This is a genomic window from Phenylobacterium sp., from assembly GCF_036501465.1.
Taxonomy (GTDB): domain Bacteria; phylum Pseudomonadota; class Alphaproteobacteria; order Caulobacterales; family Caulobacteraceae; genus Phenylobacterium.
Genome location: NZ_DASYAF010000165.1, coordinates 1 through 51,379 on the forward strand (window position 1 = coordinate 1; position 51,379 = coordinate 51,379).

Annotated in this window: 43 protein-coding genes; 26 read left to right on the top strand and 17 right to left on the bottom strand. The window is 70.6% G+C overall.

Annotated features, from left to right (window positions below):
• Nucleotides 1-387: 387 nt before the first annotated feature.
• From VGL85_RS19485 to cpaB, 6 genes are read right to left on the bottom strand one after another with little or no spacing between them, the layout of a single operon-like run.
• Nucleotides 388-1,338, bottom strand: a complete 951-nt coding sequence (locus VGL85_RS19485) for a type II secretion system F family protein (protein WP_331590676.1) — start codon at nucleotides 1,336-1,338, stop codon at nucleotides 388-390.
• A 13-nt stretch (nucleotides 1,339-1,351) separates the two neighbouring features.
• Complete coding sequence (locus VGL85_RS19490) at nucleotides 1,352-2,311, bottom strand: type II secretion system F family protein (protein WP_331590677.1); 960 nt, start codon at nucleotides 2,309-2,311, stop codon at nucleotides 1,352-1,354.
• Nucleotides 2,308-3,810: a CpaF family protein gene (locus tag VGL85_RS19495; RefSeq protein WP_331590678.1), complete on the bottom strand. Its 1,503-nt coding sequence runs from the start codon at nucleotides 3,808-3,810 to the stop codon at nucleotides 2,308-2,310. The genes VGL85_RS19490 and VGL85_RS19495 overlap by 4 nt, the downstream gene beginning before the upstream one ends.
• A complete protein-coding gene (locus tag VGL85_RS19500) occupies nucleotides 3,810-4,988 on the bottom strand; it encodes a hypothetical protein (protein ID WP_331590679.1) in 1,179 nt (392 codons plus the stop codon). The genes VGL85_RS19495 and VGL85_RS19500 overlap by 1 nt, the downstream gene beginning before the upstream one ends.
• 9 nt (nucleotides 4,989-4,997) lie before the next feature.
• Nucleotides 4,998-6,719, bottom strand: a complete 1,722-nt coding sequence (locus VGL85_RS19505; protein ID WP_331590680.1) for a type II and III secretion system protein family protein — start codon at nucleotides 6,717-6,719, stop codon at nucleotides 4,998-5,000.
• A 17-nt stretch (nucleotides 6,720-6,736) separates the two neighbouring features.
• On the bottom strand, nucleotides 6,737-7,711 hold the full coding sequence (gene cpaB / locus VGL85_RS19510; RefSeq protein ID WP_331590681.1) for a Flp pilus assembly protein CpaB: 975 nt from the start codon (nucleotides 7,709-7,711) through the stop codon (nucleotides 6,737-6,739).
• Nucleotides 7,712-7,971: 260 nt separating this feature from the next.
• Between cpaB and VGL85_RS19515 the strand changes: the two genes are divergently transcribed.
• The 4 genes from VGL85_RS19515 to VGL85_RS19530 are packed head-to-tail and all read left to right on the top strand — an operon-like array spanning nucleotide 7,972 to nucleotide 12,490.
• Nucleotides 7,972-8,901 carry an aldo/keto reductase gene (locus tag VGL85_RS19515; RefSeq protein ID WP_331590682.1) on the top strand — a complete coding sequence of 310 codons (930 nt, stop codon included), beginning with the start codon at nucleotides 7,972-7,974 and terminating at the stop codon, nucleotides 8,899-8,901.
• Between the two features lie 2 nt (nucleotides 8,902-8,903).
• A complete protein-coding gene (locus VGL85_RS19520; RefSeq protein WP_331590683.1) occupies nucleotides 8,904-10,154 on the top strand; it encodes a CoA transferase in 1,251 nt (416 codons plus the stop codon).
• Complete coding sequence (locus tag VGL85_RS19525) at nucleotides 10,151-11,128, top strand: hypothetical protein (protein ID WP_331590684.1); 978 nt, start codon at nucleotides 10,151-10,153, stop codon at nucleotides 11,126-11,128. The genes VGL85_RS19520 and VGL85_RS19525 overlap by 4 nt, the downstream gene beginning before the upstream one ends.
• Nucleotides 11,129-11,161: 33 nt before the next feature.
• Entirely contained in the window at nucleotides 11,162-12,490 is a 1,329-nt protein-coding gene (locus tag VGL85_RS19530; RefSeq protein ID WP_331590685.1) for an acetyl-CoA C-acyltransferase, read from the top strand.
• Between the two features lie 34 nt (nucleotides 12,491-12,524).
• Here VGL85_RS19530 and VGL85_RS19535 read toward each other — a convergent pair whose 3' ends face one another.
• Nucleotides 12,525-13,430 (bottom strand): alpha/beta fold hydrolase, encoded by a 906-nt coding sequence (locus VGL85_RS19535; protein ID WP_331590686.1) that lies wholly within the window; start codon nucleotides 13,428-13,430, stop codon nucleotides 12,525-12,527.
• A 123-nt stretch (nucleotides 13,431-13,553) separates the two neighbouring features.
• Between VGL85_RS19535 and VGL85_RS19540 the strand changes: the two genes are divergently transcribed.
• A complete protein-coding gene (locus tag VGL85_RS19540) occupies nucleotides 13,554-14,357 on the top strand; it encodes a helix-turn-helix domain-containing protein (RefSeq protein WP_331590687.1) in 804 nt (267 codons plus the stop codon).
• Here the strand turns inward: VGL85_RS19540 and VGL85_RS19545 are convergent.
• The 4 genes from VGL85_RS19545 to VGL85_RS19560 all read right to left on the bottom strand — a co-directional run bounded on the left by VGL85_RS19545 (nucleotide 14,354) and on the right by VGL85_RS19560 (nucleotide 20,768).
• The gene (locus VGL85_RS19545; protein ID WP_331590688.1) at nucleotides 14,354-16,234 is read right to left on the bottom strand and encodes an acetyl/propionyl/methylcrotonyl-CoA carboxylase subunit alpha; all 1,881 of its coding nucleotides are present in this window, start codon (nucleotides 16,232-16,234) and stop codon (nucleotides 14,354-14,356) included. The two genes, VGL85_RS19540 and VGL85_RS19545, sit on opposite strands and share 4 nt — an antisense overlap.
• A gap of 13 nt (nucleotides 16,235-16,247) precedes the next feature.
• Nucleotides 16,248-17,315, bottom strand: a complete 1,068-nt coding sequence (locus tag VGL85_RS19550; protein ID WP_331590689.1) for a DUF3667 domain-containing protein — start codon at nucleotides 17,313-17,315, stop codon at nucleotides 16,248-16,250.
• A gap of 2 nt (nucleotides 17,316-17,317) precedes the next feature.
• Complete coding sequence (locus VGL85_RS19555) at nucleotides 17,318-18,910, bottom strand: carboxyl transferase domain-containing protein (RefSeq protein WP_331590690.1); 1,593 nt, start codon at nucleotides 18,908-18,910, stop codon at nucleotides 17,318-17,320.
• A gap of 169 nt (nucleotides 18,911-19,079) precedes the next feature.
• Nucleotides 19,080-20,768, bottom strand: coding sequence for an AMP-binding protein (locus VGL85_RS19560; protein ID WP_331590691.1), 1,689 nt, complete (start codon nucleotides 20,766-20,768; stop codon nucleotides 19,080-19,082).
• Between the two features lie 189 nt (nucleotides 20,769-20,957).
• Between VGL85_RS19560 and VGL85_RS19565 the strand changes: the two genes are divergently transcribed.
• The 6 genes from VGL85_RS19565 to glcF all read left to right on the top strand — a co-directional run bounded on the left by VGL85_RS19565 (nucleotide 20,958) and on the right by glcF (nucleotide 28,305).
• Nucleotides 20,958-22,109: an acyl-CoA dehydrogenase family protein gene (locus VGL85_RS19565; protein WP_331590692.1), complete on the top strand. Its 1,152-nt coding sequence runs from the start codon at nucleotides 20,958-20,960 to the stop codon at nucleotides 22,107-22,109.
• Complete coding sequence (locus tag VGL85_RS19570; protein WP_331590693.1) at nucleotides 22,109-22,888, top strand: enoyl-CoA hydratase/isomerase family protein; 780 nt, start codon at nucleotides 22,109-22,111, stop codon at nucleotides 22,886-22,888. Before VGL85_RS19565 ends, VGL85_RS19570 begins: the two co-directional genes overlap by 1 nt.
• A 107-nt stretch (nucleotides 22,889-22,995) precedes the next feature.
• A complete protein-coding gene (locus VGL85_RS19575) occupies nucleotides 22,996-24,264 on the top strand; it encodes a hypothetical protein (RefSeq protein ID WP_331590694.1) in 1,269 nt (422 codons plus the stop codon).
• 59 nt (nucleotides 24,265-24,323) lie between these two features.
• Nucleotides 24,324-25,811 (top strand): FAD-linked oxidase C-terminal domain-containing protein, encoded by a 1,488-nt coding sequence (locus VGL85_RS19580; RefSeq protein ID WP_331590696.1) that lies wholly within the window; start codon nucleotides 24,324-24,326, stop codon nucleotides 25,809-25,811.
• Nucleotides 25,811-26,989, top strand: coding sequence for a glycolate oxidase subunit GlcE (glcE, locus tag VGL85_RS19585; protein ID WP_331590697.1), 1,179 nt, complete (start codon nucleotides 25,811-25,813; stop codon nucleotides 26,987-26,989). The genes VGL85_RS19580 and glcE overlap by 1 nt, the downstream gene beginning before the upstream one ends.
• A complete protein-coding gene (glcF, locus tag VGL85_RS19590; protein ID WP_331590698.1) occupies nucleotides 26,986-28,305 on the top strand; it encodes a glycolate oxidase subunit GlcF in 1,320 nt (439 codons plus the stop codon). Before glcE ends, glcF begins: the two co-directional genes overlap by 4 nt.
• Here the strand turns inward: glcF and VGL85_RS19595 are convergent.
• Nucleotides 28,290-28,517: a hypothetical protein gene (locus VGL85_RS19595; protein WP_331590699.1), complete on the bottom strand. Its 228-nt coding sequence runs from the start codon at nucleotides 28,515-28,517 to the stop codon at nucleotides 28,290-28,292. The two genes, glcF and VGL85_RS19595, sit on opposite strands and share 16 nt — an antisense overlap.
• 129 nt (nucleotides 28,518-28,646) lie before the next feature.
• Between VGL85_RS19595 and VGL85_RS19600 the strand changes: the two genes are divergently transcribed.
• On the top strand, nucleotides 28,647-29,264 hold the full coding sequence (locus VGL85_RS19600) for a glutathione S-transferase (RefSeq protein WP_331590700.1): 618 nt from the start codon (nucleotides 28,647-28,649) through the stop codon (nucleotides 29,262-29,264).
• A 40-nt stretch (nucleotides 29,265-29,304) separates the two neighbouring features.
• Nucleotides 29,305-30,777, top strand: coding sequence for an MFS transporter (locus tag VGL85_RS19605; RefSeq protein WP_331590701.1), 1,473 nt, complete (start codon nucleotides 29,305-29,307; stop codon nucleotides 30,775-30,777).
• Here the strand turns inward: VGL85_RS19605 and VGL85_RS19610 are convergent.
• Genes VGL85_RS19610 through VGL85_RS19620 form a run of 3 tightly spaced genes read right to left on the bottom strand, consistent with a single transcriptional unit; the run spans nucleotide 30,774 to nucleotide 33,978 of the window.
• A complete protein-coding gene (locus VGL85_RS19610; RefSeq protein ID WP_331590702.1) occupies nucleotides 30,774-32,351 on the bottom strand; it encodes a long-chain-fatty-acid--CoA ligase in 1,578 nt (525 codons plus the stop codon). The genes VGL85_RS19605 and VGL85_RS19610 overlap by 4 nt on opposite strands.
• 44 nt (nucleotides 32,352-32,395) lie before the next feature.
• Nucleotides 32,396-33,676: a hypothetical protein gene (locus tag VGL85_RS19615; protein ID WP_331590703.1), complete on the bottom strand. Its 1,281-nt coding sequence runs from the start codon at nucleotides 33,674-33,676 to the stop codon at nucleotides 32,396-32,398.
• A gap of 26 nt (nucleotides 33,677-33,702) precedes the next feature.
• A complete protein-coding gene (locus VGL85_RS19620) occupies nucleotides 33,703-33,978 on the bottom strand; it encodes a metal-sensitive transcriptional regulator (RefSeq protein WP_331590704.1) in 276 nt (91 codons plus the stop codon).
• Nucleotides 33,979-34,284: 306 nt separating this feature from the next.
• Here VGL85_RS19620 and VGL85_RS19625 point away from each other — a divergent pair, with 306 nt between their 5' ends.
• The 3 genes from VGL85_RS19625 (at nucleotide 34,285) to VGL85_RS19635 (ending at nucleotide 39,349) form a co-directional block, all read left to right on the top strand.
• A complete protein-coding gene (locus VGL85_RS19625) occupies nucleotides 34,285-35,037 on the top strand; it encodes a response regulator (protein WP_331590705.1) in 753 nt (250 codons plus the stop codon).
• An 88-nt stretch (nucleotides 35,038-35,125) separates the two neighbouring features.
• A complete protein-coding gene (locus VGL85_RS19630; RefSeq protein ID WP_331590706.1) occupies nucleotides 35,126-37,513 on the top strand; it encodes an MHYT domain-containing protein in 2,388 nt (795 codons plus the stop codon).
• A 177-nt stretch (nucleotides 37,514-37,690) separates the two neighbouring features.
• On the top strand, nucleotides 37,691-39,349 hold the full coding sequence (locus tag VGL85_RS19635) for a S10 family peptidase (protein ID WP_331590707.1): 1,659 nt from the start codon (nucleotides 37,691-37,693) through the stop codon (nucleotides 39,347-39,349).
• 35 nt (nucleotides 39,350-39,384) lie between these two features.
• Here the strand turns inward: VGL85_RS19635 and VGL85_RS19640 are convergent, their stop codons facing one another.
• Entirely contained in the window at nucleotides 39,385-41,589 is a 2,205-nt protein-coding gene (locus VGL85_RS19640) for a beta-glucosidase (RefSeq protein WP_331590708.1), read from the bottom strand.
• A 159-nt stretch (nucleotides 41,590-41,748) separates the two neighbouring features.
• On the opposite strand from VGL85_RS19640, the gene VGL85_RS19645 reads away from it, so the two are divergent.
• The 7 genes from VGL85_RS19645 to VGL85_RS19675 all read left to right on the top strand — a co-directional run bounded on the left by VGL85_RS19645 (nucleotide 41,749) and on the right by VGL85_RS19675 (nucleotide 48,457).
• Nucleotides 41,749-42,213 carry a hypothetical protein gene (locus VGL85_RS19645; protein ID WP_331590709.1) on the top strand — a complete coding sequence of 155 codons (465 nt, stop codon included), beginning with the start codon at nucleotides 41,749-41,751 and terminating at the stop codon, nucleotides 42,211-42,213.
• Between the two features lie 158 nt (nucleotides 42,214-42,371).
• On the top strand, nucleotides 42,372-42,992 hold the full coding sequence (locus tag VGL85_RS19650; protein ID WP_331590710.1) for a hypothetical protein: 621 nt from the start codon (nucleotides 42,372-42,374) through the stop codon (nucleotides 42,990-42,992).
• Nucleotides 42,989-44,239, top strand: coding sequence for a hypothetical protein (locus VGL85_RS19655; RefSeq protein ID WP_331590711.1), 1,251 nt, complete (start codon nucleotides 42,989-42,991; stop codon nucleotides 44,237-44,239). The genes VGL85_RS19650 and VGL85_RS19655 overlap by 4 nt, the downstream gene beginning before the upstream one ends.
• On the top strand, nucleotides 44,226-45,182 hold the full coding sequence (locus VGL85_RS19660; protein WP_331590712.1) for a MoxR family ATPase: 957 nt from the start codon (nucleotides 44,226-44,228) through the stop codon (nucleotides 45,180-45,182). The genes VGL85_RS19655 and VGL85_RS19660 overlap by 14 nt, the downstream gene beginning before the upstream one ends.
• A gap of 10 nt (nucleotides 45,183-45,192) precedes the next feature.
• Entirely contained in the window at nucleotides 45,193-46,518 is a 1,326-nt protein-coding gene (locus VGL85_RS19665) for a DUF58 domain-containing protein (protein ID WP_331590713.1), read from the top strand.
• Nucleotides 46,518-47,516 carry a stage II sporulation protein M gene (locus VGL85_RS19670; protein ID WP_331590714.1) on the top strand — a complete coding sequence of 333 codons (999 nt, stop codon included), beginning with the start codon at nucleotides 46,518-46,520 and terminating at the stop codon, nucleotides 47,514-47,516. Before VGL85_RS19665 ends, VGL85_RS19670 begins: the two co-directional genes overlap by 1 nt.
• Complete coding sequence (locus VGL85_RS19675) at nucleotides 47,513-48,457, top strand: RDD family protein (protein ID WP_331590715.1); 945 nt, start codon at nucleotides 47,513-47,515, stop codon at nucleotides 48,455-48,457. Before VGL85_RS19670 ends, VGL85_RS19675 begins: the two co-directional genes overlap by 4 nt.
• Here the strand turns inward: VGL85_RS19675 and VGL85_RS19680 are convergent.
• Nucleotides 48,454-49,230 carry a hypothetical protein gene (locus tag VGL85_RS19680; protein ID WP_331590716.1) on the bottom strand — a complete coding sequence of 259 codons (777 nt, stop codon included), beginning with the start codon at nucleotides 49,228-49,230 and terminating at the stop codon, nucleotides 48,454-48,456. The genes VGL85_RS19675 and VGL85_RS19680 overlap by 4 nt on opposite strands.
• Before the next feature lie 131 nt (nucleotides 49,231-49,361).
• Here VGL85_RS19680 and rutA point away from each other — a divergent pair, with 131 nt between their 5' ends.
• The 3 genes from rutA to VGL85_RS19695 all read left to right on the top strand — a co-directional run.
• Nucleotides 49,362-50,438 carry a pyrimidine utilization protein A gene (gene rutA / locus VGL85_RS19685; RefSeq protein WP_331590717.1) on the top strand — a complete coding sequence of 359 codons (1,077 nt, stop codon included), beginning with the start codon at nucleotides 49,362-49,364 and terminating at the stop codon, nucleotides 50,436-50,438.
• A complete protein-coding gene (rutB, locus tag VGL85_RS19690) occupies nucleotides 50,422-51,165 on the top strand; it encodes a pyrimidine utilization protein B (protein ID WP_331590718.1) in 744 nt (247 codons plus the stop codon). Before rutA ends, rutB begins: the two co-directional genes overlap by 17 nt.
• A 35-nt stretch (nucleotides 51,166-51,200) precedes the next feature.
• On the top strand, nucleotides 51,201-51,379 hold a 179-nt coding region (locus VGL85_RS19695; RefSeq protein WP_331590719.1), incomplete at its 3' end, for a RidA family protein.

Genomic DNA, 51,379 nt, shown 5'->3' on the forward strand with positions numbered 1-51,379 from the left:
GACGCGCGCCTCTACGAAGCCTGCGACGCCCCAGGCTTCGCCGAGATGCCCATCGCGGTCCTGGCCGAGACGCTCGCCCGCGACATGCGCCTTACCGGTGAGCTGGTCATCACCACCGCCGAACGGTTTGCGCCGGCCAACACCAGCGCCCAGCCCCCACTCGCCGACACCGGCTGATCCAAATATCCGCTCATCCCGGCGAAAGCCGGGACCCAAGCTGAATTGATGCGCTCGTGCGGACGGCGCCCAGGCCCCGTGCGCCCTATGGGTCCCGGCTTTCGCCGGGATGAGTGGAAATCAAAGCCACGAACCCACGCGGAAGGCGGCCGGAGGAATCCGTCCGTGTGGTCCCTGTGTTCCGGGGTTCCTGACTTCCCTTCGCGGCGCCTAGTGGTGCCCGAACACCTTCATCAGGCGCGCCGCGGCGGGCAGCATCAGCGAGCCCAGCAGGCAGGGGAAGATGAAGATGATCAGCGGCACGGTCAGCTTGGCCGACAGCGCCAGCGCCTTCTCCTCGGCGCGCAGCATGCGTTTCGAGCGCATGTCCTGCGAGAACACGGTGAGCGTCTCGCCAAGGCTGGTGCCCATTTCCTCCGCCTGGCGCAGCATGGTGGCGAGCTGGCGCGCGTCGTCGATGCCCAGGCGGTCGGCGAAGGCGCTCCAGGCGTCCTTGCGCGACTTGCCGGCGCGCAGCTCCAGCACCAGGAAGCGCAGGTGAACCGTCAGGTTGGGATAGCGCCGCGCCAGCTCCTCGGTCACCCGGGTGACGGCGGCGTCCAGCGACAGGCCGGCCTCCACCGAGGCCACCAGCAGGTCCAGGAGATCGGGGAAGCCCTCGGAATACTCCCGCTCGCGCGTCGACTTGCGCATGGAGAGCACGCGGTCGGGGCCGATGATCGCCGCGCCCGACAGCACCGAGGCCACCAGCACGCCCATCATGCCGGCCTTGCCGCCGACGATCAGCGGCAGGATCGCGATCACGCCCAGGGTGGCGGCGGCCAGGGACGCGGCGCGGACCCCCAGGTAGATCACCGGCGCCTCGCGGTTGTAGAAGCCGGCCTGCATCAGGCGCGAGCGCAGCACCGACAGCTTCGCCGGGTCCTTGACCGCGCTCTGCTGGCCGAGCCTGCGGATCTGGCCCAGCATCTGGCCGCCGATGCCGCCGCCGGAATCGCGCCCGCGGCGGTTGGCGGTGGCCATCAGGCCCCCGGCGGTGGCCAGGCGGCCGCGGCGGATGGCGCGCAGGCGCAGCTCGCCGGCGGCCAGCCAGGCGACGCCGCCCACGCTGGCCAGGACGAACACCGCGCCGATGATGGTGATCAGGGTCTGGATCGGCATCGCGCGTCGTCCCCTAGAGCCGCATGTCGATCATGCGCCGCATGACCATGTTGCCGAGGAACATCCAGATCCCCAGGCCCACCAGGCCCCACTTCACCAGGGGCTCGTGGATCACGTCGCCGTAGAAGTGCGGCGAGGAGATCACGATGAAGCCCATGGCGATGAACGGCGCCGCCGTCAGGATCAGGGCCGAGGCGCGGCCCTCCGAGGAGGCGGCCTGGATCTTCAGGCGCATCTTGTGGCGCTCGCGCACCGTGCCGGCGTTCAGTTTCAACAGGCCGGTCAGGTTGCCGCCGGTCCGCTCCTGCAGGCGCACGGTGGCGGCGAACAGGTCGACGTCGGGATGCTGGCAACGCTCGGCCATGCGCGCGATCGCCTGCTCCATGGTGGCGCCAAAGGCGATCTCGTCGGCGGCCATGCCGAACTCCGAGCCGATCGGGTCGACCATTTCGCGGCCCACCAGGTTGATGGCGGTCGGCACCGGGTGGCCCGCCTCGAGGGAGCGCACGATGATCTCCAGCGCCTGCGGCAGCTGGAAGCCCAGCGCCCTGGCCCGCTTGCCGACCATGTACTTCAGGTAGGCGATGGGGCCGCCGACGCCGACCACCACCGCGACGATGGGGAACAGCAGCATGTTCTTGGTGACCACCGCGACGGCCATGCCGCAGACCATGCCGGCCATCGCCGCATAGGCGATCCACTTCTTCGGATTGTAGGGCACGCCGGAGGCGACGATCAGGTTCGACAGCCACTGCAGGCCCTTGCCCTTCTCGCCGTCGGCGGAAAGGCCGCGCTGCTTGCGCAGCTCCATGACCAGGGCCGAAACGCCGTCGACCTTGTCGGCGACCTTCAGGCGCTTGTTGACCTTCCGCTTCTGGGTGGCGACCGAGACCATGCCGATCACCGCCTGGCCGGCGGTGAACACGGCGGCGAACACCAGGATCAGGAAGACGAGGTTCGCGTCGAACTTCATGACACCAACAGGGCGCGGGAGGGATCGAAATTCGCGACGTCGTAGGCGATGCCGCGGCGGGTCATTTCATCCAGGATGCGCGGGCGCAGGCCCGTGGCGCGGAACTCGCCGTGCACCGTGCCGTCCGGATCGGTGCCGGTGCGGTTGAAGGTGAAGATGTCCTGCATCTGCACCACCTGGCCTTCCATGCCGGTGATCTCGGTGACGTGGGTCACCTTCCGCTTGCCGTCCGACAGGCGCATCACCTGGACGATCAGGCCGATGGCCGAGGCGATCTGCTGGCGCATGGCGTCGGGGCTGAGCGACAGGCCGCCCATGGCGATCATCTGCTCAAGGCGGCCGATCGCCTCGCGCGGGTTGTTGGCGTGGATGGTGGCCATGGAGCCTTCGTGGCCGGTGTTCATGGCCTGCAGCATGTCGAAGGCTTCTTCCGAACGGACTTCGCCCAGGATCACCCGGTCGGGACGCATCCGCAGCGCGTTCTTCACCAGCTCCCGCTGGCGGATCTCGCCCTTGCCCTCGATGTTCGGCGGCCGGGTTTCCAGGCGCACCACGTGCGGCTGCTGCAGCTGCAGCTCGGCGGCGTCCTCGATGGTGATGGTCCGCTCGCCGTCGCTGATCGCCGCCGACAGCGCGTTGAGCAGGGTCGTCTTGCCCGAGCCGGTGCCGCCGGAGATCACCGTCGAGACGCGGCTGCGGACCGCGCCGTACATGAAGTCGGCGACGCACTTGGGCATCGCGCCCACCTCGACCAGGCGCTCCAGCGTCAGCGGCTTCTTGGAGAACTTCCGGATCGAGACCGAGGCGCCGTCGATGGCGATCGGGGCGATGGCGGCGTTGACGCGGCTGCCGTCGGCCAGGCGGGCGTCCACCATCGGCTGGCTCTCGTCGATCCGGCGGCCCACGGCGGCCACGATGCGGTTGACGATGCGCAGCAGGTGGTCGTTGTCGCGGAACCGGATCGGCGTCAGCTCCAGCTCGCCGCGCCGCTCCACATAGACCTGGAACGGCCCGTTGATCAGGATGTCGTTGATGCTGTCGTCCTTGAGCAGGGGCTCCAGCGGCCCCAGGCCCACCATCTCGTCGAAGATCGAGGCGCCCAGCTCCTGCAGGTCGGCGTTGTTCAGCGCCATCCGCTCCGAGCGGGCGAACTCCGCGGTCAGGCTCATGACCTCGCGGCGCATGTCGCGCTCGTCGAGCTTGTCGAGCTTGGCGAGGTCCAGCTCCTCGATCAGCCGCGCGTGCAGGCGCAGGCGGGTGTCGAGGTGCGAGGGCGGAGCGCCCTTGGCCGCGGGCGGGGCGACGCCGCCGCGCGGCGGCGCGGAAGCCTGCGGCGCCGCTGGTGCGGGCGCTGGCGCTGGGGTCGGCGCGGGCGCAGCCGCGGCGGCGGGCGCAGCGGACATGGGCGCAGCCGCCATGGGCGCCGGCGCCGGCGCGGCGGCCGGGCTGGCGGCGGGCTCGGCCTCGGGCCGGGCGCTGGAGAGTCCGAAACGACCCATCAGGCGGCCTTCGTGGCTTGCGCCTGGGCCGCCAGGCGCTCGACCAGCGCCTGGATGTCCTTGACGATCTTCGACTTGGGCCGGTGGGTGGAAATCGGCCCGCCCAGGTTCACCGAGGCGGCGGCGGCCTCCCAGTCGGAACTGATGCCGGCTTCGGCCTTGCGCTGCAGGGCGCGCTCGGCCTCGGCGGTGGACGGCGCGGGGCCGAACATGCGGCTGGCGACCCGGTTCAGCAGGATCCGCGGCTTGTTGCCGTTGCCCAGGTCGCGCTCGATCTCGTCGCTCAGCGACCGCGCGGCCAGCAGCGCCGGCACCGTCAGCTCGGAGACCACCAGCACCTCGTCGCAGCCGCCGAGCGCTTCCAGCGTCCAGGGCCGGCGATGGCGCGGCAGGTCGAGGACCACCCAATCGTAGCTGTCGCAGGCGCATTCCAGCAGGCGCAGGATCGTCTCACGGCCGACCAGCTCGAACGCGCCCGGGTCGCGCGGCGCGGCCAGCAGGTCGAGCTGCTTGGTCACCGGGGTGACGAAGGCCTGCAGCATGGCCGGGTCCAGCTTGTCGGCGGCGGCGGCCAGGTCGCCCAGCCGCAGGCTCGGCGTCGCGCCGAGGTAGGCCGGCGCGGAGCCGTCGGCCAGGTTCAGGTCGATCAGGCAGACGCTCTTCTCCTTGGCCTGGCGGCCGCAGAGCTGGGTGGCGATCTCGACGGCGATGGTCGAGGCGCCCGATCCGCCCACCGCGCCGATCACCGCCCAGCAGCGGGCCACGTCATGGGCCTGCGGCACGGTCGGCGCGGCCGGTTCCGGCTGGGTGAGCAGGCCGGCGACGGCCGCCGTCAGCGCTTCCGGCGCGAACGGCGCGTCCAGGATGTCGGAGCGGTCCAGGCGCAGCAGGTCGCGCGCCACGGCCGCGGGCAGGTGGGCGCCGGCCACCAGCACCGGCGGCGGCGCGGCGGCGAGCGCCAGGGCCTGCACGCCGGCGGCCAGCGCGGGCGGCGCGAAGGCGTCGGCGTCGATCAGGATCAGATCGGCGTCGCCGCGCCCGATGCCGATCAGCCGCTCCAGCCCGGCCTGCTCCAGCACGGCGCCGGCGAGCGGGCCCTGCGCGAGGGCGGCGAACGCCGGCCCCACGACAAGGACCCGGCGGCCGGTCAGGAGAGAGGTGCTGGACTGGGGACTCATGGAGGACGCTTACTTTCCGGGCGCGGGGACTTCGGTCTGGGTCTGGATCGGGCTGTCGGCCGCGGCCGGCGCGGTTGCGACTTCGGTCGCCGCCTCGCCCGTGGCCTTGGCCGGTTCCGGCGCAGCCTGGGCCGGTTCCGGGGCCGCCTGGGCGGCCTGGACGGGAGCCTGGACGGGGGCCAGGGCCTGGGTCACGACCGGAGCCGGGGCCGGAACTGGAGCCGAAACCGCAACCGCAGCCGGAGCGGCGGCGGCCTGGATCGGCGGCGGCGGGATTTCGCCGCGCAGCGCCAGGGTGGCGGGCTTGGCGATCGGCGCAGCGGCCACGGCGGCCGGGGCGGCGGCACGGCCCCGCGAGGGATCGTCCACCGGGCCCTTCAGGTCGCGCGCCAGCGGCTTGTCCAGCGCGTTGCCGTTCAGCAGGAAGCCCGCCATGCCGGGCTCGACGCCGGCGATGGTGCGGTCCTTCGCCGAGTCGATGTCGCCCTGGGTCACCAGCTTGGGCGTGACGATGATCAGCAGCTCCGTCTCGTTGCGCTGGTAGCGCGTGGAGCGGAACAGGGCCGACAGGATCGGGATATTGCCCAGGCCCGGGATCTGGCTGATATCCGTCTGGGCGGTGTGCTGGAACATGCCGCCGATCGCCAGGGACTCGCCGTCCCGCAGTTCGACGGTGGTGTTGGCGCGGCGCACGGTCAGGGCCGGAACGGTCACGTTGTCGATGCGCACCGTATTGGTGGGATCGAGCGCGCTGACCTCCGGCGCCACCAGCAGCTTGATCTTGCCGTCGTCCTCGACCGTGGGCGTGAAGTCCAGCTTCACCCCGTACTGACGGAACTCGATGGAGATCTGGCCAAGGCCGCTCGGGATCGGGAAGGGGAACTCGCCGCCGGCCAGGAAGCTGGCCTTCTCGCCCGACATGGCCACCAGGTTGGGGCGCGCCAGGGTGCGGATCATGCCCTTGGTCTCAAGCGCCGCCAGCTGGGCGTCGATGGCGGTGTGGCCGATGGCGCCCACGATGTTGACCGCGCCAATCGGCGGGGTAGTGCCCAGCAGGCCCACCAGCGGGAACTGGCCGCCCGGAGGGATGATCGGGTGGCCGACGACGTTGGCGCCCTGTTGGCCCACGAAGGACTGGTTGCCGAACTCCAGGCCGACGCCCAGGTCCTGGGCGGTCGCGCGGGTGGCCTCGAGGACGCGAACCTCCAGCACCACCTGCGAGCCGGCCACGTCCAGCATGCTCACCACCTGGTCGGGCGCGGCCTTCTCGGCGATCGCCTTGGCGCGCAGGGCGACCCCGGCGTTCGAGACCTTGCCGGTGAGCAGCACGCCGTCACCGATGGTGCGGACCTGGATGCGCTCGTTCGGCAGGGCCTGGGCGATGTCGGCCTGCAGCAACTGGGCGTCGACGCCGACGCGCACGTCGATCACCTGCATCAGGCGTCCGCCGGGCCCGTAGACCAGCAGGTTGGTCGCGCCCACATCCAGGCCGCGGACATAGAAGCTGCGGTCGGTGGTGGCGACCACCTCGGCGATGTCGGGCTGGGCCACGACGATCTTGGTGGCCGGCTCGTCCAGGCGGAAGGACAGGGACTTGTCCTTCGGCACGCTGATCGTGCGGCTCGGCGCAGCTTCGCTGGCGAACTGGTCGGCCCTTACGGGCTGGGCGACGACCGCGGCGGTGGCCGCAGTCAGGGCGGCCAAGAGCGCGGCCAGATGGCGCTGGGTCATCATAAACTCCCGGATACTCAGGACGCGTGGCTGGGTTGGGCCGCGGCGCTCAGCGAGGCCGCGGCGCCGGAGTCGGCCTTGGGCAGGGCCTGGATGCTGTCGGCCAGCTTCGGGGCCGGCGCCGCCTTGGGCGCCCGCGCCGCGAAGCCGTCCTTATGGGTGCTGACCGCGACGACGGTGATCATCGGCGCGGGGGCCGGCGGCAGGTAGGCCCGGGCCATGACCATGCGGCGCACGTGCGTCGCCGGCCGGGCGTCGCCGCCCACGATGTTGGCCGTGTGCATCACTGACGTCTTGGAGATTTCCGCCGAGCCGGTCCTGCGCAGCGCCAGCGACAGCTTGCCCAGGTCGCCGGCCACCGCCAGCTTCTGGGCGTCGGCGACCGAGACCTCGAGGGTCGCGGTGTTCGGCGTCGCGGGCTTGTTGGAGCTCAGGTCGGCGTTCAGGTCGACGCCCAGGACGCGCACGTCCTGGATCACCACCTGGGAAACGTAGTTGTGGCGCTGGCCGTCGTTGGACAGGTCGCGCATCAGCATCACGTCCACCCGGTCGCCCGGCAGGGCGTGGCCGCCCACGCCGGTCACGTCGGTGACCTTGATGGTGTAGGCGCGCAGGCCGTCGCCGATCTCGGCGGCGACGCTGGGCCGCGCGCCCGGCCCGGACAGCTTGGCCGGCAACAGGGGCTCGCGCGCCGCGATCGGCGTCAGCACCACCGGCGGGCCGCCGCTGTCCTGGGCGAGCACCGCCGCGGTGGTCCTGAACGACCCGTCGGGGACCGCATTGGACGGCAGGTTGAGGATCTGGAGCTTCGAGGCGTCCAGCTTCTCGCCGAACTTCAACGGCGCCTTGGCGACCACGACGGGCACGCCGGCGACTGGCGCCGTGGCGACCTTGGCCGAGGCCTGGGCGGGCATCATGGTCTTGGCGACCACGAGGGCCCCGAGGCCGAACAGGGCGCAGGCCCCGAGACTGACGATGGTGACGACGCGCATGGGATAAACCGCTCACCAAAAAACCTTTTGGGAACGTGACCTTAGGAGTCCGACACTTGCGATATCCCCAACAAACCTAGTGAATTCCGCGTCAAGCTTTCTGAACGGTGAAGAGGCGCAGAGGGCACGGCCCGCCGGCCGGGCGCGGTTTCGCCCCCTTTCGTCGAGGCGCCGCTTGCGGCTAGGGTCGCGCCTGCGCCTTGAGCGGGAGGCCGTCGGGCTGGCGCGCAGGACAACCGCCGCCGTTGGGAGACACGAAAATGAAGACGCGCCGTCTGGGAACCTCGGGCCTGAAGGTCAGCGAGGTGGGGCTGGGCTGCAACAACTTCGGCATGCGCATCGACGAGAAGGCCACCGACGCGGTGGTCGGCGCGGCCATCGACGCCGGCGTCACCCTGTTCGACACCGCCGACATCTACGGCGGGACCAAGTCCGAGGAGTTCCTGGGCAAGGCGCTGGGCAAGCGCCGCGGCGAGATCGTGCTGGCCACCAAGTTCGGCATGGCCATCGGCGGCGACGAGCGCAAGAAGGGCGGCTCGCGCCGCTGGATCATGACCGCGGTGGAGGACAGCCTGCGCCGGCTGAAGACCGACTGGATCGACCTCTACCAGTTCCACCAGCCCGACCCCGACACGCCGATCGACGAGACGCTGCGCGCCCTCGACGACCTCGTGAGCCAGGGCAAGGTCCGCTACATCGGCAACTCCAACTTCAGCGGTTGGCAGATTGCAGACGCTGATTGGACAGCCGCCGGCGCCACGCGCTTCGTCTCGGCCCAGAACCAGTTCTCACTGCTGGAGCGGAAGGTGGCGTTCGACGTGCTGCCCGCGTGCGAGCACTTCGGTCTGGGCTTCCTGCCGTTCTTCCCGCTGGGTTCGGGCCTGCTCAGCGGCAAGTACAAGCGCGGCGAAAAGCCGGCCGAGGGCACGCGGCTCGCCGCCTGGGGCGCGCGTGGCGCCGCCGCGCTCAGCGACAAGAACTTCGACAAGGTCGAGGCGCTGGAGGCTTGGGCCGACGCGCGGGGCCACACCATCCTGGAGCTGGCCTTCGCCTGGCTGCTCGGCCACGAGGTGGTCTCCTCGGTGATCGCCGGCGCCACCAGCCCCGAGCAGATCAGGACCAACGCCGCCACCGCCGGTTGGGAGCTGACCCCTGAGGAGGTGAAGGAAGTCGGCGAGCTGGTGAAGTAACGGTGTACGACTTGTTGAAAGGGCTGCGCGTGGTGGAGGGCTCGGCTTTCGTGGCCGGGCCGACCTGCGGGCTCTACCTGGCGCAGATGGGCGCCGAGGTGATCCGCTTCGACCAGATCGGCGGCGGTCCGGACTTTCGCCGCTGGCCGCTCACCCCAAGGACCGAAGAGGGGGGTGGCGACAGCCTCTATTGGGAGGGGCTGAACAAGGGCAAAAAGTCGATCGCCCTCGACCTTTCCCGCCCAGAGGGCCGCGAACTGGCCCAGCGGCTGGCGGCCGCGCCCGGCGGGGCCGGCGGCGCGGATGGCGCGATGTTCGTGACCAATTTTCCGGTGGAGGGGTTCCTTTCCTATGCGACGCTCGCCGCGCTCAACCGCGACCTGATCTGCGTGCGGGTGATGGGCTGGGCCGACGGATCGCAGGGGATGGACTACACGATCAACGCCGCACTTGGCCTGCCGTTGATGACCGGGCCCACGGACGATGCGCGGCCGGTGAACCACGTGCTGGCCGCCTGGGACCTGCTGACCGGGGCCTATAGCGCCTTCGCCCTGATGGCGGCGCTGGTCGCGCGGCTGCGCGGCGAGGGCGGGCGCGAGATCCGCGTGCCGCTCTCCGACGTCGGCGCGGCCACCATGGCCAACCTGGGCTTCGCCGCCGAGACCCTGACGACCGGCGCGCCGCGCCCGCGCATGGGCAACGACCTCTACGGCGCCTTCGGGCGCGACTTCACCACCCGCGACGGCCAGCGGCTGATGCTGCTGTGCGTGACGCCGCGCCAGTGGGCCAAGGCGCTTGAGGCGCTGGGCCTCACCGCGGCGGTGGCGGACCTGGAGGCTGGGCTCGGCGTCTCCTTCGCCGCCGACGAGGGCCTTCGCTTCACCCATCGTGCGCGGCTCTATCCGCTGTTCGAGCGCGCCTTCGCGGCCAAGGACGCCGCGGCGCTGACCGCCGCGCTCGACGCCGGCGGCGTCACCTGGGGCGCCTATCAGACCATGGTCGAAGCCCTGGAGGATCGGCGTCTCTATAAAGACAATCCGCTTTTCGAGGTCGTGCGTCATCCGAGCGGCCTGAGCTATCCGACGCCCGGGGCCATGGGCGCCGTGCTGCCCGACGCCCGCCAGGCCGTGCGGCCCGCGCCGAGGCTGGGCCAGCATACGGACGAGGTCCTGGCGCAGGTGCTGGGTCTCACCTCCGGCGAGATCGGCCGCCTGCACGACGCAAGGCTGGTGGCGGGAGCTGACGGGCGATGACACCCCGGGCGCTGATCTTCGCCGTCGCAGTGTTGCTTGGCGGGACGGCCGCGGCGGCCGACTACCATGCGCCGAAGAACGCCTTCGGCCAGCCGGACCTCCAAGGCGTCTGGAACACCCACTTCGTGCTGCCGATGGAGGCCCGGCCCGATACGCCGAGCCTGACGCTCCCGAAGGCCGAGGCGCAGGCGTACGCGCGCAAGCTGAACACCGAGGCCGGCGGGCTGGCGATCTTCGCCCAGGACCCGGAGGTGGCCGAAATCCGCGCCGACCCCAAACGGTCGAGCCCGGCCCTCGTCCAGGGCCAGTGGCGCACCCGCCAGGTGGTGCAGCCCGCCGACGGCATGCTGCCCCTGACGCGGGCCATGCGCGGCCAGCTGCGGTTCATCGAACAGGCCCTGCGGACCCAGACCGAGCCGCCCTTCCCCACCGACGGCCCGGAGGTGCGGCCGAACTGGGAACGCTGCGTCGTGGGCTGGGGCCAGCCGCCGATCGCCAGCACCGGCGACATCAACCCGCGGCAGTTCGTCCAGACCCGCGACGCGGTGGTGATCCTGACCGAATACGGCCCGGACCTGCGGATCATCCCGTTCACCGACAAGCATGGCCCGCTTCTGCAGGCCGGCCTGCTCGGCGACTCCATCGCCCATTGGGAAGGCGAGACCCTGGTGATCGAGACCATCGGCCTTCCGGCCAAGGACACGATCCGGCCGTTCCCGACGTTCTTCGTGTCCGACAAGGCCAAGGTGATCGAGCGCTATACGCGGGTGTCGAAGACCGAGCTGCTCTACCAGTACACGGTGGTCGATCCAGGGGTCTACACGGCCCCCTGGCTGGCGGAATATTCGCTCTATCGCAGTGACAAGCCGATCTACGAGTTCGCCTGCCACGAGGGGAACTACGCGCTGCCCGACATCCTGGCCGGCGCGCGGGCCAGGGAGAAGGCCGCGGCGGCTTCCAAAGCGAAGCCCTGAGGCTCATCTGTAGGGCGGATCAGGAGACCCGCCATGGCCACCGTCCCCAGGACCCGCGCCGCCGCCAAACCCCGGACCGTCGCCAGCCGCCCAAGGAACGAGTTCGGCGTCTGGTTCGTCGCAGGCTTGCGCACGCCCTTCGCCAAGGCCGGCGGGGCGCTGGCCCGGATGGACGCACTGGACCTTTCCGTGCCGGTCATGAAGGCGATGCTGGCGAAGGGCGGGCGGCCGGACCTGGTGAACTGGGGCGCGGTGATCCCCAACCTCACCGTCTCCAATCTCGCGCGCGAGGCCGTGGTGGCGGCGGGCGGCGATGCGACCATTCCGGCCTCGTCGACGATCATGGCCTGCTCCACCAGCATGATGGGCGCCTTCCAGGCGGCGGGCATGCTGGACGACAAGGGGCGCAGCCTGGCCCTGGTGGGCGGGGCGGAGGCCATGAGCCGCATCCAGATCGGCCTGTCGCAGGGGCTTTCCGACGACCTGCGCAAGTTCATGGACGCCCGGACCGGCGGTCAACGCTGGGCAGCGGTGACCGGGACCCGGCTCAGCGACGTGCGGCTGTTCATCCCGCAGATCAAGAACCGCGCCACCGGCAAGTCCATGGGCGAGCACACCGAGGACATGGCCAGGGGCTGGCAGATCAGCCGCGAGGAACAGGACGAGCTGGCGCTGGCCAGCCACCAGAAGGCGGCCGCCGGCTGGCAGGCCGGCTTCTTCGACGACCTGGTCCTGCGGATGGACGAGCTCGGCCGCGACGGCATCATCCGCCCGGACACCTCGATGGCGGCGCTGGGCCGCCTGAAGCCGGCCTTCGACCGCACCAGCGGGGCCGGCACGCTCACCGCCGGCAACTCCAGCCCGCTCACCGACGGGGCGGCGGCCATGTGGGTGGCGACCGATCAGGGGCTGAAGCGCCTGCCCGCCGACGTCCCGCGCGCGCGTCTGGTGGACTATGAGGTCAACGCCATCGACCTGTTCAACGAGTACCTCTTGATGTCGCCGGCCTATGCGATCCCGCGGCTCCTGGCCCGCAACGGCCTGACCTATGGCGACATCGCGCTCTGGGAGCTGCACGAGGCCTTCACCGCCCAGGTCGCCAGCCACATCAAGGCGATCCAGGATCCCGAATTCCTGAAGACCAAGGCCAAGGTCACGGCCAAGCTCGGCAAGTTCCCCATGGAGCGGCTGAACCCGCACGGCGGCTCGATCGCCATCGGCCATCCCTTCGGCGCCACCGGCGCGCGTATCCTGAGCCAGGCCATCAAGGAGCTCTGGGCCATGCCCAAGGGCGCCCACGCCATCGTCTCAATCTGCGCGGACGGCGGGCAAGGCACGGTGACCCTGCTCCGCCGCGACTGACGCCCAAGCCTGGGGGATCAGGCCGGAACGCCCGTCAGGACCTGGCGAAGTCGATGATCGCCCGGTTCACCGCCTCGGCGTGGGTGAGGAACAGCCCATGCGGCGCGCCCTTCAGCACCAGGAGTTGCGCGCCCGCGATCATCTCCGCCGTGCGCTGGCCGGTGAACGGTAGGGGCGCCGAAGCGTCGGCGTCGCCTTGCACCACGAGGGTGGGAAGCTTGACCGCCTTCACGTCGGGCCGGAAGTCCACTTCGAAATAGGCCCGGTTGGTGGCCATGGCGACGCTCAGCGGCGTCGCCAGCAGCATGTCCACGCACCAGCGCATGGTCGCGGGATGGGTGTCCGGGGTGAAGAAGGGCCCTACGTTGTCGGCGATCGCGCCGGCGAAGTCCCGCGTCATGGCCGCGCGCGTGCGGGCCAGGGCCTCGGGATCGACGCCGCCCTGCGGATGGTCGGCGGTCTTCATCAGATAGGGCGTGGTCGGCGCCAGCAGGGCGATCCTGGCGACCCGGGCCGCGCCACGGCGCGAGAGGTAGCGGACGATCTCGCCGGCGGCCATCGAGTGGCCCACCAGCATCGCGCCCTTGAGGTCGAGCTGGTCCATGACGCAGGCGAGGTCGTCGGCCAGGGTGTCCATGTCATAGCCCTGGCCGTTGCCGTCGGAACGGCCGTGGCCGCGGCGGTCATAGGCCACCACCCGAAAGCCCGCCTGGGTCAGGGCGGGGATCTGCTGGCGCCACATGGCCTTCTGCAGGGCCCAGCTGTGGACCAGCACGACCGGTGGCCCCGATCCCCAGTCCTCGTAGGCCAGCGCCAGGCCGTCGTTGGTCCGGATGGTCGCCGGCCGAGCGCGCCTGGGGGCAGCCTCGGCGGTGGCGGCCAGGGTCGCGGCGGCGCCGGCGGTCAGCATGGCGGCTTCGATCAGGTTGCGGCGGTTCATCGGGGGCTCCTTTGCGGTTGGCCTTGAGCCCATCACCCGCCGGTCATGCCGTCGATTACGCGTCAGGTAATGGCCTTGGCGCGGCGGGGCGGCTTAGATCGGCCGTCCGATGGGAGCGTCGATATGCGTGAAGCCGCCGTGCGAACCTCGAAGCCGACTGGCCCGGCCGTCGGCCCAATGCTGCGCGAATGGCGCGCGCGGCGGCGTCTCAGCCAGATGGACCTCGCCCTCGACGCCGGGGTCTCGACCCGTCACCTGAGCTTCGTGGAGACCGGCCGCGCCCAACCCAGCCGCGAGATGGTGCTGACGCTCGCCGAACAGCTCGAGGTCCCCTTGCGCGCCCGCAATGTGCTGCTGCTCTCGGCCGGCTACGCGCCGGCCTTCCCCGAGCGGTCGCTGGACGATCCGGCGCTGGCCGGCGCGCGGCGCGCCATCGACCTGGTGCTGGCCGGCCACGAGCCCTGGCCCGCCCTGGTGTTCGACCGCCACTGGAACGTGATCGCCGCCAACGCCGCGGTCGCCCCGATGCTGGCCGGCGTCGCCCCGGAACTGGCGGCCGGGCCGGTCAACACCCTGCGCCTGGCCCTGCACCCCAAGGGGCTGGCGCCGCGCATCGCCAACCTGGCCCAATGGCGCGGCCACCTGCTGCACAACCTGCGCGCCCAGATCGAGGCCACCGCCGACCCGGTGCTGGCGGCGCTGGAGGACGAGGTCTCGGCCTATCCGGTGGACGATCCGGGCGAGGCCTACGCAGACGACCTGGGCGGCGTGGCCGTGCCGCTGCGCCTGCGGACCAGCGGCGGCCTGCTGAGCTTCATCTCCACCACCACCGTGTTCGGCACGCCGCGCGACGTGACCCTGGCCGAGCTCGCCCTGGAGACCTTCCTGCCGGCCGACGCGGCGACCGCCGCGGCCTTCGCCCGCTAGGCGGGGCTGAGCGTCATCAGCACCGCGCCCTCGCTGACCTGGGCGCCCAGGGCGACGGCCACCTCGTCCACCGTCCCATCGAAGGGCGCGGTGAGCGCGTGCTCCATCTTCATGGCCTCGAGGGTCAGCAGGCCCTGGCCCTTGGTCACTTTGTCGCCGGCCTTGACCGACAGGCCGGTGACCTTGCCCGGCATGGGCGAGCGGATCTGGCCGTCGGAGCCGCCGCCGGCCTCGCCGCCGGCCGGCGGATGGCCGAGGAAGCCGAAGGCCGCGCCCGCCTCGAAGACTACGATCTCGTCCTCGTCGGTGATCAGCACCGAACGCTCGGCCACCTCCGGATCGAACCGCGCCACCACCGGCTTGCCGAGCCGGAACAGCCGCACGCTGTCGGCGGGCGGCGCGTTCAGGCGGAAGCCGGCCAGGTCGCGCCAGGGCGAGGGCGTGGGGTCCGCCGCCTCGTCCACCGCCATGGCCGCGTCGGCCGCCGCCGACAGGGCCGCGGGCGACGGTTCGGGTGGCGCGGTCAGCTCGGTGAGGTTCCGCTCGATGAAGCCGGTGTCGACGTCGCCGGCGATGAAGTCCGGCGCCTCCAGGCAGCGGGCCAGGAAGCCGGCGTTGGTCTTCACCGGCCAGACCTCGACCGCGTCGCAGGCGTCGGCCAGCTCGGCCAGCGCCGCTTCGCGGGTCGGCGCATGGGCGATCAGCTTGGCGATCATCGGATCGTAAAACGGCGTGACTTCGCCGCCCTCGACCACGCCGGCGTCGGCCCGGACCGTCGGCGGCAGGACGAAGTGCTCCAGGGTTCCGGTCGAGGGCAGGAAGCCGGTCGCGGGGCTCTCGGCATAGAGCCGGGCCTCCACCGCATGGCCGGTGAGCCCGATGGCCGCCTGGTTCGCCGGCAGGGCCTCGCCCGCCGCGACGCGGAACTGCCATTCCACCAGGTCGAGGCCGGTCACCATCTCGGTCACCGGATGCTCCACCTGCAGACGGGTGTTCATCTCCATGAACCAGATGCGGTCGGGTTTCAGGCCGGCGCTGGCGTCGGCGATGAATTCCACGGTTCCCGCGCCGACGTAGTTCACCGCCTGGGCCGCCTTGACCGCGGCGCTGGTCACCGCCTCGCGCGTGGCGGCGTCCATGCCGGGCGCGGGCGCTTCCTCGATCACCTTCTGGTGGCGGCGCTGCAGGGAGCAGTCGCGCTCATAGAGGTGGACCACATGGCCGTGGCTGTCGCCGAACACCTGCACCTCGATGTGGCGCGGGCGGGTGACATAGGTCTCCAAGAGCACCCGGTCGTCGCCGAAGCTGGCCTTGGCCTCGCGCCGCGCCGCGCCCAGGGCGGCCTCGAAGTCCGCGGCATTGTCGACGCGGCGCATGCCCTTGCCGCCGCCGCCGGCCACCGCCTTGATCAGCACCGGGAAGCCGATGCGGGCGGCCTCGCTGGCCAGCGTCGCGTCGGCCTGGTCCTCGCCGAGGTAGCCTGGCGTCACCGGCACGCCGGCCTTCTGCATCAGGGCCTTGGCGGCGTCCTTCAGCCCCATGGCGCGGATGGCGGCGGGCGGCGGGCCGATCCAGACCAGGCCGGCCTTGGCCACCGCCTCGGCGAAGTCGGCGTTCTCCGACAGGAAGCCGTAGCCGGGATGGATCGCCTCGGCGCCCGTGGCCTTGGCCGCGGCGATGATCTTCTCCGGGACCAGATAGCTCTCGCGCGCCGCGGCCGGGCCGATCAGCGCGGCGCGGTCGGCGTCGGCCACGTGGGCCGCGCCGGCGTCGGCCTCGGAATAGACCGCGACGGTGGCGATCCCCATCCGCCGGGCGGTGGCGAAGACGCGCCGGGCGATCTCGCCGCGGTTGGCGACCAGGACGGAACTGAACATCAGGGCGCCATTCTCATTGGACCGTAGCGATGCCGATCATCACCAGCGCCCCGATCATCAGGCCGAAGACGACGGAAGAGGCGATGAAGAGGGCGAACATCCGCAGAAGCGTGCCGTACCAACTGACCCGGTAGGCGCCGCGCATATGGAAGAAGAGATGCACCGGCGACAGCCAGAGCAGGTTCCAGGCCGGGTCCCAGTAGATCGCCCCCAGGAAGACCGCCGAGAGCAGCAGGCCCTGGAACGAGAGCGAATGCATCGAGAAGATCAGGTGGTCGAAGACGTAGGTGTTCCTCTTGAAGACGAACAGCGCTGACAACATCAGGGCCGCGATCGGCAGCATGATGACCGCCAGCCGGTTCGCCCACTCCGCGGCGGCGGCGAAGAAGGCGTCCGGATTGGCCAGCGCCTTCTTCACCTGCGTGGTCCAGAAGGAGCTGGATTTCGCCGATCCGGTGTTGATGTTGATGGTGTCGTTCGGCCCGATCTTGATGCCCTGGGTCGCTGTCGCGGGCGCCGCATTCGGCGGGCTGAGGTTGAAGTTCAGGGCGTCGTTCGACGAGGGCTTCGCGTCCTGCCCGGCCTTAAAGGCGCCGAGCTTGGCCATCGCCTGCGCGTAGTCGGCCTTGTCCTTGTCCGACATGTTCGCCGTGATCTTGGGATCGTTCGGCAGACCCAGCTGGAAGTGCTGCTTGTTGCGGGCGAAGTTCTGACCGCCGGCGAAGAACACGACCAGCAGGACGATCAGGAAGATGCGGAACGGCGGCACCTGGGCGGCGCGATGGCCGTCGAGGTATTCGCGGGTGAGCTTGCCAGGCCGGAAGATCAGCCGCGGGAAGGTCTTCCAGATCCGCCCGTCCAGGTCGACGAGCCCTTCGAACATCTCGCCGAACAGCCGCCAGATCGAGCGGTCGTACTTTTCGGCCCGCTGGCCGCAGGCGTAGCACCAGGGCCCGGCGATCGCCGTGCGGCAGTTCGGGCAGGGCGCGCCGATCGGCAGGCTGTGCTTCGAGGCCCGCGCCGCCTCGTGGGCGATGGTGTCCGCCGTCACGGCTTCGAGGAGGTTGTCACCGCTGGCCATGGCTACATCCGGAACACGCCGAAGCGCGTTGGCGGGATCGGCGCGTTCAGCGAGGCCGAGATGGAAAGGCCCAGCACGTCGCGGGTCTGGGCCGGGTCGATGATGCCGTCGTCCCACAGCCGGGCGGTGGCGAAGTAGGGGTTGCCCTCGTCCTCGTAGCGCTGGCGAACCGGCGCCTTGAAGGCCTCTTCCTCGGCCTTGGTCCACTTGTCGGCGTCGCGATGCACGGTGGCGAGCACGCTGGCCGCCTGCTCGCCGCCCATCACCGAGATGCGGCTGTTGGGCCAGGTCCACAGGAAGCGGGGCGAATAGGCGCGGCCGCACATGCCGTAGTTGCCCGCGCCGAACGAGCCGCCGATCAGCACGGTGAACTTCGGGACTTCCGCGCTGGCCACGGCGGTCACCAGCTTGGCGCCATCCTTGGCGATGCCGCCGGCCTCGTATTTGCCGCCGACCATGAAGCCCGAGATGTTCTGCAGGAAGACCAGCGGGATCTTACGCTGGCAGGCCAGCTCGATGAAGTGCGCCCCTTTGAGCGCGCTTTCCGAGAACAGCACCCCGTTGTTGGCCAGGATCGCCACCGGATAGCCCCAGATGCGCGCGAAGCCGGTGACCAGGGTCGTCCCATAGAGCGGCTTGAACTCGTCGAACTCCGAGCCGTCGACGATGCGCGCGATCACCTCGCGCACGTCATAGGGCGCGCGCACGTCGGTGGGCACGATGCCGTACAGCTCCTCCGGGTCGTAGGCGGGCTCGCGCGCGTCGCCCATCACCGGCGGATCGGGCTTGGCGGTGTTCAGGTTGGCGACGATGATCCGTACACGGGCGAGCGCCTCCTCGTCGTCGGCGGCCACGTAGTCGACCACGCCCGAGCGGCGGCCGTGGGTGTCGGCGCCGCCCAGCTCCTCGGCGGTGATCACCTCGCCGGTGGCGGCCTTCACCAGCGGGGGTCCCCCTAAGAAGATGGTGCCCTGGCCGCGGACGATCACCGTCTCGTCGCTCATCGCCGGGACGTAGGCGCCGCCGGCGGTGCAGGAGCCCATGACGCAGGCGATCTGGGCGATGCCGTCGGCGCTCATCCGCGCCTGGTTGAAGAAGATGCGCCCGAAGTGCTCGCGGTCTGGGAACACCTCGGCCTGGTGCGGCAGGTTCGCCCCGCCGCTATCCACCAGGTAGACGCAGGGCAGGCGGTTCTGGATGGCGATCTCCTGGGCGCGGAGATGCTTCTTCACCGTCATCGGATAGTAGGCGCCGCCCTTCACCGTGGCGTCGTTGGCGACGATCATGCACTCGCGGCCGGAAACGCGGCCGACGCCGACGATGATGCCGGAGCCCGGCGCCTCGTCGTTGTAGAGACCGTTCGCCGCCAGCTGGCCCACCTCCAGGAACGGCGAGCCGGCGTCCAGCAGGCGCATCACCCGCTCGCGCGGCAAAAGCTTGCCACGGCCGACGTGGCGCTTGCGGCTGTCCTCCGATCCGCCCAGGGCGGCGGCGGCCGCGCGCTCGCGCAGCTCGGCCGCCAGCTTGCGGTTGACCTTGGCGTTGGCGGCGAAGGCCTGGGAGCCGGGGTCGATATTGGAGACGATTTTCCTCATCCTTCTCCCCCTGCGGGAGAAAGTGGCCTGCGGAGCAGGTCGGATGAGGGGGCGATGGTCATCTCCAAATCCAACCTCTTGGTTTCCTTGTTCGCACCGCGAGACCCCTCATCCGTCTGCCTCCGGCCGACACCTTCTCCCGCAAGGGGAGAAGGGCAAAGCCAAGCCATCATGCGGTCTTTTCCAGCACGAGGCCGAGTTCCGCAATCATCGCCTCGCGCATGGCGAATTTCTGCACCTTGCCGGTGACGGTGGTGGGGAAACCTTCCACGAACCGGATGTGCCGTGGAATCTTGTAGTGGGCGATCTGACCCTTGCAGAAGCCCTGGATGTCTTCGGCCGTGGCCGCCGCGCCGGGCTTCAGCACCACCCAGGCGCACAGCTCCTCGCCGTATCTGGCGTCGGGCACGCCGATCACCTGCACGTCCTGCACCGCCGGGTGGCGGTAGAGGAACTCCTCGATCTCGCGCGGATAGACGTTCTCGCCGCCGCGGATGACCATGTCCTTGATGCGGCCGACGATGTTGCCGTAGCCCTCGGCGTCGAGGGTGGCGAGGTCGCCGGTGTGCATCCAGCCGGCGGCGTCGATAGCCTCGGCGGTCCGGGCTTCGTCGTCCCAGTAGCCCAGCATCACCGAATAGCCGCGCGTGCAGAGCTCGCCGGTCTCGCCGCGCGGGACGATGCGGTTCTCGGCGTCGACGACCTTCACCTCCAGGTGCGGCTGGATGCGCCCGACGGTGGCGACGCGGCGCTCGACGCTGTCGTCCACGCTGGACTGGAAGCTCACCGGCGAGGTCTCGGTCATGCCGTAGGCGATGGTCACCTCAGCCATCCCCATCTTGTCGATCACCTGCTTCATCACCTCGATGGGGCAGGGCGAGCCGGCCATGATGCCGGTGCGCAGGGCCGGGAAATGGAAGCGGGCGAACGCCTCATGGCCCAGCATGGCGATGAACATGGTGGGCACGCCGTAGAGGCCGACGCAGGTCTCGTCCTGCACCGCCTCAAGCGTCGCCAGCGGATCGAACCCCTCGGCCGGATAGACCATGGTCGCGCCGTGGGTGATGCAGCCCAGGTTGCCCATCACCATGCCGAAGCAGTGATAGAGCGGCACCGGGATGCACAGCCGGTCGCCGGGCGTCAGCTTGATCGCCTCGGCGACGAAGTGGCCGTTGTTCAGGATGTTGTGGTGGGAAAGCGTCGCGCCCTTCGGGAAGCCGGTGGTGCCGCTGGTGAACTGGATATTGATGGCGTCGTCGAACTGCAGCTTCGCGGCGATCTCCTCCAGCCGGGCCGCATCGGCCGGCGTGCCCGCGTCACAAGCCTGGTGGAAGGCGAGGCACCCGGCGTGCTCCTGTTCGCCGAGCGTGATCACCCAGCGCAGGTGCGGCAGCCTTCCCGCCTGTAGCGCGCCGGGGCGGCAGGACGACAGCTCCGGCGCCAGCTCGCGGATCATGTGCAGGTATTCGCTGGTCCGGTGCGCGATGGCGGTGACCAGCGCTTTGCAGCCGACCTTGTTCAGCGCGTACTCGGCCTCGCTCAGCCGATAGGCCGGGTTGATGTTGACCAGGATCAGGCCGGCCTTGGCGGTGGCGAACTGGGTCAGCGCCCACTCCGCGCAATTGGGCGCCCAGATGCCGATCCGGTCGCCCGGCTCCAGCCCCAGCGCCAGCAGGCCGGCCGCCAGGGCGTCGACGCGGGCTTTCATCTCGGCGTAGGTCCAGCGGATCTTCTGATGCCGCGAGATCAGCGCCATCTGCCCAGGGTGCGCCTCGACCGTCGCGTCGAACGCCGCCCCGATGGTCATCCCCAACAAAGGCCGCGTATCGGCCCCATGGACGTAGCTGAGATCGGTCACGGTTTCCTCCACGGGAGACCCTAGGTTCTCCCTTCTCCTTCGTCATCCCCGGCCTTGTGCCGGGGACCCATGCGCATCGGTGGCGCAGGATTTTCCGCGAAGGCGGCGTTCATGGGTGGCCGGGACGAGCCCGGCCATGACGGTAGGAAGGTGATGACACGCGGTGGGGCAGGCGCCACAGAAGCTTTCGTGGCTGAGACCTTCCCCGAAATCCGCGAGGCGGTGCGCAGGCTGTGCGCGCGGTTCCCCGGCGCCTACTGGCGCGACCTCGACCGCGAGCGGGCCTATCCCACCGCCTTCGTCCAGGCCCTGACCGAGGCGGGGTTCCTCTCGGTGCTGATCCCGGAGGACTACGGCGGCTCGGGCCTGGGCTTAGGCGCGGCGACCGCGGTGCTGGAGGAGATCCACCGGTCCGGCTGCAACGGCGGCGCCTGCCACGCCCAGATGTACACCATGGGCACCGTGCTGCGGCACGGGTCGCCCGCGCAGAAGGCGGCCTATCTGCCGAAGGTCGCCTCGGGCGAGCTGCGCCTGCAGGCCTTCGGGGTCACCGAGCCGGACGCCGGCACCGACACGACGCGGATCACCACCTTCGCCCGCAGGGACGGCGACGCCTATGTCGTGAACGGCCGCAAGCTGTGGATCAGCCGGGCCGAGCATTCCGACCTGATGGTGCTGCTCTGCCGCACAACGCCGCGCGACCAGGCGGCCAAGCCGTCGGACGGCATGAGCGTGCTCCTGGTCGACCTGCGCGAGGCGGTTGGGAACGGCCTGACCATCCGCCCGGTGCGGACCATGCTGAACCACGCCACCACCGAGCTGTTCTTCGAGGACCTGCGCGTGCCGGCCGCGAACCTGATCGGCGCCGAGGGCCAGGGCTTCCGCTACATCCTGGACGGCATGAACGCCGAGCGGATCCTGATCGCGGCGGAATGCATCGGCGACGCGAAGTTCTTCATCGACCGCGCCAGCGCCTACGCGCGCGAGCGCGAGGTGTTCGGCCGCCCGATCGGCGAGAACCAGGGCGTGCAGTTCCCGATCGCCCGCGCCTATGTCCAGATGACCGCCGCCAGCCACATGGTCGACCATGCCGCGGCCTTGTTCGAGGCCGGCCAACCCTGCGGGACCGAGGCCAACATGGCCAAGCTGGCCGCCTCGGAAGCCAGCTGGTTCGCCGCCGACATGTGCGTCCAGACCCACGGCGGCTTCGGCTTCGCCGAGGAGTACGACATCGAGCGCAAGTTCCGCGAAACCCGCCTCTACCAGGTGGCGCCGATCTCCACGAACCTGATCCTCAGCCACGTGGCCACCCACGTGCTGGACCTGCCGAAGAGCTTCTGATGCCTGAGACCCTGCTGCTGTCCGAGCCCAGCCCCGGCATCGCCGTCGTGGCCTTCAACCGCCCCGAGGTGGCCAACGCGCTCTCCACCCGGATGGGGCTGGAGTTGCTGGAGACCTGGACGGCGCTGGCGGAGCGCCAGGACCTGCGCTGCGTGATTCTGACCGGCGAGGGGCGTCATTTCCAGGCCGGGGCGGACCTCAAGGAACGCAACGGCATGACCGACGAGGCCTGGGCGGATCAGCACAAGGTGTTCGAGGCCATGGCCCGCGCCCAGCTCGCCGTGCCCGTGCCGGTGATCGCGGCGGTGAACGGCGCGGCCATGGGCGGCGGCTGCGAGATGACGCTCGCCTGCGACTTCGCCTACGCCGCCGACAACGCCCGCTTCGGCCTGCCGGAAGTGACGCTCGGCATCATGCCGGGTCTGGGCGGCACCCAGCTGCTCACCCGCCAGGCGGGCGAGCGCCGGGCGCTGGAAATCCTGGTCAGCGGCCGCCCGCTCTCCGCCCAGGAGGCGCTGGAGGCCGGCATCGTCAACCGCGTGGTCCCGGCGGCGGAATTGATGGACGCGGTCCTGGAGACGGCTCGGCGCATCGCCACCAACGCGCCGCTTTCGGTCCGCGCCCTGAAGCGCGTGGTCCACGAAGGCCATGGCCTGCAACTGGGCGAGTCCATGGTGCTCGAGCTCAACGCCTACAACCGCCTGTTCAAGACCGCCGACCGGCGCGAAGGCGTCGCCAGTTTCAACGAGAAGCGGGCGCCGGCTTTCAAGGGTGATTAGCCGCCAGGCGTCCGTTCCGGATATTGGAACGTCCGGGTTCGAGGGTTGATCGCGGACCGGATCGGGCCGCCATGGGCACGGGGTTCCGTATGTTCGGGGATGACGCGATGAGGACAGTGGACAGGCGAACCGCTTTGATTTCCGGCCTGGGCGCCGCAACCTTGCCCGCCATGCCGGCGCTCGCCGCTCCCGACCCGCTCTCCGGCACGGCCCTCTATGCCGACGTGAAGGCCTACGCGGGCCTGGGCGAGCACCGCACCGGCACGGCCGGGGACAACGCGACCACCGCCTGGCTGGAGAAGGCGCTGAAGGCGGCGGGCTATACGACCGAGCGCCAGGCCTTCGACTATCCCGTCTTCGAACTCGGCGCCTGCGACATCGTCCTCGGCGGCCGGACCCTGGAAAGCTTCCCCTACTGGACGCCGACGGCCACGCCGCCCGCGGGCCTCACCGCGCCGCTCTCCGTCGCCGGCGGCGCGGGCAAGATCGCGCTTGTCGACCTGCCGCCGGGCACGGGCGCCGGGCTGGAGGCGCCGCCGCCGGCGCCGATCGTCGCCGCCGTGGACTCCGGCGCCGTAGCGGTGATCGCCATCACCGAAAATCCGCTCGGCGAGCTGCTGGCCATGAACCGCAACCCCAAGGCGCCGGCCTGGCGCTGCCCCGTGCTGCTGGCCGCCGGGCGCGACGCGGCGGCGCTGAAGGCGGCCGCCCAGGCCGGGACGCTGGTGAGCGTGCGGCTCGAGGGCCGGTCGCGGCCGGGCCAGGCGCAGAACGTGATCGGCCGCCGCAAGGGACCCGGCAAGCCGATCGTGATCTCCACGCCGAAGAGCGGCTGGCGCCACTGCGCGGGCGAACGCGGCTCCGGCATCGCCATCTGGCTGGGTCTCGCCGCGGCCCTGGCGACGCGCCCCGACCTCAACCTGGTGGTCGTCTGCTCGGCGGGTCACGAATTCGACGGCTATGGCGCCCACCTGTTCACCCGCGCCGGGGCGCCCAAGCCCGCCGACACCCGCCTGTGGGTGGCCATCGGCGCCAATGTGGCGGTCTACGACCACGTCCTGAAGGATGGGAAGGTGGTCCGCCTGCCCGGCCCGCCGAAGGCGCGGACCATCGGCGCCAGCGCCCCGCTCATCGCGACCACCGCCAAGGCCTTCGCCGGCCAGGTCGGCTACGAGATGCCGCTCGACCTGGACGCCCACAACGCGCCGGGAGAACTGGCCACCTTCCGCAAGCTGGGCTACCGCCCGCTGATCGGCCTGGTCGCCGCCTCGCCCCTGCACCACAGCGCCAAGGACCTGCCCGACGTCACCGGTCCGGCCATGCTGGAGCCGGTCGCCAAGGCGCTGCACCAAACGATCCTGGGCGCGTTGGCCTGAGGGTTATTGGCCTGAGGGTTAGTGGCCTAGGGCCCGGAACAGGCTAGGACTGGCGGGCCATGAAGATGCCCGCGCCCGACGCCGCCACCATCGCCCGCAAGGGCGAGATCGTGCGCGCGCTGAAGCGCCTGGTCCCTGGCGAGGGCGTGGTCAGCGATCCCGCCGGCTTGGTCCCCTTCCAGTCCGATGGCCTGTCGGCCTATCGCCAGACGCCGCTGGCCGTGGTGTTGCCGCAGACTGTGGAGCAGGTTTCCGCCGTGCTGGCGTACTGCCAGGCGCAGGGCGTCAAGGTGGTGCCGCGCGGCGCCGGCACCTCGCTCTCCGGCGGCGCTTTGCCGCTCACCGACGGCGTGGTGCTCGGCATGGCCAAGTTCGACCGGGTGCTGGAGGTCGACCTCGCCAACCGCTGCGCGGTGGTCCAGCCCGGCGTCACCAACCTGGCGATCAGCGCCGCGGTGGAGGCGGACGGCTTCTACTATGCGCCCGATCCCTCCAGCCAGATCGCCTGCACCATCGGCGGCAATGTGGCGGAGAACTCCGGCGGGGTTCACTGCCTGAAGTACGGCCTGACCACCCACAATGTGCTGGGCTGCCAGCTGGTGCTGATGGACGGCCAGGTGGTGCGCCTGGGCGGCAAGGGCTTCGACGCGGCCGGCTACGACCTGATGGGCGTGGTGACCGGCTCGGAAGGCCTGCTGGGCGTCGTCACGGAGGTGACCGTCCGTCTGCTGAGGACGCCCGAAATGGCGCGGGCCCTGCTGCTGGGGTTCCCGTCCGTCGAGGCCGCCGGCGCCACCGTTGGCGACATCATCGCGGCGGGCGTCATTCCCGCTGGCCTGGAGATGATGGACAGCCCGGCGATCGTCGCCGCCGAGGCCTTCGTCCATGCGGGCTACCCCGTCGAATGCCAGGCGCTGTTGATCGTCGAACTGGACGGGCCGGAGGCGGAGTGCGCCGAACTCTGCGGCGAGGTCGCGGGCCTGGCCCGCGCACGCGGCGCGACGACGGTGCGGACCTCCGAGAGCGATGCGGAGCGGCTGGCCTTCTGGGCCGGACGCAAGGCGGCGTTCCCGGCGGTGGGGCGGCTGACGCCCGACTACTACTGCATGGACGGCACCATCCCGCGCCGCGAGCTGCCGCGGGTGCTGGGCGCCATGGTCGAGATGAGCGGCCGCTATGGCCTGCGGGTCGCCAACGTCTTCCACGCCGGCGACGGCAACCTTCACCCGCTGATCATGTACGACGCCGAAAAGCCGGGAGAGCTGGAGGCCGCCGAGGCGTTCGGGGCGGAGATCCTGAAGCTCTGCGTGGCGGTGGGCGGCGTGCTGACCGGCGAACACGGCGTGGGCGTCGAGAAGCGCGACCTGATGGGTGAGATGTTCAGCGCCACCGACCTCGCCTGCCAGCAGCGGGTGAAGTGCGCCTTCGATCCCGACCTGCTGCTCAATCCCGGCAAGGTGTTCCCGACCCTGCACCGCTGCGCTGAGCTGGGCCGCGTCCACGTCCATCGCGGCGCGGTCGCCTTTCCGGAGCTGCCGCGCTTCTGATGCTCGAGGTCGCCGCCCGCACCGAGACGCCGAAGACCGCCGCGGAGGTCGCCGCGCTGGTGGCCGAAGCGAACGCGGCCGGCCGCAGCCTGGAGATCGTGGGCGGCGGGACCAAGCGCGCGGTGGGCGCGGGCGTTTCCGCCGACGCCGTCGTCAGCCTGGCGGCCCTCGACAAGGTGATCGACTATGCGCCGGAGGAACTGGTGCTGACCGCCCAGCCGGGCGTCCCCCTGGCGGCGCTGGAGACGCTGGTGGCCAGCCACGGCCAGGTGCTGCCGTTCGAGCCGCCGCACCTCACCAGGCTGCTTGGGTCGAAGGGCCGACCGACGCTCGGCGGGGCGTTGGCCGCCAATCTCTCCGGCCCGCGCCGCCTGCGGGCCGGCGCCGCGCGCGACCACTTCCTGGGCCTCGCCGCCGTGACCGGCCGCGGCGAGATCGTGAAAGCCGGCGGGCGGGTGGTGAAGAACGTCACCGGCTATGACCTGCCCAAGTTGGTCGCCGGGTCCTGGGGCACGCTGGCGGTGATGACCGAGGTCACCATCAAGGTGCTGCCGGCGGCGCGGACGGAGATCACGCTGCTGCTGTTCGGCCTGACCGACCCGCGCGCGGGCGAGGCGCTGACCGTCGCCCTGAACGCGCCTGTGGACGTCTCCGGCGCGGCCCATCTGCCGCAGGCGGTCGCCGCTCGCCCGCCGCTGAAGGGGGAGATGGCGGTCACCGCGATCCGGCTGGAAGGGTTCGCCGCCTCGGTGGCCGCCCGGGCCGATCACCTCGCCGCCACGCTCAGGAGCTTCGGGCGGATCGAGGCTTTGGACGCGGCCCTGAGCCGAGACTTCTGGGCCCAGGTGCGCGAGGTCGAGGCCTTCGCTCGCGTAAAACGCAGTTCGGTCTGGCGCGTGTCCTTGCCGCCCGCCGCCGGCTGGAGGCTGACGGAAACCGTGGCCGGTGAGGCGTTCTACGACTGGGGCGGCGGCCTGGTCTGGCTGTTGAGCGAGGCCGCGCCCACAGAGGTCCACGCCGCCGCCCACGCGCTCGGCGGCCATGCGACCCTGTTCCGCGGCGAGGGCCCGGCCACCGCCCTGCTCGACCCGGCGCTGGCGGCGCTAAGCGCCCGTGTGAAGGCGGCGTTCGATCCAAGGGGCGTGCTGAATCCCGGCCGGATGGGGCTCGGCCAATGAAGACCGAGTTCTCCGCCGCTCAGCTCGCCGAGCCGCAGACCGCCGCCAGCCACGCGGAGCTGCGCAAGTGCGTCCACTGCGGGTTCTGCACCGCGACCTGCCCGACCTATGTGCTGACCGGCGACGAGCGCGACGGCCCGCGCGGGCGGATCGAGCTGATCAAGGCGATGCTGGAGGCCGGAGGCCCGCCGCCGGCCGAGACGGTGCTGCACATCGACCGCTGCCTCTCCTGCCTGGGCTGCCGGACGACCTGTCCGTCGGGGGTCGACTATGCCCAGCTCATGGACCACGGCCGCGCCCATATCGAGGCGCACTACCGCCGGCCGTTCGGCGAGCGCCTGCTGCGCTGGCTGTTGCCGCAGGTGCTGACCCGCCCGGCCTGGCTGCGCGCAGGGCTGGCGTTCGGGCGCCTTGGCCGCCCGCTTGAGCCGGTGCTGGAGGCGCTGAAGCTCTTGCCCTTGGCCGCGCTCCTCCGGCTGGTTCCCGCCGCCGCGCCCCGCGCCGCCGCGGCTCAGCACAGCTATCCGCCGGTGGGCCAACGCCGCGGCCGCGTGGCCCTGCTGCAGGGCTGCGTCGAGCCGGTGCTGACGCCGACGATCCGCGACGCCGCCATCCGCCTGCTGACCCGCGCCGGCTATGACGTCGTGCTGGCCGCGGGCGAGGGCTGCTGCGGCGCGCTCTCCGAACACCTGGGCCGGACCGAAGAGGCCGCCGGCTTCGCCAGGCGGAACCTGCGGACGTGGGAGAGGGCCGGCCCGTTCGACGCCATCGTCACCACTGCAGCGGGCTGCGGGACGACGCTCAAGGCCTATGCCCACCGCCTGCCGGGCGATCCGGCGGCCGCCAGCGCGGCGCAGATCGCGCGCGACGTGCTGGAGCTGGTCGCCGAGGCCGGCCTGCCGCCGGTCACCCGGCCCGGCCGGCTCAGTGTCGCCTATCATGCGCCCTGTTCGCTGCAGCACGGCCAGGGGATCAGGGCCGAGCCGGCCGCCCTGCTGGCCCAGGCGGGCTATGAGGTGCGCCCGATCGCCGAGGGCCACCTCTGCTGCGGCTCGGCCGGGGTCTACAACATCCTGCAGCCGCAGCTGGCCGGACGCCTGCGCGCCCGCAAGGCCATCGCCATGCAGAAGACCGGCGCTGTGATCGTCGCCGCCGGCAACGTCGGCTGCATCGCCCAGATGCGCGGCGCGGTTCCCATGCCGGTGGTTCACCCGGTCGAGCTTCTCGACTGGGCGACGGGCGGGCCGATGCCGCCGACGCTGGTCGGGGCCTTGGGGCCGGCGGAACCTGGCGGTCAGCCTCAGATCGGCGCGTAGGCGTCCGGGACCGGTCTTTCCCGCGGGATGGGGGCTTCGGCCCCGCCGGCGCCGCGCGGCGGCCGGCGCGAGGTGACGAAGTGATCCCAGCCGGAGGGGCCATCGCGCCGCGGCCAGGCCGGGCGGCGCACCTGCGAGCGGAGACGGAGGAGCAGATGCTCGAGCGTCTCGCCAGAACCCGCCAGATCGGGTTTGAACTGTCGATCAGCCATGGGGCGCTCCTATACCCCAAACTGCGGCGAAACGCCACGCTGGCGGGTAAAAAAGTGATTAACGGGCGATTCGTTGACCGGGCGCGAAGCGGCGCTTAACGGTCCCTCCGCAGCAGAGGAAACCCGCCCATGAAACTCCATACCTCGATCGGCCCGAACCCTCGGGTGGTGAAGATGTTCCTGGCCGAGAAGGGCCTGGACGTGGCGCGGGTGGAGGTTGACCTGCGGGGCGGGGAAAACCGCCGGCCGCCCTACAACGAGAGCGTCAACCGCGCGGGCCAGACGCCGGCCCTGGAGCTGGACGGCGGCGGCTTCGTCACCGAGATCACCGCGATCTGCGAATACCTGGAGGAAGTCCAGCCGACCCCGCCGCTGATCGGCGCGACACCCCAGCAACGGGCCGAGACCCGGATGTGGACGCGCCGCGTGGACCTGAAGATCTGCGAGCCGATGGCCAACGGCTTCCGCTTCGCCGAGGGCCTGCCGCTGTTCGAGAGCCGCATGCGCTGCCTGCCCGAGGCCGCGCCGGGGCTGAAGACGCTCGCCAAGGACGGCCTGACCTGGCTGGAGGGCGAGTTCAAGGGCCCCTGGATCGCAGGCGACCGCTTCACCCTGGCCGACATCCTGCTGTTCTCCTTCCTCGACTTCGGCGCCGTGGTCGGCCAGCCGCTGGACCCGGCGAACGGCAAGCTCACCGGCTGGTTCGACCGGGTGAAGGCGCGGCCCAGCGCGGCGGCCAGCGCCTAGCCGTGCGGCGCCAAACCCCGGTTCGCGGGTTTAGGGGCTGATGCCGGACGCCGCGACCGCCACGCCTGCGCAGATCGCGCGGGAGGACACCGACGCCCACGCCGTCGCCGCGACGCCGGACGGCCTGCCGATCCCGCGCCGCTACTGGTCGGTGGCGGCGATCTGGCTGGCCATGACCATGTCGGTGCTGGACGGGGCGATCGCCAACGTCGCCCTGCCGACCATCGCCAACGAACTGCACGCCAGCGCGGCCTCGTCGATCTGGATCGTCAACGCCTATCAGCTGGCGATCACCGTCACCCTGCTGCCGCTGGCGGCGCTCGGCGACCGGCTGGGCTATCGGCGGGTCTATATGGCGGGCCTGCTGGTCTTCACCTTGGGTTCGCTGGGTTGCGCCCTGTCGCACAGCCTGGCCGAACTCACCGCCGCGCGCGTGCTGCAGGGCCTGGGCGCGGGCGGGATCATGAGCATCAACGCCGCCCTGGTCCGCTTCACCTACCCGAAGAAATTCCTGGGCCGCGGCATCGGCCTCAACGCCCTGGTGATCTCGGTCTCGGCGGCCATCGGCCCGACCGTGGCCGCGGCGATCCTGGCGCGGGCGTCGTGGGAGTGGCTGTTCGCCATCAATGTGCCGATCGGGTTGCTGGCCTTCGCGATCGGCGTCCGCGCCCTGCCGGTCACCGTGGGATCGGACCGGCGGTTCGACTGGATCTCGGCCCTGCTGAACGCGACCACCTTCGGTTTCCTGATTACCGGGGCGGAGAGCCTGGCCCGCGAGGGGCCGGCCTCGGGCCTGCCCAAGCTCGCCGTGGGCCTGGTCGCGGGCGCGGTGCTGGCCTGGCGCGAACTGCGGGTCGAGGCGCCGCTGGTGCCCTTCGACCTCTTGAAACTGCCGATCTTCGGCCTGTCGATCCTGACCTCGATCGTCTCCTTCGGGGCCCAGATGATGGCCTATGTGGGCCTGCCCTTCTATTTCCAGACCGAGCTTGGCCGCTCGGCGGTGGTCACCGGCCTGCTGATGACGCCCTGGCCGATCGCCGTCGGGATCGCCGCCCCGCTGGCCGGACGCCTGGCCGACCGCCACCGGGCCGGGACCCTGGGCGGCATCGGCCTGTCGGTCTTCGCCGCCGGCCTCTTCGCGCTGTCCCTGCTGCGGCCGGGGGTTTCGGATCTCGACATCGCCTGGCGGATGGCGCTGTGCGGCTTCGGCTTCGGCTTCTTCCAGGCGCCCAACAACCGCGCGATGATCACCGCGGCGCCCATGCACCGCTCGGGCGCGGCCGGGGGCGCGCTGGCGACCGCGCGCCTGCTGGGCCAGACCACGGGCGCGGCGACGACCGCGGTCTTCTTCCAGCTGGCCGGGACCAAGGCGGCCACCACGGCCCTGGCCGCGGCCGGCGGCGTGGCGGTGTTCGCGGTGCTGGCCAGCCTGTCGCGCCTGAAGCTCGCGCCGCGCCCGCGGCCGGAACAGCTCGACCGGGTGGTCAACACTGCCTCGGGGCCGACCCCCTAGCCCACCAGCCGGCCGTGGCCTTCCCAGTAGGGCTTGCGCAGTTCGCGCCGCAGCACCTTGCCCGAGGCGTTGCGCGGCAGGACGTCGATGAAGTCCACGGCCTTGGGCGCCTTGTAGCCGGCGATCCGCTCGCGCGCCCAGGCGATCACCGCCGCCGGCTCGCAGTCGCAGTCAGGGCTCCTGACGACGATCGCGGTGACCGCCTCGCCCCACTTGGCGTCGGGCGCGCCGATCACCGCCACGTCGGCGACGCCGGGGCAGCCCATGATCGCGTTCTCCACCTCGGCCGGATAGACGTTCTCGCCGCCCGAGACGATCATGTCCTTCACCCGGTCATGGATGAAGATGTAGCCCGCCGCGTCGCGGTAGCCGGCGTCGCCGGTCTTCAGCCAGCGATCGGCGCTCACGGTGTCTGCGGTGGCTTCCGGACGGTTCCAGTAGCCGGCCATCACCATGCCGCCCCAGATGGCGATCTCGCCGATCTCGCCGACCTCGGCCTCGCGCCCATCGTCCGTCTGCACACGGACGGCCATGTCCGGCCACGCCTTGCCGCAGGAGCGCAGCAGCTCCGGCCGGTGCTCGGCGGGCGTCAGGAAGGTCCCGGCGCCGGTGCTCTCGGTCATGCCGTAAAACTGGATGAAGCCGCAGCCGAACCGCGCCGTGGCCTTGGCCAGCACCGCTTCGCCGATCGGCGAGGCGCCATAGGCCACGCTCTTCAGGCTGGACAGGTCGGCGCCCTCGATCTCCGACGCCTGCAGGCACATGTTGATCATCGCCGGCACCAGGAAGATGTGCGCCACGCGCTCGGCCTCGATCAGCTTCAGCACCGCCGCCGGGCTGAACTCGGGCAACAGGATCACCCGCCCGCCGGCGGCCAGGCCCGAGAAGCTGATGTTGGTGCCGGCCACGTGGAACAGCGGCATGACGATCAGCACGGTGTCGTCCGGCCCGTAGTCGAAGCCCTCGACCTTGGTCCGCAGGTCGAGGAAGGCCGCATAGTTGGCGTTGTTGAGCCGCACGCCCTTGGGCAGGCCGGTGGTGCCGGAGGTGTAGAGCTGCAGGATATCGTCGTCGGCCCCCGGCTCCAGGGCGGGCGCGGCCGGGGCGGCGTCGCGCAGGACTTCGTAGCGATCCAGGCCGCCGAGGTCGGCGTCCTCGTCAGCGCCCACCACGATCAGCCGGATCGGCCGGTCGACCTGGGCCACCACCGCGCGGGCCGTGTCCAGCAGGCCGGCGGTCACGAAGAACAGGTCCGCGCCGCTGTCGCCCAGGATGAAGGCGATCTCGGGCACGGCGAGGCGAGTGTTGATCGGCGCCAGGCAGGCGCGCACCCGCACGGTCCCGAAGAACACCTCGAAGAAGGCTTCATGGCTGCGGCCCAGCCACGCCACCCGCTCGCCCGGCTTCACGCCCAAGGCCGCCAGCAGGCCCGCCGCCCGGTCAGCGCGCCGATCCAGTTCGGCGTAGGTGAGGGTGCGGCCCTCGCATTCGACGGCGACGTGGTCGCCTTGCCGCGCGGCATGCACGCGCGGGACGTCGGAGAGGAACTCGGGGTCGTGGGGTTCGGCGCTCATGATCGCGAATTGCTAGACCAAGCGTCGCCGGGAGCCAACCGGGGCTAGCGCAGCTTCAGCCGCACGAAGGCCATGGCCCCGTGAGGCTCAGTGCTCCCGTAGGCCGCCTTCAGCGCGCCCGGCACGAAGTCGAGCGCATAGAGCCCGCCCAGGCCGAACAGCAGGTGCTCGCCCACCGGCCAGTCGTGGATCGCGCCAAGCGATACCTTGCCCACCGTGAACGCCGGGCCGCGGTCCAGCAGGGCGGGGATCAGCTCGTCATTGTCCACCCGCTCGGCGCGGCTGAAGATCGTCCAGGCGCTGGCCGGCTTCACCGCGCTCTCCAGCACCCAGGCGTCCAGGTCCACGCCCTGGCTCGACCGTCGGCCCCAGGCCGCGGTGGTGGACCACCAGCCGTGGTCGCCGACCGGAACGGTGTAGATCGCGCTGGCCGAGACCTTGTGCTGGTCGACGCCGGGCTCCAGCTGTTCGGGGCTGATCTCGTCAGCCCAGGAGGCCTGCAGCGCCCAGTTCCGGGTCGGGTTCCAGGACAGCCGCACGGCCGTGGAGTCCAGGGCCCCGGTCTCAATGTCGTAGCGGTGCTGATCGGGCTCGCGGCCGTTGTAGGCGCTGGCCTCGAGCTTCCAGTCGCCGACCACCAGGCCGCCGGTGACGACGCCGAAGCTGATGTGGGTGGAATCCAGCCAGTGGTGGCTGATCGGCGCCTCGGGGCTGTCCATCACCGAGAGCCGGTGCATGAAGGCCGGCGGCCCGAAGGCCGGCTCGCCCGGCAGGCCGGCGTAGACGAAGGCGCTGGCGGCGCGCCCCAGCTTCCAGGCGTAGGAGGCCGACAGCTCCATGAACAGGTCGTGCGGATGCTGGCGGTCGACCAGCGGGGTCTTGCCGTTCGCCGTCTCGCCGGTGGCCAGCAGCAGCGGATAGCCCGCCGGACCCATCTGCGGGTCCGGGCTCAGCATGGCGCGCAGCTGCAGCTCGCCGTCGCCCAGCGGCCGCTGGGCCATGGCCATCAGCATGCCGGAGACGAAGCCCTTGTCGCCGCCGCGCGGCCCGCTCTGACTGTCCCAGACGCCGATGATCTGGCCGTGGAACATCACCAGCCAGTCGCCCTCGCGGACATGGATCGCCTCATGCGGCGAGGCGTCGGGCTGCCACGAGGTGCCGGACGCCTCACGGGTCATGAGATAGGGCCCGAGCGCGCCCTCCATCTGGTCCATGCCCATGCCCTTCGGCGCCGCCTGGGGCGCGGGCCGGGGCATGTCCATGCCGGGCATGGCGGCGTCCGTCGACTGCGCGCGGGCGGCGCCGGCGGCGAGGGAAGCAGCCACGCATGCGGCCGCGAACCAGGCGGGCCTCATCGCGCGGCCCAGTCCAGGAGCTCGATCAGCTCCGCAGCCTTCTTGCGCTGTTCGTCACGGTCGCCGCTGACGATCGCGCCCTCGATGCAGTGGCCCAGGTGTTCCTTCAGCAGTTCGCTCTCCACCCGGGCCAGCGCCGCGCGGGCCGCCTGAACCTGGGTCAGGATGTCGATGCAATAGCGGCCGTCCTCGACCATCCGCGCCACGCCGCGCACCTGGCCCTCGATGCGCGAAAGCCGGTTGAGCAGCTGCGCCTTGCCGGGCCGGTCCATCGCCATCGCCTCGCGTCTCGAACGGCCCAGCCCTAGGCCGGGCGACGAGGAAAGGCAAGATGCCCCCTAGGGGTATATAACGCGGGGTCCATCGACGTTCGCTGAGACGCCGAGGGTCAAGACTACGTAGATCTACGTATACTTTAATCCGTAAAGATACGGAGGATTCCAGGACCTGGAATGACATAATCCGTTAAGCGTATGGACATAGTTTTGTCTTCGCGACTTCAGAACAAGAAGAAGCGAGACGGGAAAGCCGAGATGTATACTTATACGCTCCATATGCCGGACCTGAATCTTGTGGCCGTGGGCGTCGTTATCTGGGTCGTGGCGATCAGTGTCGCCTTTGGCTTCTACCTGCCGTTTCTCCGGACCGGGCGCAGGCTCTTCCTGCGGCCGGCCCATCAGTGGCTCGAGGTTGAGGAAGACCTCGATCATGCTTCCATGCCTCTCGGAACCGCGGCGTTTGGCGATTTCGTTGTGGCGCGGGCGCCTGCGACCGCCGTATCCCCACCGGCCCTCCCGCAGGCGCCCGTCCTGGACGCCCCGGAGCTTCACGGCCCCGAACTTCACGGCCCCGAGCCCGAGGTCATCGAACCTCGCGCTGCCGAGCCGCAACCCTTCGCCGTCGCCGCCGAGGCGGATGCGCCGCCGGCCGCCGCGCCCGAGCAGTTCAGCGTGCTCATCGTCGATGACAACGCCATCAACCGCCAGGTCCTGGAGATGATCCTCGACAGCGTCGGCATGGCCCATGTGTCGGTGGAGAACGGCCTGGAGGCCGTCACGGCCATGCGCGACACCGCCTACGACGCCATCCTCATGGACCTGCAGATGCCGGTGATGGACGGCTTCGAGGCCACACGCCGCATCCGCGAACTGGAGGCCCGCCGCGGCGCGCGCCATTCGACGATCATCGTGGTTTCGGCCAACTGCCTGGACGAACACGTCGCCGCCGGGCGCGAGGCGGGCGCCGACGCGCACCTGGCCAAGCCGATCTCCGCCGGCGACCTGATCGGGCAGCTGGCCTCATGCCCGACCGTCAACCGCATGGCCGCTTGAATTCGTTGAACGATCCGAGGCCGCGCGATCCAATCTGTTAACCCCTGTCGTTTAGCAAGGGTGCTCACCTAGGGGAAAGTCACCCGGCTTGTTCGCGGTCTTTACCTGTATTTTTGCGGAGCACGATCTGCGCCTGGTGGCCGTGGCGGCGCTTATCTGCGTCACCGCCTGCGCCAGCGCGTTCGGGTTCCAGGCGCGAAGCCAGCTGGCCAGCGGCGGCCTGCGCGGGGCCTGGCTGGTGCTGACCGGCATGGTCGCCGGCTCCGGCGTCTGGGCGACCCACTTCCTGGCCATGCTGGCCTACCAGCCGTCCCTGAAGATCGCCTATGACCTGCCCGAGACCCTGGCCTCGCTGGTCGCGGCCGTGGTCGGCATGGGCCTGGGTTTCGCGCTCCTGAGCTGGCGCTCGCGCAAGGGGATGGACCTAGTGGGCGGCGCGCTCACCGGCGCCAGCATCGCGGTCATGCACTACATGGGCATGGACGCCATCCGCACCGCCGCCGAGGTGCAATGGGACTTCCGCTATGTGATCGCCTCCCTGGCGGTCACGGCGATCGGCGGCATGGCCGCCTTCGCCATCAGCCGGCAGGCGCGCGGCTACCGGGGTTGGGCGGCTTCGACCGTCGCCCTGGTGGCCGGCATCGTCGGCCTGCACTTCACCGGCATGACCGCCGTGACCCTGATTCCCGACCCCAGCGTCCGCCTCTCCGGCGAGATCATGGGCCGCGGCGACCTGGCCCTGCTCACCGGCGGGCTCGCCGCCCTGATCCTGGCCGCGGGCTTCGCCCTGGTGCTGATGGAGCGGGTGGGCCGCCGCAGCACCTTCGCCAGCGTGCGCGGCGCGCTCAACGCCGTGCCCTCGAGCCTGGCCTTCTACGACGAGCAGGACCGCCTGCGGGTCTGGAACAACGCCTTCGAGAAGCTGACCCGCGACAGCGGCTCCGTCCCTGAGGTCGGTGGCAATCGGCGGGACTATATCGAGGCCGCGGCGAGGTCCGGCTGGTTCGCCGTGATCGACGGGGAGTCGCAGGCCCAGGTCGAGCGGATGGAACAGAGCGTCCATGGCCGCCAGACCGAGTTCCATCTGCCCGACGGCCGCTGGATCCGCCACGAGGCCCATCGCACCACCGACGGCGGCATGGTCACCGTCCTCACCGACATCACGACGGAAAAACAGGCCGCCGAAGCCATGGCCGCCGCCCGCGACGCCGCCGAGGCGGCGAACCGCGCCAAGAGCGAGTTCCTGGCCAATATCAGCCACGAGATCCGCACGCCGCTGAACGGCGTGCTGGGCATCGCCGAGGCCCTGCAACGCTCGGACCTGGGCGACGAGCAGCGCAAGCTGGTGAGCGTGATCCAGAGATCCGGCGGCCTGCTCAACGGCATCCTGGGCGACATCCTGGACCTGGCGAAGGTCGAGGCCGGGGCGTTCGAACTGCGGCCGGAGCGCGTGACGCTTGGTGAGCTGGTCCGCGGGATCCGCGACCTCTACACCCCGGCCGCGCAGGAAAAGGGGCTGAAGCTGGTCGCCGCCATCGGCGCCGACGCCGAGGGCGACGTGGAATGCGATCCGCAGCGTCTCGCCCAGGTGCTGGGCAACCTGGTCAGCAACGCCGTCAAGTTCACCGATTTCGGCGAGGTGGCCATCGCCGTCGAGCGTGACGGCGACTTCGTGCGCTTCGCCGTGCGCGACACCGGCATCGGCTTCGACGAGGGCGAGCGCGACCAGCTGCTGCAGCGCTTCCGCCAGGCCGACAGTTCGGCGACCCGCAAGCACGGCGGCGCGGGCCTCGGCCTGGCGCTCTGCGAGGCCTATCTGCGCGCCATGGACTCGGGCCTCGATTGCCGCAGCACCGTGGGCCGCGGGTCGGTCTTCGGCTTCGAACTGGGCCTGCCGCTGCTGGTACAGACCGCGGTCGCCGCCGACGACCCCGCCACCGACGAAAGCGGTCACGAGATCGCCGCCGAAGACGTCGTCCAGGCCGCCGCGCCGCCGACCGACGACGTCGCGGACGAGGCGATCGAAGATTACGCGAACACGCCGGCTGATCCTGAAGAGGGGGTGTACGACCTCGCCCGGTTCAATGTGCTGGTGGTCGACGACAACCCGGTCAACCGCCAGGTCCTGGAGCTGATCCTTGCCAGCGTCGGCATTCCCTACGCCTCGGTGGAGAACGGCCAGGAGGCGGTCGACGCCATGCTTTCGGGCGACTTCGACGCCGTCCTGATGGACATCCAGATGCCGGTGATGGACGGGCTGGAGGCCACCCGCCGGATCCGCCAGTGGGAACGCGATCAAAGCCGGGGCCATACGCCGATCGTGATCGTCTCCGCCAACGGGCTGGCGGAACATGTGGAAGCGGGCCGCGCGGCGGGCGCCGACGCCCATTTGAACAAGCCGGTCTCCGCCGCCGATCTGCTGAGCGAGCTGGAGCACCAGCGCGTCGCCGCCGCCGCGGCGCAGCGCGCCGCCTAGCCCCGCTGCGAAAACGCCCCAGGGCTCGCTGCGGGTTCGGATTGCGGCGTTACCGAAATGTGACGGCAACACACGGGCGCAAGGTTGCGCGCCGCAGGCGAAGGGGCTTTGGTCCCTAGCCGGGCGCGCGGCCTTCCCGACCCCGCGCTCAAAAGGGCCTTATCCAGGGGGTTACAGATGATCCGTAAGACCGCGGCCGCTGTGGTCGCGCTCAGCCTATCCGCCACCATGGCGTTCGCGCAGCCGCCGCAACGCGAGAGCAGCCAGCGTGCGTCAGCGCCAGCCGGCCGTAACGCGCGCAGCAGCGCACCGGACGAGCCGGGAACCAATTCGGGCCCGAGCGTCGAGCGCAACACCGGCCGCGGCGAGCGCGCCGGCGAACACAAGATCACCGACGCCGACATCGCCACCGCCCCGGTCGTGGAGCAGGCCAAGTCCTCGCACCACACGGTGACGATTAACGGCCAGACCATCGGCTACACCGCCACCGCCGGCACGCTCACCCTGCGCTCCGACGACGGCAAGCCGATCGCGTCCATGTTCTACGTCGCCTACGTCGCCGACGGCGGGAAGAACCGCCCGGTGACCTTCAGCTACAACGGCGGCCCGGGTTCGGCCTCGCTGTTCGTGCACATGGGCCTGGCCGGCCCGATGCACGTGATGACGGATTCGCCCAACGCGACCCATGGCCCGCCCTTCACCATCACCGAGAACCACGAGAGCCTGCTGGACAAGTCGGACCTCGTCTTCCTCGACGCCATCGGCGCCGGCTATTCGCGCCCGCTCGGCGACGCCAAGGGCACGGAATTCTGGGGCGTGGACCAGGACATCGACGCCTTCACCCGCGGCATCCAGCGCTACATCACCATCAACCACCGCTGGAACTCGCCGAAGTTCATCTTCGGCGAAAGCTATGGCACCACCCGTTCGGCGGGCCTGTCCTATGCGCTGCAACAGCATGGCATCCAGCTGAACGGCGTGCTGCTGCTGTCGTCGGTGCTCAACTACGGCGCCCACGACTCCGGTTTCGACCACAGCTTCGTCAGCTACGTCCCCAGCTATGCGGCTACCGCCGTCTACTGGAAGAAGGCGCCGCAGCCGGCGAACCTGGAAGCCTATCTGAAGCAGGTGCGAGACTGGGCCGCCGGGCCGTACCTCACCGCGCTGACCAAGGGCGGCAACATCTCGCCGGAAGAGTTCGACGCCACGGCCAGGCAGCTCTCCGCCTACATCGGCATCCCGGTGGAGTTCATCAAGCGCGCCAACCTGCGCGTCGACCTGAACCACTTCCGGGCCGAGCTGCTGCGCGACCAGGGGCGCACCCTCGGCCGCTACGATACGCGGTTCACCGGCATCAACGTCGACAACGCCGTGGCGAACGCCGAGTACGATCCGTCCGACACCGGCATCAACGGCGCCTATGTCGCCGCCCTGCACGACTGGCTGGGAGAGCTCGGCTACACGACCGAGTTGAACTACTGGCCGTCCGGCCCAGGGATCAACCAGGCCTGGGACTGGCGTCACCGCCCGCCGGGCGGCTTTGGCGGCGGCGGCCGGCGTGAGAACGTCGCCAACACCGCGGCCGACCTGGGCATGGCCATGCGCGAGAATCCGCACCTGTATGTCTTCTCGCTGAACGGCATCTACGACATGGCCACGCCGTTCTTCGGGACCGAATATGACATCAGCCACCTCTATCTGGACCCGGCGATCAAGAACCACGTCCGCTTCGCCTACTACCCCTCCGGGCACATGGTCTATCTGAACCAGGACGCCCTGAAGCAGCTCCACGCCGATGTGGACAAGTTCTACGACGACGCGCTCGCGTCGAGGTAAGACCAGCGGACGGGTCGCTTGGGTCCAGGCTTTGCCTAGGGCTTGAGCGACCCCGCCGCCACCTTCGCTGACCCGCTCAGCGTGGCCGTCGCGGCGTCAGGCCCGACGGCCAATTTGTAGGCGCCGCCGTCCACCCGCCAGCCATGGGCGGCCACGTCCCAGTTGGCCAGCATCCGGCGCGGCGCCGTCACCGTGACGACGCGCGCCTCGCCCGGCTTGAGCGTCACCTTCGTCCAACCGATCAGACGCTGCTGGGTCCGCTTCGGGCCGGCGGTCAGGTAGAGCTGCGGCGTGTCGGTTCCGGCCCGGTCGCCCACATTGGCGACGGTGAAGCTGGCGGTCACGGTCTGGCCGCCGTTCACCTTCAGGCCGGAATAGCGGAAGCTGGTGTAGGAGAGGCCGTAGCCGAACGGATAGAGCGGCGTCTCGCCCGACTTGGCGAAGGCGCGATAGCCGACGTCGGAGCCCTCCGAATAGGTCACCGCGAAGGCCTTGGCGCCCTGTGCGGGGCTCAGCGTCTCCACCACGTTCTGGTCGGCGCCCGGCAGCATGGGCCGCGCCAGCTGGGCCTCGCTGGCCGGGAAGGTCGCCGGCAGGCGGCCCTGCGGGTCGATCTCACCGGCCAGCATCTTGGCGATCGCCTGTCCGCCGCGCGCGCCGGGATACCAGGCCTCGAGGATCGCGCCGACCTTGTCGCGCCAGGGCATGGCGACCGGCCCGGCGGTTTCCAGCACCACCACGGTCTTCGGGTTGGCGGCGGCCACCGCGGCGATCAGGGCGTCCTGGTCGCCGTCCAGCTTCATGGCGATGTCCATGCCCTCGCTGGACCACTGGGTGGCGAACACCACCGCCAGGTCGGCGGACTTTGCGATCGCCGCGGCGGCGGCCGGATCGGAGCCGTCGTTGAAGACCACCCGGGCTCCGCCGGCGCGGGCTTGAATCGCTGCCAGCGGCGGGTCGGGGTGGTAGATCTCGCCGCCGCCCCAGGCCGGCGCGCTCTTGGGCTTGGGGAAGGTCTTCGAGCCCAGCGGGATCACCTGCGACGAGCCGCCGCCGGAGATCACGCCCACGTCCGCGTGGCCGCCGATCACCGCGATGGTCCGCGCCGACTTCGCCAGCGGCAGCAGGCCCGCCTCGTTCTTCAGCAGCACGATCGCCGCCTCCGCCTCGCGCCCGGCGACCGCCGCGTCGGCCGCGGTGTCGAGGCCGCCGCCAGGCAGCGGATGATCGACCACGCCGGTGGCGAACAGGCTGCGCAGGTAGCGGTGGGCCATCTCGTGGATGCGCGCCGCCGGAACCTCGCCTGAAGCCACCGCCGCCTTCAGCGGCTTGTCGAAGAACACCTGCTTGTCGAGCTGCTGGCCGCTTTCCTGGTCGAGACCCGCGAGCGCCGCGCCCACGCCATGCACCGCGCCCCAGTCGCTCATCGTCCAGCCCGGCCAATGCCAGTCCTTGCGCAGCACCTGGGTGAGCAGGAACGGATTCTCGCAGGCATAGGTCCCGTTCACCCGATTGTAGGCGCACATCACCGAGCCGGGCCTGCCGGTCTCCAGCGCGATCTCGAAGGCCAGCAGGTCGCTCTCGCGGAACGCCGCCTCGTCGATCACCGCGTCCAGCACCATGCGCCCGGTCTCCTGGTCGTTCAGCGCGAAGTGCTTCAGGGTCGAGACCATGTGGTTGGACTGGATGCCGGCGATCGCCGCGCCGTCCAGCGTTCCGGCCAGCAGAGGGTCCTCGCCGAGGTATTCGAAGTTGCGTCCGTTGCGCGGGTCGCGCAGCAGGTTCACGCCGCCGGCCAGCAGGGTGTCGAAGCCCTTCTGCCGCGCCTCCTTGCCGATCATCGCCCCGCCGGCGAAGGCCAGCTTCGCATCCCAGGTCGCCGCCAGCGCCAGGCCGGACGGAAGCGGGGTGGCGTCGTCGGCCTTGCCGCGGCCGGCGTTGGCCACGCCCAGGCTGGCGTCGCTCTCGGTCAGCGCCGGAATGCCCAGCGCCGGGATCCCGGGCATCCAGCCCGCCGCGATCTGCACATCGGCCGGCCGCTTGGCGCCCAGGAAGATCGGCATGTCGCCGTGCAGCAGGGCGATCTGCTGGTCCAGCGTGAGCGTCTTCAGCACCAGCTCGGCGCGGGCGTCGGGGCCGAGCTTGGGGTTCATCCAGGGCCGCGCGGGCGCCGCCAGGGCGAGCGGGCCGGCCAGCGCCAGGGCGGCCGCGCACACGCCGATCGTCAGTCTGCGATCCATCAGGCCCTCCCCGGATTCCTTACCGCCGATAAGCTAGCCCAAGGCCGCGTTCGCGCCAGCGGTTTCGGATCGTTTTTGACACTTGTGCCGGTTCCCGCCTTGCGGCGGCGCACCGATGGTGGGCAGGCTCCTCCAACTCAAGAATCGGGGAGGATGCCCATGCGTTACGCGATCCTGGCCGCCGGTCTCGCCGTTGCCTTCGGCCTGTCTGCCTGCGACTCGTCCAAAACCTCAGCCACCACGGCCGCGGCGCCCACCGAGCCCGCCGCGCCCAAGTATTCCGGCCGCTCGCAACAGATGTACCAGGGCCAGGAGATGATCGAAAAAGTCGACTCCGCCTCCATCAAGGTCGGCAAGGGCGGGACCCTGGAGATGGAGGCCAAGGGCTCCGTCCCCATGGCCGGCTACAAGAAGGCGGGCTTCCTGCCGCGCATCAATCCCGAGGCGCCCAAGGATGGCGTCTACGAGGTTGACGCCGTGGCCGAAAAGCCAGCCTCCGGGACCGCGGCGTCGACCCCCATCGAGATCAAGGATGTCTGGGACCACTATCCGGCCGATAGCCTCAAGGGCATCAAGGTCATCTCCAAGACCAACTCGGTCGTCGCCATGCTGCCGGGGAAATAGGGCCGGACGCCTTACCCGGCTTGCCTCCAGCCAGTCTTCCAGATGGGCCGCGCGCCGGCCGAACACCGCTTCGCCTGCGCCGGTCACCCTGCTAGGTTGAGGCCCAGGCCGGCGCGCTTGGCGCGTGCGCGGGCCGTCTTGGGGGGTGTGGAAGAAGCGTGGCGTCGGACGCCTATACCGCGTCGGAACAGAAGCTGGCGGCCGCGCACAAGGCGCTGCTGCACACGCCTGGTTTGCAGCTCGACTTCGCCGCCGCCGCCAAGCCGCCGCCGCCGCCCGGCTGGCTCCTGCGGTTCCTGGAGTTCGTGGGCCAGTTCGGTCCGCTCGTAAGCATCGTGTTCTGGGGCGGCCTGGCGGTGGGCGGCCTGCTGGTCGTCTGGTTCATCTACCGCGAGATCCGCGCCATGCAGGCGCGCCGCCGTCCCGCGGCCGCCCCCGTCGCCGCCGGCTGGCGACCGGAGCCGGAGAAGGCCCGCGCGCTGATGGAGGAAGCCGACCACCTGGCCGGCGCCGGCCGCTTCGACGAGGCGGTGCACCTGCTGCTGTTCCGCAGCATCGACGACATCGCCGGCCGCCGGCCCGGCGTCGTACGGCCCGCGCTCACCAGCCGCGACATCGCCCGTCTCGACGGCATGCCCGGCGTTGCGCGCGACGCCTTCGGCCGCATCGCGGCGCGGGTGGAGACCAGCTTCTTCGGCGGCCGCCCGGTCAGCCGCCAGGACTTCGCCGCCGCCCGCGGCGACTACGAAACCTTCGCCTTCGCCGAGGGCTGGCGGTGAGCGAGGCGGTCCCGAACGCCGGCGCCGCGGCGTCCGATCGCCCGGCCTTCTCGCCGCGAACCATCCTGGCCCTGGTGCTGGTGGGCGTCGTCTCCTTCGCCGGGCTGGCGGTGCTGGCCGCCTACGCGCCGGAATGGCGCGGCGCGGCCGACCCCGGGGCGCATGCGCTCTCCTCCTCGGCCGTGGGCTACAAGGGCGCGCTGGTCATGCTGAAGGCCGAGGGCGGTTCGGCCGCCGTCAGCCGGGTCACGCCGGGGCTGAGGGGTCCGGTCGTGCGCGACCTCATGGTGCTGACCCCGACGCCCGACAGCCGCCCCGCCGACGTGATCAAGTTCGCGTACGAGCCCCGCCTGCTGATCGTCCTGCCCAAATGGGCGACCCAGCCGCATCCGATGCACCTCGGCTGGGTGCAGAAGATCGGCGCCGAAACCCTGGGCGTGGTCGTCACCCCGATGCTGACGCCCTGGTCGAAGAAGACCCTCCTCGACCTGCGCAAGGGGGCCGACCGGCCGAAGCTGTACGGCGCGGGCGGGCCCTTCCAGGCCGGGACCTACCTGCCGCTGGGGTCGATCGACCGCCTGCAGACCATCTCCGGCGATGGTTGGGCGCCGGCCCTGGTCGACGAGCAGGGTCACATGGTCCTGGCCTATGCGAAGCTGCGCCCCGATGTGCTGGTGCTGGCCGACCCCGACCTGCTCAACAACCAGGGCCTGGCCAAGCTCGACAACGCCCGCGCCGGCATGGCGATCCTCAACACCCTGCGCGGCGACCACGGCGTGACCTTCGACGTCACCCTGACCGGCTTTGGCCGGGGACGGAGCATCGGGCGCACGATGCTGGAGCCGCCCTGGCTGGCGGCGACCCTGTGCGGCGTGGCGGCCGCGGTTCTGATGGGGCTGCATGCGCTCGCCCGGTTCGGGCCGGTGGCCCGTCGCGACCGCGCCATCGCGCTCGGCAAGCGGGCGCTGGTGGACAATTCCGCGGGCCTGATCCGCATGGCCCGCCGGGAGGCCGAGCTGGCGCCGGCCTATGCCACCCTGACCCGGACCCTGGCCGGCCGCGCCGCGGGCGTGGCGCGCGGCGCCGATCCCGATCGCTGGCTGGCCGACTTGGCGCGCCGGCGAGAGGCCGCCGCGCCCGAAGACCTCAACGCCGAGGCCGAGCGGGCCAGGACCCGCGACGACCTGCTGGCCATCGGCCGCAAGCTCTATTCCTGGAGGCTGGAGATCACCCGTGAACGTCGATGAAGTGAGGGCCCTGGCGGGCCGCGTGCGTGAGGAGATCGGCAAGGCCATCGTCGGCCAGGCCGACACCGTCGACCTCCTGCTGATCGCGCTCTTCGCCCGCGGCCACGTGCTGCTGGAGGGCGCGCCGGGCACGGCCAAGACCTTCCTGGCCCAGTGTTTCGCCGAGACCCTGGCGCTGGACTTCGGCCGTATCCAGTTCACGCCCGACCTGATGCCGGCCGACATCATCGGGGCCAACATCTTCAATTTCCAGACCTCGACCTTCTCGCTCGCCAAGGGTCCGTTGTTCTGCGAGCTGATGCTGGCCGACGAGATCAACCGCACCCCGCCCAAGACCCAGGCGGCCCTGCTGGAGGCCATGCAGGAGCGCCACGTCACCATCGACGGCAAGGCGCACCCGCTCAGCGACCGGTTCATGGTGGTCGCCACCCAGAACCCGCTGGAGCAGCAGGGCACCTACCCGCTGCCGGAGGCGCAGCTCGACCGCTTCCTGTTCAAGCAGACCCTGGGCTACCCCAGCCGCGAGGAGGAGCGCCGCATCGTCGCCGAATACGGCGTCCACGCCGGCCAGGTCCTGCCCAAGGATATGGGCGTCAAACGGGTGGTGAGCGCCAAGGCGCTGAGCGACGCCAACGCCGCCGTCGCCAAGATCAAGCTGAACGACGAGGTGGTGGCCTATGTCCTCGACCTGGTGCGCTCGACGCGCGAGACGGCGGACCTGCAGAGCGGGGCCAGCCCCCGCGCGGCGGCCCAGCTGGCGCTCGCCGCCCGCGCCCGCGCCGCGCTCGACGGGCGCGACTATGCGATCCCCGACGACGTGAAAGCCCTGGCCCTGCCGGTGCTGCGCCACCGGGTGATCCTGTCGCCCGCCGCCGAGATCGAGGGCCGCCGCGCCGACCAGGTGATCGAGGCCCTGGTCGACCAGGCCGCGGCGCCGCGCTAGGCCGCCGGCTTTGCGGGTCTATCCCACACGCCTGGCCATCGGCTTCGCCGCCGCCGGCGCCCTGCCGGCGCTGGCCGCCGCCCTGGCCGCGCCCAGGCTGTGGAGCGCGGCCGCCGCCTGGGTGCTGCTGACCGCCGGCCTGATGCTGGCCGACCTGCTGCTGGCCGCGCCGCCCTCGCGCCTGCGGCTGACGGCCCGCCCGCCCGTGGCGCTCGGCCTGTCGCGCCCGGCGGACCTGCCCATCGAGCTTGCCTTTGAAGGTCCCGGGCCCCGGTCCGCCGAGGTCGCGGTCGGCGTCAACGAACGCCTGGCCGCCGATCCGCCGCGCCAGCGGGTCCGCCTGGAGGGCGGCCGGGCCGCAGCCACCGTCCGCCTCGATCCGGTGCGCCGCGGGGAAGGGCGCATCGAGGGGCTCTGGGCGCGCTGGCGCGGGCCGCTGGGCCTCGTCTGGCTGCAGCGGACCGAGGCCGATCCCAGGCCGATCCCGATCACCCCCGACATCCAGCGGGTCAAGGACCAGGCCTTCCAGCTGTTCTCGCGCGACGCCCTCTTCGGCCTGCGCGCCCAGATGGAGACCGGCGAGGGCGGCGACTTCCACGCGCTGACCGATTTCCAGACCGGCATGGACCTGCGCGCCATCGACTGGAAGCAGAGCGGCCGGCACAACAAGCTGGTCGCCCGCGAGTTCCGCACCGAGCGAAACCACCACGTCATCGTCGCCATCGATTCCGGGCGGCTGATGAGCGCGCCGGCGCCGCGCGGCTCGCGCCTCGACCAGGCGATCGACGCGGGCCTGCTGCTCGCCTTCGCCAGCCTGAAGCTCGGCGACCGCGTCGGGCTGTTCGCCTTCGACGCCCATCCGCGGGTCTCCAGCGGCGTGGTCGCCGGCGCCCAGGCCTTCCCGCTGATCCAGCGCCTGGCCGCGGCGATCGACTATTCGAGCGAGGAGACCAACTTCACCCTGGGCCTCACCACGCTCGCCGGCCGCCTCGACCGCCGCGCCCTGGTGGTGGTGTTCACCGACTTCGCCGACCCCACCAGCGCCGAGCTGATGATCGAGAACGTGGGCCGGCTGATGAAGACCCACCTGGTGCTCTTCGTGGTGTTCCGCGATGAGGAGCTGGAGGCCCTGGCCGAGGCCGAGCCCGTCGAGCCGGACGACGTCTCGCGCGCGGTGATCGCCGCGGGCCTTTCGCGCCAGCGCGAGATCGTCATCGGCCGCCTGCAACGGCTCGGCGCGCGGCTGGTCGACGCCCCGTCTCGCGCCGGGACCGACGACCTGGGCCTGGCGCTCATCGACGCCTATCTCGACGTCAAGCGGCGGGACCTGATCTGATGGCCGAGCTGCAACTCAAGAGCCATCGTTTCCGCGACGAGCGCGAGGCCGACTGGCGACGGCTGGAAAGCCTGCTCGCCCGCGTCGAAAAGGGCGGCGCGCGCAAGCTCAAGCGCGACGAGCTGGTGGAGATGCCGGTGCTCTACCGCCAGGCCCTGTCGTCGCTGTCGGTGGCCCGGGCCATTTCGCTCGATCAGGAGCTGACCGCCTACCTGGAGAGCCTCTGCACCCGGGCCTATTTCTTCGTCTACGGCGTCCGGGCGCGCCCGCTGGAGCGGCTGGCCGCCTTCCTGGTCTACGATCTGCCCGCCGCGGTCCGGGCGCTCTGGCGCGAGACCCTGGTCTCGGCGACGCTCACCGTCGCCGGCGCGGTCACCGCCTACCAGCTGGTGCGCCGTGACCCGGACTGGTTCTACAGCTTCATCCCGGGGCAACTCGCCCAAGGGCGCGAACCCACCGCCACCACGGCCTTCCTGCGTGGCACCCTCTATCAGAAGCCCGATGCGCACGATTCGCTGGCGACGCTCGCCACCTTCCTGTTCACCCACAACTCGCAGGTGGCGCTGTTCGCCTTCGCCCTGGGGTTCGCGCTGTGCCTGCCGACCGCGGGGCTGATGCTCTACAACGGCTGCATGCTGGGCGCCTTCCTGGCCCTGTTCGTCAGCCACGGCCTGGGCTTTTCGGCGACCGGCTGGCTGATGATCCACGGGGTCACCGAGCTTTCCGCCGTGACGCTGGCCGGAGCGGCGGGCTTCTCCATCGGCTGGGCGGTGGCCTTCCCGGGCGAGAGGCGGCGCATCGACGCGGCCGCCGACGCCGGCCGCCAGGCCGCGACCGTCATGGGCGGCGTGGTCCTGATGCTGTTCGTGGCCGGCCTGCTGGAGGGCTTCGCCCGCCAGCTGATCACCAACGACGTCGCCCGCCTGTCGGTGGCCGCCGCCACCGCCGTCGCCTGGGTCCTCTACTACTACGGCCCGTGGACAAGGCGCGCGCCATGACCGTGACCGACGCCGGTTCCGGCCGCCCGGGTCGCAAGACCCGCAAGCCCCGCGCGCCGCTGATCCGCCGCCGCCCGTGGAACGAGGGCTGGCGCGAGCTGGTGACGCCCGAGGGCGTGGACCTGCGCCTCAGGATCGGCGCGTTCAGCGAGCGCTGCGCAGCCTTCGTCATCGACGTGGCGATCATGCTGGCCGGCCTGATCGTTGTCAGCCTTCTGCTGGCGCTGGTCGCCTGGCGGACGAAGTGGGCCTTCACCGGCGACGCGGCGCTGATCCTGTGGCTGCTGGGCTCCTTCCTGCTGCGCAATTTCTACTTCATCGGCTTCGAGCTGCGCGCCGGCGCCGCCACGCCCGGCAAGCGGGCGCTGGGCCTGCGGGTCGCCGCGCGCGACGGCGGCCGGCTCACCGCCAACGCCGTCTTCGCGCGCAATGCGCTGCGCGAGCTGGAGGTCTTCCTGCCGGCCAGCTTCCTGTTCGCCAGCGGCATGGGCGTGGACGCCGGCCTGATCGCCCTGGGCGGGATCTGGAGCGGGGTCTTCGTGCTGTTCCCGCTGTTCAATCACGACCGCCTGCGGCTGGGCGACCTGGCGGCCGGGACCATGGTGGTCAAGGCGCCGCGCCGGGTCCTGCGGCCCGACCTCGCCGGCCCGGCCGTGGGCGCCGCCATCGGCCCGACCTTCAGCGAAGCCCAGCTCGACGCCTACGGCATCAAGGAGCTGCACGCCCTGGAGGAGGTGCTGCGCCGCGGCGAGCGCAAGACCGTCGCCCAGGTGGCCGAGCGCATCCGCAAGAAGATCGGCTGGGAAGGCCCGCTCGACCTTTCCGACCGGGCCTTCCTCAACGCCTACTACGCCGCCCTGCGGGCGCGCCTGGAGACGCGCCTGCTGTTCGGCCACCGCAAGGCCGACAAGTTCGACCGGGGCGGAACGCCCCAGGCCTAGTCGAACAGCGCCGCCAGCCCCTCGGGACCCACGCCCTCGCGGACGCGGCGCAGCTCCATGTAGAGCACCGCCCCGGCGGTGGCCCCGATCAGGCCGCTCGCTGTCTGCATCAGCGGCAGCACGATCAGCCGGGTCAGGAACGGGAAGCCGCCCAGGCTGATGATGTTGGTGAGGCCGCCGACGATGCCGAACACCAGCTCCACCACCAGAATCGCCACGATGAAGATGCAGAACAGGCCCAGGATCCGCCAGCGGTTGCCCCGGGTCAGGGCCGCGCTGCGCCCGAACACGTCCATGATGTTGGGCCGTTCGACCACGAAGATCGGCACGACCACGCACCAGGCCAGGGCCAGCATCACCCCCGGCACGATCAGCAGGATGAACCCGATCCCGACCGCCAGGCCGGTGAGGATGCCGATCGCCACCAGCGGGATGAAGGCATAGAGCCCGGCCCGCAGGCTGTCGGCCACCGACACCGGCCGGCCGTTGAGGTCGCTGGCCGCGGCATAGATGATCGTCGCCTGCAGGATCAGGGACAGCAGGCCCACGATCACGCCGCCCGCCATGGTCCTGGTATAGGCCGCCCAGAAGTTCCCGCTGCCGAAGGCGGTGACCGGATTGCCGGTGATGAGGTTGACCACCGCATAGGGAATCCCGACCAGGATCACGGCCAGGATCGCGAAGGTCACGAAGTGCCGGCCCAGAACTTGGAACAGTTCCTGGATCACCCGGCCGATATCGATTTTGCCTGAAGTATCGCCTGCGAGGCTCATGAAGTCCCCCTCTGCCGCAGCGCCTGGACCGGACGCTAACCGGTGTTATCCGCCATTGCCAAGCACGAACGGCGTGGGCCAGATGGACGGCCGTGCTCGCACGCAGCGAAATTCAGGCTTACGGACAGCGCATGGACATCGGCGTCTTCATCCCCATCGGCAACAACGGCTGGCTGATCTCCGAGACCTCGCCGCAGTACATGCCGAGCTTCGAGCTCAACAAGCAGATCGTGCAGAAGGCGGAGGCCTATGGCTTCGACTTCGCGCTCTCGATGATCAAGCTGCGCGGTTTCGGGGGGAAGACGCAGTTCTGGGAGCACAACCTCGAGAGCTTCACCCTGATGGCCGGTCTGGCCGCCGTGACCAGCCGGATCAAGATCTACGCCACCGCCGCCACCCTCACCCTGCCGCCGGCCATTGCGGCGCGCATGGCGTCCACCATCGATTCCATCGCCGGCCCGGGTCGCTTCGGCATCAACCTGATCACCGGCTGGCAGAAGGCCGAGTACGACCAAATGGGCCTGTGGCCGGGCGAGAGCCACTACAAGGACCGCTACAGCTACCTGGCCGAATACGCGACCGTGCTGAAGGAGCTGATGGAGACCGGCGTCTCCAACTTCAAGGGCCGGTACCTGCAGATGGAAGACTGCCGGGTCAGCCCCAAGCCGCACGACGTGAAGATCATCTGCGCGGGCTCGTCCGACGAAGGCCTGGCGTTCACCGCTCAGTATGCGGACTACAGCTTCGCGCTCGGCAAGGGGACCAATACGCCGACCGCCTTCGCCCCGGTGAACACGAGGCTGGCGTCGGCCAAGGCCAAGACCGGGCGCGATGTAGGCTCGATCATCCTGTTCATGATCATCGCCGACGAGACCGACGAGAAGGCGCTCGCCAAGTGGAAGCTGTACCGCGAGGGGGCCGACCAGGACGCGCTCGCCTGGTTGACCAACCAGGCGGCCCCCAACGCCCAGGGCGGCGCCAACACCAACACCACCCAGCTCGCCGCGCCGGAATCGGCGGTGAACCTCAACATGGGCACCCTGGTCGGCTCCTATGAGAGCGTGGCGCGCATGCTGGACGAGGTCGCCGGCGTCCCCGACACCAAGGGCGTCCTGCTCACCTTCGACGACTTCGTGAAAGGCGTTGAGGACTTCGGGGCCAGGATCCAGCCCAAGATGAAGAGCCGGGCCAATGTCAAAGCTGCCTGAGGCCTCCGGGCCTGACCGCCCGACCATCCCAAGGGACGGCGCGGTCACCCTGCCGGCCCGGCCGGAGAACCTGCCGATCAATCCGGCCGAGACGGCGCTGATCGTAGTCGACATGCAGAACGCCTATGCCTCGGCGGGCGGCTACCTCGACCTGGCCGGCTTCGACATCGAAGGCGCCGCGCCGGTCATCGACCGGATCGCGCTGGCCATCGCGGCGGCGCGGCGCGGCGGGGTGCAGATCGTCTTCTTCCAGAACGGCTGGGACCCGGACTATGCCGAGGCTGGCGGGCCAGGCTCGCCCAACTGGTGGAAGTCCAATGCGCTGAAGACCATGCGCGATCGGCCGGAGTTGGAGGGGACCCTGCTGGCCAAGGGGACCTGGGACTACGCCCTGGTCGACAAGCTCGCGCCGCAGAAGGGCGACATCGTCATTCCCAAGCCGCGCTACTCGGCCTTCTTCAACACCAATCTCGATTCCATGCTGCGCGCTCGCGGCATCAGGAACCTCGCCTTCTGCGGCATCGCCACCAACGTCTGCGTGGAATCCACCCTGCGCGACGGCTATCACCTGGAGTACTTCGGCGTGCTCTTGGAAGACGCCACCCACCAGGCGGGCCCGGCCTACCTGCAGGAAGCCAGCGTCTTCAACGTCGAAAAGTTCTTCGGCTGGGTCAGCAACACCGCCGACTTCTGCGGGACGATCGGCCAGGCCCCGCCAGGGAAATGACCGCGCCGCCCGCCGCCAACTAGGGAGTCCACCTCATGCCCAAGTCCATCGTCCTGCCGCCTGGGACCCAGAAGCCGATCGCGCCGTTCTCGCCGGGGACGCTGGCCGACGGCGTGGTCTACGTCTCCGGGACCCTGGCCTTCGACAAGGACAACAACGTCAACCACGTCGGCGACTGCGAGGCCCAGACGCGGCAGGTGCTGGACACCATCAA

Bases quoted from the DNA above. Each gene is read 5' to 3' on its own strand.
- VGL85_RS19485 (WP_331590676.1), bottom strand. From the start codon at position 1,338: ATGCCGATCCAGACCCTGATCACCATCATCGGCGCGGTGTTCGTCCTG.
- VGL85_RS19490 (WP_331590677.1), bottom strand. From the start codon at position 2,311: ATGAAGTTCGACGCGAACCTCGTCTTCCTGATCCTGGTGTTCGCCGCC.
- VGL85_RS19495 (WP_331590678.1), bottom strand. From the start codon at position 3,810: ATGGGTCGTTTCGGACTCTCCAGCGCCCGGCCCGAGGCCGAGCCCGCC.
- VGL85_RS19500 (WP_331590679.1), bottom strand. From the start codon at position 4,988: ATGAGTCCCCAGTCCAGCACCTCTCTCCTGACCGGCCGCCGGGTCCTT.
- VGL85_RS19505 (WP_331590680.1), bottom strand. From the start codon at position 6,719: ATGACCCAGCGCCATCTGGCCGCGCTCTTGGCCGCCCTGACTGCGGCC.
- cpaB (WP_331590681.1), bottom strand. From the start codon at position 7,711: ATGCGCGTCGTCACCATCGTCAGTCTCGGGGCCTGCGCCCTGTTCGGC.
- VGL85_RS19515 (WP_331590682.1), top strand. From the start codon at position 7,972: ATGAAGACGCGCCGTCTGGGAACCTCGGGCCTGAAGGTCAGCGAGGTG.
- VGL85_RS19525 (WP_331590684.1), top strand. From the start codon at position 10,151: ATGACACCCCGGGCGCTGATCTTCGCCGTCGCAGTGTTGCTTGGCGGG.
- VGL85_RS19530 (WP_331590685.1), top strand. From the start codon at position 11,162: ATGGCCACCGTCCCCAGGACCCGCGCCGCCGCCAAACCCCGGACCGTC.
- VGL85_RS19535 (WP_331590686.1), bottom strand. From the start codon at position 13,430: ATGAACCGCCGCAACCTGATCGAAGCCGCCATGCTGACCGCCGGCGCC.
- VGL85_RS19540 (WP_331590687.1), top strand. From the start codon at position 13,554: ATGCGTGAAGCCGCCGTGCGAACCTCGAAGCCGACTGGCCCGGCCGTC.
- VGL85_RS19545 (WP_331590688.1), bottom strand. From the start codon at position 16,234: ATGTTCAGTTCCGTCCTGGTCGCCAACCGCGGCGAGATCGCCCGGCGC.
- VGL85_RS19550 (WP_331590689.1), bottom strand. From the start codon at position 17,315: ATGGCCAGCGGTGACAACCTCCTCGAAGCCGTGACGGCGGACACCATC.
- VGL85_RS19555 (WP_331590690.1), bottom strand. From the start codon at position 18,910: ATGAGGAAAATCGTCTCCAATATCGACCCCGGCTCCCAGGCCTTCGCC.
- VGL85_RS19570 (WP_331590693.1), top strand. From the start codon at position 22,109: ATGCCTGAGACCCTGCTGCTGTCCGAGCCCAGCCCCGGCATCGCCGTC.
- VGL85_RS19575 (WP_331590694.1), top strand. From the start codon at position 22,996: ATGAGGACAGTGGACAGGCGAACCGCTTTGATTTCCGGCCTGGGCGCC.
- VGL85_RS19580 (WP_331590696.1), top strand. From the start codon at position 24,324: ATGAAGATGCCCGCGCCCGACGCCGCCACCATCGCCCGCAAGGGCGAG.
- glcE (WP_331590697.1), top strand. From the start codon at position 25,811: ATGCTCGAGGTCGCCGCCCGCACCGAGACGCCGAAGACCGCCGCGGAG.
- glcF (WP_331590698.1), top strand. From the start codon at position 26,986: ATGAAGACCGAGTTCTCCGCCGCTCAGCTCGCCGAGCCGCAGACCGCC.
- VGL85_RS19595 (WP_331590699.1), bottom strand. From the start codon at position 28,517: ATGGCTGATCGACAGTTCAAACCCGATCTGGCGGGTTCTGGCGAGACG.
- VGL85_RS19600 (WP_331590700.1), top strand. From the start codon at position 28,647: ATGAAACTCCATACCTCGATCGGCCCGAACCCTCGGGTGGTGAAGATG.
- VGL85_RS19605 (WP_331590701.1), top strand. From the start codon at position 29,305: ATGCCGGACGCCGCGACCGCCACGCCTGCGCAGATCGCGCGGGAGGAC.
- VGL85_RS19610 (WP_331590702.1), bottom strand. From the start codon at position 32,351: ATGAGCGCCGAACCCCACGACCCCGAGTTCCTCTCCGACGTCCCGCGC.
- VGL85_RS19620 (WP_331590704.1), bottom strand. From the start codon at position 33,978: ATGGACCGGCCCGGCAAGGCGCAGCTGCTCAACCGGCTTTCGCGCATC.
- VGL85_RS19635 (WP_331590707.1), top strand. From the start codon at position 37,691: ATGATCCGTAAGACCGCGGCCGCTGTGGTCGCGCTCAGCCTATCCGCC.
- VGL85_RS19640 (WP_331590708.1), bottom strand. From the start codon at position 41,589: ATGGATCGCAGACTGACGATCGGCGTGTGCGCGGCCGCCCTGGCGCTG.
- VGL85_RS19645 (WP_331590709.1), top strand. From the start codon at position 41,749: ATGCGTTACGCGATCCTGGCCGCCGGTCTCGCCGTTGCCTTCGGCCTG.
- VGL85_RS19670 (WP_331590714.1), top strand. From the start codon at position 46,518: ATGGCCGAGCTGCAACTCAAGAGCCATCGTTTCCGCGACGAGCGCGAG.
- VGL85_RS19675 (WP_331590715.1), top strand. From the start codon at position 47,513: ATGACCGTGACCGACGCCGGTTCCGGCCGCCCGGGTCGCAAGACCCGC.
- VGL85_RS19680 (WP_331590716.1), bottom strand. From the start codon at position 49,230: ATGAGCCTCGCAGGCGATACTTCAGGCAAAATCGATATCGGCCGGGTG.
- rutA (WP_331590717.1), top strand. From the start codon at position 49,362: ATGGACATCGGCGTCTTCATCCCCATCGGCAACAACGGCTGGCTGATC.
- rutB (WP_331590718.1), top strand. From the start codon at position 50,422: ATGTCAAAGCTGCCTGAGGCCTCCGGGCCTGACCGCCCGACCATCCCA.